Genomic DNA, 57,671 nt, shown 5'->3' with positions numbered 1-57,671 from the left:
CTGCGCACAGAACTGAAACGAGCCAAGAAGTTTTACTTTTACGACAATGGTATCCGAAATGCCATATTGCAAAACTTTGCGCCTTTGGCCCTTCGACAAGATGTTGGTGCCTTGTGGGAGAACTTCGTTATCAGCGAAAGAATAAAAGCTAACCAGTATGAAGGAAGATATGTAAACAGCTATTTCTGGCGAACCAACCAACAGCAAGAGATAGACTACATCGAGGAAAGCGACGGACAGTTTACTCTCTTCGAAATGAAATGGAATCCAAAGAGAGCAAATACTCAGTTTCCTGCTTCCTTCCTAAACACATACGATGTGAAGGATAAAACGATCATCACTCCCGAAAATTGGCTAGAGCACCTATAAGAAACAAAAAAGTCCTTTCACCTTTCATCTATCTGAAATGCAAGAAGATAGATGAAAGGCGAAAGGACATCTAAACAACAAAACTATTTTTATTTTATCACAAAACCTAACTACTTCATCACAATTTTTCTACCCTTGTGAATAAGGTTGACCGTGTCATCACAACACAGCCAACCTTAACGACTAACATCTTTTTTCGGTTAATCTTTGTATGATAAACCTAAAACTAATGTCTTTTAGAGTAATTACTTGGCTTCCTTCCAATATTCTGGAGCACCAAGACCTACAGCGAAACCTGCATAGGTATGCTTGCGAAGATAGTTGCTATCCCAAAGACCTGTAGGGCAACCTGCACGCCAACCTGAATCCTTAGGAGAATCAGTAGCACACCACTGAGTGATACCATACTGCTGAGCCTGTGGAATCAGCTCGAAGTACTTCTGGATGATGAATGTATAGAAGCTACGCATCTGCTTGTGCTGCTCCTCAGTCATCTTGTCGAAGGTAACAGAAGTACCAGCCTCATCCTCATAAGCCATATCAAGCTCAGAAATCTTGATGAGCTTACCAGTCTTAGCCAGCGACTTAAACATCTCTTCGATGTCGCTCTTAAGCTTAGCCTGCTTAGTTTCATCACCATAGCATGTTACGTGCATCTGTGTACCAATACCATCGATAACAACAGGCTCCTCTGCATTAGGATCTTCCCACAGACCAATCCAGTGGATCAAGCTATTCAGCTTAGCGTGCTGATCCCAGTAACCTTCCAAGTTGTAGTCATTGATAAAGAGCTTCAACTTAGATGGATCACCATTGTGCTCAGCAAAGCTCTTACGTGCATCTCTTACGGCTGTACGAACATAGTCGATATCACCGAGATAATCCTGCCAGTAGAAGCTATTGGCTACATCAGAAGCAGGAGCATTAGTTGCATGCTGCAACTCATTGAATCCATCAGCACCTTTCTTACCAGAGATCGCCTCGTTCACAACATCCCAAGATGTAACATAACCATTAGTAGCCTCCATCATACCATCAATCCACTTGCCCATTGCATCAGTAAGAAGAGATTTCTTCTCTTCATCCGTAAGAGGAATGGAATTAGCAGACTTCGTGTAGTAAACTTCAAAATCATCAATATAGAGGGTACCCGCATATTTACCGATATTCAGCAGCAGGCGCAAGGCATTGTCACCATTACATTTGGTAGTCACATCAACTTCCTTCCAATCAGTTGTAACCTTGATGGTAGGGAAGTCACCACAGCCTTTGTATCCGTCAGGATTCTGGAATCCAGCACCAAATTCACCAGCTACAGAACCCTTGATTTTCATCTTCAAGTGATAGGTTTTACCATTCTCGAAAGCGAAACCTGGTTCATAGTTAACCTGTGCATCCCAGGGGTTTGCCTTGGCTGCGTTGTTACCAACCTCACAAACACCATTTACAATCTTTGGCGCATTATCCATATTCCATCCACCAAGGTTCTTACCATCATCAAAGGTAAGATGCCCAACACTTACAGGGATTTCAACCACTTGACTTTCGGCCACTTCTTGAATTTCTGAAGTTACCTTATGCCAGGAATAAGGTTTGATACAAGGAACTTCGTTCCCTTTTATGTCACCATTTACGATCAAATTATTGTTAGAACCTTCTTCACAAAGACTCAAAGACTTGATGTCCAGTTCACCGCCCAGTTTACCTGCAGCAAAAACAAAGTTCTCATAATTGGCTTTCGGAGTAAATTCAACGGTATATTCATTCCATTGAGTACCTACTGAAATCGAGCCTAAATCTGCATCACCTGGGGCTGCCCATAGAATTAAGTCAAAAGGAGCAGTAGCTTTTGCATTCATTTTAAAGACATACTTTTTCCCTTGAGATAACTGAGCAGGGAAATACAATTGAGCATCCCAATGACCACCAGCCTCTTTATTCTCAATGACCAAGCAACGTGTGACATTAGAAGAAGGAGGTAACTCCTTATCTGCAATAAGTTTACTAAGATACTTCTTGTTCTGCTGAGAATGCCAAGCAAGCGTATGACCATAGATGGTCAAACCTGCATCCTGTGCATTTGTAACGAAATCCTTAACAGTATTAAAGTCAAAGGTTCCATCATTTTTTACACAAGAAGCATACTTCATGGCGTTGCCTGCTGTCATCTCCTCGAAGTTGCTACCAGCCAAGCAATATACAAGCTCCTGTTTGTTGAAGTCGGGCGCAGCCAGTGCAATACCCAACTTAAAGTCGGGATTGCACTTGCCAGAAGCCTTCATGTCTTCGACATATTTCTTCAAAGGCTCATAGTTGTTAAGATACTGATATTCCTTCAAGTTCTTGGTCATATCAGTTCTGTACTCCGAGAACTTGTCATCAGCACATGATGACAAAGCCAAGAGAGCTACCAAGCCTAAACCAAAATTAATATTTTTCAATTTCATAATAATCTACCTATTATTAGATGATACTTAATTGATAATTACCGCAGCTTACTTTACGATATACTGAGTATCGAAAGTTGGTATACCATTGGTATTACCACGAGTTTGAGCTACAAACTGGTCGGTTGTCTCTACCTTGACAGCACCGAAGTCTACGGTATACTGGAGAGTCAGGATGTCACGATCCTTGTTGCCCCAAGCCAGCTTAGCGCCCTTCTCCACAAACTTACCTGTACCTGTAGCAGTTACGCCCTTTGTCTCGGAAGAAACAGTGCAAGTACCATCGTTAGCAAAGGTAAGCTTCAAGTTGCAAGTATAAGACTTGAGGATATCCTTACCCTCAGCATTCTTGCCCACAACTCTCTTGACTGTGAGAGGATAGATAGCCTCTGTAAGGCTCTTGGTAGTAATCTGGCAAACCTCGTCCTTCTCAATAGTTGCACCCTCACGCTTCTCTTCTGTGGTCTGACCATTCTCAGTAATCTTATCTGTACCACGGCGCAGATAGAATCCAGCCCAAGGGTTCATGTATTTCACACAATAGAGCACATAGTTCTTAGGCAATATCTTCCACGCATCGCTATTGGTCAGCGCAGGAGTTTCACCCTCCTGGAAAGGAGTACCCGTCAAGATCTTGCCAGCACCCTTCTGATCTTTGATGATCAGAGGGATGACATAAGTATTCTTTACAGAGGCAGGATCAGCGAAGAAAGCATCGTTGAGCTTCACCTGTAATCTTCCCTGCAAGTTGCCACCATAAGAGATGGTGTTACCTGCCAAGGTGTAATACTCTGCAGGCATAGGCTTTACAGAAGATACGCCATCAGAGAAATAGAGGTTGTCACAAAGCGAATTATCTACAGCCACATCCAGTGTGATGTCCTTACCATTGTAAGCACCACCCATGGTAGACACGATGTTGATAATATGCTCGTTGTCCTTGGTATTGTCACGATTCTCGTCATTGCCCAACACCAATATACGCTCCACGTTTTGGTGGGCGAAGTAGACTGATGTGCCACCCTCGTAGTCGTCAAACTCAGGCGTGCCGTTCTCACAAGAGCCGAAAGTCAGAGCCAAGGCTCCGAGTGCAGCCATTGAGAAATATTTATTCATCTTCATAGTTTTCATCATTATAAAATGTTAGTCGTTTGTAATTTTCCATCCTGCATTCTGCTTCAGCTGATCCCACTTGAGGATTTCAGTCTGTGGCACAGGACCGTAATACATATAGTCGTCGTATTTTCTTTCCTCTACTGTGATATCCTTGAACTGTGGAATACCAGCCTCTGTAGAAATCTCCACGCCATGAACAGCCTCATTGATAGGAGCCTTCCAGCGGCGGAGGTCATTGAAGCGCTTGTTCTCGAAGCAGAGCTCAATACGACGCTCATTGCGAATCAACTCACGCATTTTATTCTGGTCGTTAGCGCACTCATCAAGATAAGAATCATCTGTGATGCCTGCACGATGACGGATAGCCTTGATCACATCGTATGCAGAATAAGCATGTGTGCCATTGCCCTTAGGTCCCCAAGCCTCATTGGCAGCCTCAGCATAATCCAAGAAGATCTCGGTATAGCGGATATACACAGGATAGTGATACTGTGCGTTCTTGGCATTTGGATTAGGATTACAATCCTCACGAAGAAGCTTCTTCATATAGTAACCAGTACGTGTAGAGTTACCAATCTTATTCAGTCCATTGTCATTGTTGGCAGTGGTGATGTCGGTATTGATGGTTGCACCCTTATACTTGCAGCCATTATAGATAATGTAGAGATCCAAGCGTGGATCACGATTACTATAAGGATCCAAGTCATCATACTCACTGCGCTCATCTGTGATAGGATAACCATTGGCAGCAGGGAAAGCATCCACCAAGTTCTGGGTAGGATTGATACGTCCCTTACCATAGAGAGATGGAGGGAAGTTATCAGCCTCCTGGTTCAAACCGAGGTCCCAATCATCTGCACCATTAGTCTTATTACCACGCCAGATAATCTCCTTAGGGCATGCACCAGACTGCAAATTATTAATCTCATTAGTCTGAGCATACCAAGAATTACCTGTTTCAGACAAGCCGCTTACGCCACCTATCAAGTCGAGCAAGCTGGCTGCATCATCAGCAGCACGCTTATAATCCACATTGGTACCCTTATTAAAAGCAGGGCTGGCAGCAAGGAGAGAAACCTGTGCACGGATAGCCTTGGCGATACGACCGCTCACACGACCACGCATCAGAGAACCCAATACACGGTTATAGTCCTGATAGTTGTCCACACCCATAGCAGTGTATTTTTCTGGCACAGGATCTGACTTAGTCAAATCATTGTAGTCCAAAGGCAGCAACTGCTCAGCCTGGTCCAAGTCGCTATAGATTTGATCCAAGCAAGCTTGGAATGTGGCACGTGGCTGATTGAAATCAGAAGAAGTATCCTCTGGCTTTGTCAAGTTTGGCACACCCAGGAGCTGACCATCCTCAGTCCAACCACCATGGTTCATCAAGAGATAATACATATTGAGAGCTCTCAAGGCATAAGCCTCACCCTTACGGCTCTCACAGAACATCTGCTGCGCACCCTTGTCCTTAGCCCAGTCTACCTTGTCCACTTCCTGAAGGAAGATGTTCAAGTACTGGATGCTAGCACGACAGCTAGTCCACTTGTTCATAGGGTCATTATTGGCAGCCCAAGAACCAGTAGCCATTTTCAGGTAGCTGTTAGACAAATCATTGCTTACAGCATCATCGGTTGCCACATCAGTTACACTTTTGGTATTATAAGGAAGCACGGCATAAGCATAGCCGAGAAGTCCCTGAGCATAAGTAGGCTCTTCGTAAATCTCGTCCAAGCTACGGTTGTTTTCCTGTGCAGGCTCAAAGAGATCTGAGCAAGACACCAACGAGAGTGACAATGCAGCTAATATAAATAACTTATTAATTTTCATTTCTGTATACATTTAATAATGATTAGAATGTAGCCTTCACACCTATATTATAATAGCGTGTCTGAGGAGCACTACCTATGTTCATCTCCAATACCTCACGGTTCTTAGAGATAGTGAGCAAGTTGGCACCGCTTACATAAGCAGACAAGCCCTTAAGCCAAGTCTTCTGGAAGAGCGTGCTAGGCAGGTCGTATGTAATCTGTACCTTAGCCAAGCGGAAAGCGTCTGTGCTGTACATCCAGAAGTCTGATGTCTGATAGTTGTTGCTACCTGAGAGTGTGGTAAGACGTGGATAAGTAGCAGTCTCCTTGGTTGCCTTAGTCCAGCGATTGCGAACCACAGCTGAGTACTTGCCGTCACCCTTTACCCACCAGTAAGAATTGTTCTTCAAGCCATAAGCACCGAAGTTGCCAGTACCGAGGGCGAAGAATGTGAAGTTCTTCCACTTAGCAGTGAGGTTTACACCCAATGTGAATGGAGAGCCATACCAACCACCCTTGCCCAGGAACACCTGGTCGTAAGAGTCGATCTTGCCATCACCGTTTACATCCACATACTTCATATCGCCAGGCTTCACGTCACTACCCAAGCGGCTCTGGTCTGGAGAGTTCTTGATTTCTTCCTCACTTTGGAAAAAGCCAGCAAACTTATAACCCCAGATACCATCGAGAGCCTTGCCCTCACGGTTTTGGTAATCCCATGCATTCATCTCATCACGCTTGGTAGCCTTGGTGTTATAATAAGTACCTGTTACGCCGAGCTGCAAGTCTACATCACCCACCTTCTTATTGAAGTTAGCTGCGAAGTCGAAACCGATGCGGCGATTATTGTTAAAGTTGAGCACAGGCATGAATGAAGCATCAGGATAGCCTGGCTTAAAGTGAGAAGGATAGAACGTTGGAGTAGAAATCAGATAACCCTCCATCGAGTTAACGAAGAAGCTAGCATCCAATGTTACCATCTGCTGCCACAAGGAAGTCTTGAAGTTGACAGAAAGTTCCTTACGCTTGATGAAGTCGAGATCCTTGTTGGCAGAACGCTTAGAGAATGTGTACTTGCCAGCAGAACCATCATACCATCCATAACCATCAGCTGTCTGCCAGTTGGTGTCATAGAGATAGTATCTGTTGTCATTTACTGCCAAGTCAATATCCTCGTTGATGATGCTACCAGATACACTGATCATCATATCGTCTACCACCTTGCTGTTCTTCAAGAAGTTCTCGTTCTTGAGTCTCCAACCCAATGAAAGTGAAGGAGAGAAGCCTACACGATGACCTGGAGCCAACTGTGCAGAGTGGATAGCTGCCAAGCCGAAGTCTGCATAATAAGTCTTGGCGTAATCATAAGATGCATCCAAGGCAAGATTAGCACTTGATGTCTTGTGATACTCACCTGATTTAGACTGCTGATAGCCAGAGGCAATCAACATCGCAGAGAGGTTATGTACCTTATTAAATGTATTGGCGTAATTGAACTGAGCAGAGAAGAGCATGGTCTGATTGTCCACACTATTAGCGATGTTCTGTACACCAGACTTCTTATCCTCACCTTCCTTCTTCAAAGCTACGATCATATCCTTGCCGTCGATGTTTGACCATGTTGGGATATAGATGGCATAGCTATTATTGAAAGATGTGGTGTAAGAGGTAGCATAGTCTACTGCGAAACGAGTCTCGAAAGACAAGCCCTGCAACAACTTGTGCAGATTGATGTTAACACCTGTATCAAACTGGAACTGGCGGCTAGTATACTTGCTCTTACCAGCAGCATAGTAATCTGCGAAGATGTTAGAAGAGTTAGCCTGTGTACCAGCCAAGAAGTACTTGCCATCCACCAGCTTAGCCACACTCATCAAGTCCCAAGCAGCCTTGGCATTAGGAGCTATCATGTCTGTAGAGATCAATGGGCTAGCATTCTGTGGGAAGTTAGGACGCCAAGTAGCAGCTGCATTCCAATAATCACCAATAGCAGAATGTGAATCATAGAATGTGGCATTGGAGTTGACCCAAGCCTTGATGTCATCTGTGATGTTGACATCTACATTACCACGTACACTGAAACGCTGAGTGTTATTGTTCTTAGCCTCACCAAACTTCAGGAAGTCGCCCTGGCGATAATAGTTAATGTTGCTATAGAAGTGAGCACGCTTACCACCACCACTAATCTCAGCAGTAGCCTCGTAGCGACTATTCATCTTGCGAAGATAGTCAGAAGAGTACATATCGAGATTAGGATAACGATATGGGTTGGTGCCCAAGCCATGATTGTAGATATCCTCAGCAGAGTAGAGAGGAGTCAAACCGTCATTGGCACGAGCCTCGTTGTAGAGAGTCATATACTCAGCAGAGCCCAGATACTCAGGGAATGACTTAGCCACATTGAGACCAGCGTTAGCCTGCACCTCAACCTTCAAGCCATCGTTCTTGCCACGCTTGGTGGTGATGAGCACAGCACCCTTAGCTGCCTTGCTACCATAGAGCACTACAGCTTGCGCACCCTTGAGGAATGTAATCTGGTCAATCTCGCTAGGCATCACGTTGGTTGCCTCACGAGGCACACCATCTACCAATACCAAGTATCCTGCATTGTCAGCATCCATACCCCAGAGAGAGTTGCCATTCCAACCACCCACGTAGCCCTGCATGTTGTCAAGGCTATAAGTGTGGTAGTTTTTCTTCATCAATCCCTCTACATCGACTACCGAAACGCCGCCCAAGATGTCACCCTTGGCTACCTTGCGATAAGCCACATTGACCATCTCCTTGTCGGCAGCAACGGTATCGGTTTCGTTCTCAGCAGCAGTTTTGGCATCGGCAGCCATAGGAGCCAATGACACAAGACCTGCCAACAGGAACTTTGAATTATATGATTTGAATTTTGAATTCATACTATCATTCTTATTTTAGTATTACTATATAATGTTATTTTACCAACCAGGATTCTGACTAAGCTCTTGATAGAGATAAACATCCTTGATAGGCAATGGGAACCAATAGTGCTTGGCTGTGAAGTGACGAGTCAAGATCACTTCCTGGCGGAAGTTAGCCACCTGAGCATTAGCTGGGTCTTTCTCCTTGTAGAAATCGGCATTCTCCACACGGTCAAACTCATCAGAGTACTTTACATTGTAAGGAGCCTCGGTCAGGAGCAACCAGCGCTGCAAGTCGTTGAAACGGAAGCCCTCGAAAGCAAGTTCCACCTCACGCTCACGGCGAACCTCGTCCATGAACTTATGTGGATCAGCTACATACTCTGGAGCCACATGACCAGCGCCACAACGATCACGAAGGGTATTGATGGCATCCTCAGCAGTCTTGCTAAAGTTAGTAGCCTTGCCAGAAGCACCACCAAACGCAGCACAAGCCTCAGCATACATCAGATAGATGTCAGCCAGACGCATATATGGCAAGTAACAGTGGAATGCTGAACCCCAATCGTAGTCGCGATCCACCTCATTACATGTATGAGGCACCAACTTCTGAATGAAGTAACCTGTACGGCTGCCATTAGCCACTGGACGCATATTTCCACCTGTATACAACTGGCAGTACTGCAAGTTAGCCCACTGACCAGGAGTACCATTCAGATACTTGAAGCCATCAAACACGATGTCGTGATAGAAGCGTGGGTCACGGTTCTTATATGGATGAGTAGGATCGAAACCACCTGCTATGTTAGGAACCAACTTGCCATTCTCTACGATGTAAGCGGGCTCACCATTAGCCATACCGTAAGCAGCTATCAAGTTAGCTGTAGGCTGGTGAATCACATTGTCATGTCCAACCACTTTGTCAACCTTAGGACCAAACACCTTAGAGGTATTCCAGTTAGAGCCGTTGAAGTCTGCAGATGGACCACGGAAGATAGCCTCAATAGATCCAGGCATTTTCCAGTTCTGCTTCTTGGTATAGAAGATATCAGAGAAGCAAGAGTTAGCATCGGCAGAACGCTCATGATTGTAGACGTCCTTATATTTGAACTCAGCCAACCCATACTGTGTCTGGCCCCCCTCAACCAATGTGAGCAACTCACCGAAGACATCAGCTGCCTTCTTGGCAAACTCCTCATCATAGTCGTATGTCTTGCCATTCTTGCTAGCTCCTACCTGTGCGCCATCCTTCATCAATGGGCTGGCAGCCCAGAGATAAGTCTTGCCCAGATAACCGAGTGCCATGATCTTGTTGATACGAAGGTCGTTCTTGCCCTGTGTGGCAGCACCATCATACTCATTGTCCCAGTTGATAGGCAACAGATCGGCAGCCTTGCGATAATCAGCAGCAGCCTTCTCTGCACACTCCTGATAAGAGAGACGAGGCAAATTGAGCTCTGAATTGAGATCCAAATAGGTATCAATGTATGGCAAACCACCAAAGTACTGCATCAACTCAGTGTGCCACCATGCACGGAAGAAGTAAAGCTGACCAGCAATGAGGTCTTTCTCTGCCTTGCTAGCTACCAACTTATCGAGATTAGCCAAGCCCTGGTTAGCCTTACGAATGCAATACCAAGCATGTGGCCAAAGTGAGTGGTTGAACTTATCTGTAGATGTAGGGTTGCTGCCATCCTTGTAAAGCCAGTTACCAGTGGTCTGCCAAGCACGGAAGTTGCCCAAGTCTACCTGGTGTGTCATACGGCCATCAGCCTCTGGGTTGAAGATTTCATCATCACCCCAGTTCCAAGAAGGACACCAGTTACATTTTTCCTTATCAGGGATACAGTTGTAAATCTCCTCTACATAACCCTGAAAGTTACGGAAGTTTACAAATGCGTCATTTTCTGAGACTGTAGAATCTGCCTCCTTGTCAAGATAGTCCTGGCAAGAGTTGAGCGAGGTGCCGAGAGCCAGCGAGACGCATCCCATCAACAAAAAATTCTTTATCTTATTTTTCATTTGAATGTTCATTTTAATATTACAATGAGAATTTAACACCTAAGTTGAAGCGGCGTACTGTAGGATATGCTCCAAGGAAACCGCCACCACCGAGGTTAGCCTCACGGTCATCAGGCATACGAGTCCAAAGCCAGAGGTTGTTACCATTCAAGTATACCTTGAGGTAGTTCATACCGAGAGCCTTGATCCATCCCTTGGTCCAAGTATAAGCAATCTCTACGTTCTTCAGACGGATGTATGAACCATCATAGAGGAACTGAGTACCATTGCTGTAATCAGACTGGGTAGCACCCCAGCGAGGAATGATAGATTCTGGAGAAGACTCATTCTTGTCCCACCAAGTACCAGTGTCATAAACATTGTCCAACTTATTGCCAAAGCTTGTCAAGGTTACGTCACGAGTTACATTGGTTACACCATAGAACTGAGCGAAAGCAGAGAAGCCCTTATACTCGATACCGATAGTGGCATTGTATGTATTCTGAGGGCTTGAGCTATAACCTACTGGAGCTGAGTCCTTGCTATCTACCACACCATCACCGTTGAAGTCTACGATGTAGTAATCGCCTACCAAGCGGTGGTTGTCGTTAGACTCATGAGCTGGAGAACCTATCAAGTCATCGATGTCGTTGATAAAGCCACGATCAATGTATGAGTGATACTGCCCCATAGAGTAGCCTGCCTCCTTCTGATAGTTAGGAGTGAGCTGAGCGTCATCCTTCAAAATTACCTTATTCTTGGCATGGGTCATATTGATGTTACCCCAGAGGCGGATGCCATTGGCAAATTTCTTGTTGAGCTTCAACTCCAACTCGTAACCACTGGTACGAACCTTACCCTTATTGATAGTAGGAGCTGTAGTACCAAAGTAAGATGGGATGGAGCGGTTATCACCAAAGATCAAAATGTCGTTACGACGGTCGCAGAAGAAATCGAGCGAACCGGTAATCAAACCACCCAAGAAACCATAATCAATACCGAAGTTGGTCTTTTTCACAGTCTCCCACTTCACATCTTTATTACCCAATGTATTCTGGCGATACCATGTGTAGATACTGTTGGTATGGTCAAGATCCATCACTGTGTTGCCTCCGTATGCCCACTGGTTCATGTAAAGCCAACGACGAGAAGAGTCGAATGGATCGCCCAGGTTATCATCACCAATCTCACCGTAAGATGCACGGAACTTCAACATATCAATGATGTGCTTGTCACGAAGATACTTCATGAAGTTTTCCTCAGTGATGGTCCAACCGATAGCTCCAGAATTGAAGAAGGCGAAGCGATTGTCCTTGCTAAACTTTTCTGATCCGTTGTAAGCACCGTTATACTCGATGTTGTAACGACCAGCATAGCTATAAGTAGCACGGAACGCCCAGTCCTCACGGTAAGTAGGCATCACACTACCACGTGCATTCTCCTGACGAGAGAACAAGCCCATGGCTGTAACATCATGCTGTCCGAACTTGCGAGCCCAGTTGAGCTGCAACTGATAGTAAAGATTGCGAACAGTCTGGTTGTTATCAACCGAACCACCTGAAGTACTCCAGTTAACGCCCTGTTTCCAGTCGAACTTATTGTTTGACTCATATACCTGGCCATATGTTATATTGCCAGTCTCCGGATCAACATACTTGGTCTGAGCTGTATTGTTCAAGTCATTGATACCACGGCTCGTCTCAACAAACACGTTGTCCCAAGAAACGGTACCACGCAAGTTCAAGCCCTTGGTGATGAAGTCGAGTTTCTGCTCCAAGGTAAAGTCGGTATTGATACGAGTAGTAGTAGCCTGCGCTGTACCACCGATGGCGAGATTCTGAGCAGAGTTACTTACGTTAGACGCATTTGGATAATAACCCCAAGAGCCATCGCTATACTGAGGCAAGAATACATCTGGAGCGATGTTATAAGCACCAGCCCACTGCTGACCAATCTGCCACTCGCTATTGCTCATGTTGCTCCAAGGAGCCTTGCGCACACCATTAGAACCAGATACATTTACCTTTAATGTAGTAGTTTTCGTGATAGAGAAGTCCAAGTTACTGCGCACATTGATACGATTGTATCCATAGCCAGAGTTATAGTTACGTCCGTTATCATACTCACGGAAGAGGTCACCCTCGTGTACAAAGTCGGCAGAAGCAAAATACTTCACGAAGCTTGTACCACCGCTCACATTGACATTGGCATTATATGACATGGCGCTCTTCTTGAAGAGGGCATCCTGCCAATCCACGTTAGCATAACGCTCACGCTGCTCATCCGTAGTCTGGTTACGATAGTTCTCAATAAATGATTGAGGACGGATGTAAGACCAAGATTCTGGAGAAACACCCAACTCATGCTCCACTGCCCTGTTGCGGAACATCAAGGCATCGTATGAATCATACTTGTTAGGCAACTTAGAAGGAGCCTTCAATGTAGCGTTGAAGCCTACATCAATCTTAGCCTTGCCTTCCTTACCACGCTTGGTAGTAATCAAGATGACACCATTGGCACCCTTCACACCATAAACGGCAGTGGCAGATGCATCCTTCAATACAGAGATGCTCTCTACAGAACCAATGTCTACACTACTCATAGGACGCTCGATACCATCGACTAGGACGAGAGGGTCACTGTTGTTCCAAGAACTAGCACCACGAATGATAATCTGTGGCTCCTCCTCACCAGGCATACCATTGCCCTGAACAGTTACCACACCAGGAAGGTTACCAGTTAAGGCAGCACCAATGTCGCTGACACCGGCAGCACGTTCCAGCACCTCACCTGTGGTCTGTGCAATAGAACCTACGACAGAAGCCTTCTTCTGCTGACCATAACCAACGACTACAACTTCGCCGATGGCATTGTCGTCTTCCATTGAGAGTTTGAAATCTCTCTTCTTACCAATCTTTACTTCCTTGGTCTTCATACCTACGTATGTAAATACGAGGATAGAATTCTCTGAAGGAACACTGATACTGAAATTACCATCTAAGTCGGTGACCGCACCGACGCTGGCATTACCTTTCACTTTTACAGTGGCACCTATCAGAGGCTCACCTGTACCGTCAACAAGATTACCCTTGACCTGGATCTTCTGTGCCTGAGCATTCAGGCTGCAGAAAGCTCCCACCAAGCATAAGGCTGCTGTCCGTTTCATTGTTAACACTTGTTCAATCATGTTCTATTCATTTTTGATTTATGCTTTAAAAATTTAGGCGTGCACAAAAACTGTTTATTCACGGCGGCAAAGGTATGGATTTCTTTCGAAACATACTTTGCGTGGTGTAACAGAAAGTTTATCATTTTAGAAAAACCTTGCGAGAACGTATTTTTCCATTACTTAACAGTTGTTTTATTATATAAACACCTGCAGTTGGCTTTTCAACTTCTTTTCCTTCTATATTATAATATAAGGTGGAAACCACGTCTGCCTGGGTTTCTAATTGTTTAATTCCTGTTGTATTTTGTTTCAAATACCACTCTTTATACCAGTTGAAGCAAGCATAGGAGCAGCACTCCTCAAAGAGACCATGTTTCTTGGCATTTTGCAAACCAGGCTGTACCTTTCCCGTCTTCAGATACTCATCAATGTCGTAATACTCTTGTGGATGAGTGATGGTCATGCCGATGTTGCCAAAGTGGTCGTGAACTGCCTTCCATGCCAAGCCCCATTTGGAGGTGGAGCCTGTAGCCCAAGTGCCGAGATTAGGAACTGTCCACTGTCCCCACTCATTGTAGTGACCTTCGCTCGCCTTGTCAGGATCTTCCGGACTCCAGTCTATCTCCGTTACCATGATAGGCTTCGTCTCTACCATCGGCACCTGACTTTTGAAGTTGCGGATGAAAGTATCGTGATCGCAACTCTTATCGGTCATATTTCCATACCATCCGGAATAAACATGTACTGCATAAGAGAAGTTATTCTCGCTATCGGTGATAGGATGCTTGACGTAATCCTGATACTTGCTCTGATAACCCGCACCCGGAACCCAGATGATTCCCTTGAAGCCAGTGGCACGAATCTCATCTACCACAGGTTGGAAGAAATCATGGAGAGCCTTGTCTGATTTAGAGCCATCTGCCAGCAACACATTAATAGGCTCATTGGCTAGCTCGATGCTCACCTGTCCGGCATTCTTCTGGATGGTGGGATCGGAAGCGAAGAGATTCCACACCTTCTTAAGATATGCCTGATATTCATCTCCCACCTTGATATTCTGTGGACAAACGCCAGGAGGGCGAACGATTACATATAGTCCATGAGCCAAGGCTTTCTTCACAAGCTTGACATAAAGTTTGCTCAAGAATATCTTGTATCGATACTCACTAAAATACTGGATATTGTTTTCACCCGTTCCTACTGGCGCATTATAGTTGGTCCAGCATGGATCCATGTGCAATCGGAACACGGTACAGTAAGCTCCCTGCTCCTTATCAGTGATGGCGGTAAACATCTTCTCGAAATAATTGAGACAAGGTGTAATGTCGCTGACATTGTATCCGCCCGTGCCCCAACGATTGCCGTTGAAGTAACGGTTCGGTGTATCCATCACACCATGAAGAACCACAGTTTTACCATTTGCATCCACCAGGTTCTTACCCTGCACACGAAGTGCCGGCAGATTATCGGCAGCCAGTCCCGCCATTGACAGCATAGTCATAGCGAGTGATATTAACATTTTCTTTCTGTTCATTGTTACAATTATTTTTAGATTTATCATTATTTGTCAGTCACCTTATTATATTATGAAGGATTGTCAGGTTCCAGTTTACAGAAAAGGCTGCTGGTCTTTTAAAATAGAATGGCGCGTAATCACTACGCACCATTCCCGAAAACCAATTAATCATGATTCTATATAAAAACCATAATATCAAAATCTTTTAGAAATTCTAAACCTATTCTACAAACTATTATGTATAAACCTAACTAACCTAAATATTCTAAATATATACAACTTAAAAACCGATGCAAAGATACTCCTAATCTATCATATATACTTTATAATAAGTAACCAATAGTTTTTCTCTCGTACCACATGTAACATTATCTTTACCCTACGTAACATTTTAACATCTTTTTAGCACAAATCTATAAAAAACATACATTTCTGTGCACTATTCTCCCATAAATTTTGTATTTTTGCAAACGAATATAAAAAAGCCAAAAGACAATGAAACCAAGAATCATGATGATTTCCATGAAATCAAACCTCAGAACAATGAGATACATCGGTCTTTTACTGATGTTTATCTTCTGTCTCACTGCGCAGAACATGATGGCGCAGCGAGGAAAACTTTTCAATTCAGACAACCAGCTTTCGAGCAACCTTGCCACTCAGGTGTTCCAGGATTCAAATGGTTTCATTTGGATTGCCACCCGTAACGGCTTGAATATCTATGATGGCTATAACTTTATGGTCATCAGAAAAGCCTACAACAACAGTAACGGGCTCAACAGCAACTATATCAACTGTATAACACAGGATGAAAAGGGGCGTATTGTGCTGGGAACAAACAAGTCGCTACTTATACTTAATGGTAAAAGGTTCTGCAACGTACCTATGCTCGATTCAAGAAATAAGCCTATAAACACTTACGTTAACCAGGTAAGCCGTTTGCACAATGGCGATATTGCTGTCGTTACCTCCGGTTACGGCATCATGACCAAGAAAATAGATGCAAACGCCTGTTACACCATGAAAGGAGAAGTGGAGAACCTGAAATACATACATAAGATTCTGGAAGACAAACAAGAAAGGCTCTGGATTATCCTGGAAAACGGAAAGCTGTTACGGAAAGAAAAGAACGGCAAGCTTGTTTCACGCATCATGGGAACAGAGCAACTTAACACACAAGATATCAGGCAAGACAACAAGGGCAACATTTATCTTGCTACCAAGAATGATGGTGTTTACCTTCTCAAGGCAGGTTCAACCGCCTTCACCAAGATAGCCGGCATAGGCAATCTTCCTATTGACAACATCTATATCAGCCGCGACCAGCGCTTGTTTATCGGTTGCGATGGTATGGGTATCTTCGTGTATAATCCTGTAACAGGATTCTTGCAAAATAATCCTCTGTTCTGCCATGAAGTAAATCTTGCCAAGAGCAAGATTACCAGCATTATAGAAGATTCTACGGGAAACATCTGGGTGAGTATGCTCCAGAAGGGCGTATTCATGCAGTCGCAGGCTCAATGCGATTTCAACTATATGGGCTACCGTTTGGACAGCCGCAACGTGATAGGCGAAAACAGCATCACAAGTCTGTGTGCCAACCAGGGCGATCAAGTCTGGGTGGGCACCGACAAGGATGGTCTTTACCTCTTTGACATAAAAGCCGGTAGCATCAAGAGCCATTTATTAAGCAACACCACGGTACTGGCACTCTGCAAAGACAAGAAAGGCAGAACATGGGTAGGAACCTATACTGACGGCATCGGATTGATAGATGCGGGGGGATCTTTCCATCCATTCAGCCTAGGCATTGGCAACCAGGCGGGCATCTTCGATATCCAGGAAGACCCGCAGGGCAATGTATGGTTTGCTACCATGGGCAAAGGACTTTTCCGCCTTTCTCCAGATGGAAGCATCAAGCAATGGAAAGCACAAGATGATGCCGACAACAACCTGAAAAAGAACAGTATTCCTAATGATTACCTCATAAATCTTAGCATCTCAAAAGATGGTAAGCGGGTTTTCGTAGCCACTTCTGTGGGTCTGGCTTGCTATGACCAGCAAAAAAACAGCTGGACTTCCACTTTCGGTGGCGTCAACTGTCTGAGCAAGGGCAGTTTCTCTCATTGCGTTTTTTCTGACAGCAAGAACCGCGTATGGTTTGGCACTGAAGACGGCGCAATCTGCTATGATCCGAAGAAGGGATATGCTCATCCGAAGATCTATAACACAGAACTTGGACTTTCTGACAACAGCGTAACCAGCATCATAGAAGATTACAAGGGTAGAATCTGGATAGGAACTACCTGTGGTTTAAACCAGATAGATACAGAAAAAGGTACCATCAACAAGTACTACTCAGACAATGGCTTGCAGAGCAATGAGTTCAGCGATGCAGCAGCCTGCACGCTCTGGGGAGGAAAGATGCTGGTGATGGGCGGAACCGGCGGTATCAACTGGTTTGATACGGACAAGGTGAAACAGCATCCTTGGCAGGCAAAAGTTACCATATCAGGACTTTTTTTGGGCAACAAACCTATATACCAGGATATGGAATCGGGCATCTATACTATCACCGACAAAAGTGCCTACAACAGCGACAAGTTCTCCTTATCTCATGAAGACAACACCTTCACCATCCACCTGTCTACTCTTACATATAATAATGTAGAGCAGATCAGTTACGCCTACAGCATCAATGGTGAGGATTGGCGAACCATACAGTCTGGCATGAACGAGCTGTCATTCTCACACATGCCAGCAGGTACCTATAAGTTCCGTGTCAAGGCCATCTGCAACGGATACGAAACCCCTGTCAAGGAGTTCTCCATCATCGTTCACCCAGCCTGGTACGCCAGCATCTGGGCAAGAATCTGCTATCTGCTAGCCTTCCTGGGGCTCTGTCTGCTCTATATCAAGCACCGCAAACGCAAGATGGAAGACCAGCTCATATTGCAGCAGCATATCCATGCGGAAGAGATGGGCGAAGCAAAACTGAAGTTCTTCATGAACATCAGCCACGAAATCCGTACCCCATTGACCCTTATCCTCACTCCGCTGTTCACGCTGATTAAGGAAGATAAAGACGCTCACCGACAGGGCATCTATGATATGATGCGCAAGAACTCGGAACGAATCCTGCACCTGATTAACCAGATGATGGACCTGAGAAAGATTGACAAGGGACAAATGGTGATGCACATGAGCGAAACTGATATGGTTGCCTTTATTGGCGATGAATACAAACTCTTCTGCCAGCAGGCGATAGCCAAGAGCATCCACTTCACCTTTGAGCACGAAGATGAAACACTCCCGGTATGGATAGACCGCGACAACTTTGACAAGGTATTGATGAATGTCCTGTCAAACGCCTTCAAGTTTACTCCTGCAGGCGGCAGAATCCGTATCACCCTCTCCCACTCGCCTCATCATGTCCGCATCGCCATCAAGGACAGCGGCAAGGGCATTCAGGAGGAAAAGCTCGAAACGATTTTCCAGCGCTTCTATCAGAGTACCACCACTTCTAATGACCGGAATGTAGGTACGGGAATCGGTCTCGACCTGACCCGCTCGCTCGTGGAACTGCACTACGGAACCATTACAGCCGCCAACAACAAGACACTTGATGAAGCCGACTGGAAGGAAGGAAGCCAGTTCCTCATCACGCTGCCTCTGGGCAACGAGCATCTGAAACCGGAAGAAATGATAGATGCACCGGAGCCACAGACTGCTGAAGACATCAAGGAACTGGAAGAAAACATGGAGGAAGGAAACGAAGAGAATGCTGCCGATACAGCCAATGACGCCGAAGAAGATTTCAAGAGCAAGGCAAAGAGCACCATCGCTGTGGTAGAAGACGATGAGGCAATACGTAATTTCCTGAAGACCCAACTACAGGAAACCTACAATATCCTTACCTTCTGCAACGGAAAGGAGGCGCTGCCGGAGATTATCAAGCAGAAGCCAAGCCTCGTTATCTCAGACATCATGATGCCAGAGATGGACGGCAATACGCTCTGTACCAAGATTAAGAACAATGTGAACACCAACCACATTCCGGTGATTCTGCTTACAGCGATGAGCAGAGAGGAAGACCAGCTGACCGGTTTGCAGTCGGGTGCCGATGCCTATGTGGTGAAGCCGTTCAATATGGACATTCTGCGCCGCACCATCATCAACCTGCTCAACGTGCGCCGTACTTTGAGAAACAAGTTTATGGGCAACGAGAGACAGAGCGACAAGCAGATCGCGATAGAAAAAGACCTTTCGCCAAAAGACCAGCTGATGGAACAGGTGATGAAGGTAATCAATGATAACATGGATAATGAGGACCTGAGTGTGGATATGATTGCTCGCGAAGTAGGACTGAGCCGTGTGCATCTGCACCGCCGAATGAAGGAACTGACCAACCAGACACCACATGCCTTCATCCGCAATACCCGTCTGCAATATGCCGAAAAGTTACTGAGCCACTCTAACAAGACGATAACAGACATCATGTTTAGCTGCGGTTTCTCCAATCCAGCCAGCTTCAGCACCATGTTCAAGAACTTTTATGGCTCTTCGCCTCGCGATTATATGCAGGCGCACCGGAAAATCTAGCCTTTTCACTGCAGAAAAGGCCAGATGTTTCCCAAAATAAAGTATTTGTTACATATAGAGATGTTTATGATACGCCTCGCAAAGTGTTGGTAACATTATGTGGGGGTATATTTAAAAGGAAAGCGGTAACTTTGCAGCAGAATTCTGAATACATGTTTCAGCCATGAGTTCAGATACTCATTCTGTAATTTTAAACCCAATAATAAAATGAAAAAAATTGCAATCTTATCGCTTTCCCTGACGCTTGCAGCCGCTGCACAGGCGCAGACAGCTGAGTTTGACTATTTCAAGTATGCGGGAAATGACGCTCGCTTCAATGTTGAAATCGACAAGACTCACCAGTATTACAACCCGGTACTGGCTGGTTTCTATCCAGACCCATCACTCTGTCGCGTAGGTGACACCTACTATCTGGTAAACTCTTCGTTTACCTTCTTCCCAGGTGTGCCTCTCTCAACCAGTAAAGACCTGGTCAACTGGCAGCCTGCCGGTCATGTTCTCGACCGCACATCACAGGTTCCATTGAAGGGCCAGCAGGTATCAGCCGGTATCTTCGCACCAGCCATCAGCTATAACAAGAAGAACAAGACCTTCTATATGATTACCACCAATGTGGGAGCCGGCAACTTCTTTGTGAAATCAAAAGATCCTTCCAAAGGCTGGAGCGAGCCTATCTATCTGAAGAAGATTGACGGCATCGACCCTAGCTTCTTCTTCGATGACAACGGAAAGGGATATATCGTGCATAACGGTCCGGTAGTTGGTGGTGCCGACTATGAGGGTCAGCGTGCTATCCGCTGCTTCGAATTCGACGTGAAGGGCGACAGCATCAAGGGCGACTTCAAGGAGATTCTGCGTGGCGGAACCCATGTAGAGGCGCGTCCTATCTGGATTGAGGGTCCTCACCTCTTCAAGAAGGGCAAGTTCTATTATCTGATGTGTGCCGAGGGAGGTACAGGCGGATGGCACAGTGAAGTAATCCTGCGTGCCAAGAATCCGATGGGACCATGGGAGGAATGCCCTAACAACCCTATCCTTACCCAGCGTACCGGTCTCGACCCTAACCGCAAGGACCCAGTATCAAGTGCCGGTCATGCCGACATCGTAGAAGATGGCAAGGGTAACTGGTGGGCTGTATTCCTGGCTTGCCGCCCATACGAAGAAGATATGTACAACACAGGTCGTGATACTTATCTCCTGCCTGTAACCTGGAAGAATGGATGGCCAGAGATTCTTGCCAAGAATACTCCTATCTCTACCGTTGGAGAGAAGGCAGGACTGAAGCCAAACGGCCAGAACCTCTATTCTGGCAACTTCGAGTATACAGACAATTTTGAGAATACCATGAGTGGCTCACTTGTTATGACCGACAAGAAAGGCAACAAGAGCGAACATGAGGTAACAATCAATCAGCATGGAATAGACACCAACCGCTGGATGTTCCTCCGTGACCCTGTGGATTGCTACAAGGTAGAAAATGGCAAGTTGACGCTGAATCTCTTGCCAGGCAATATCTACAAGCGTGAACCAATGTCTGCCATCTGGGCACGCCAGCAGCACGGCACCTTCTCTGCCGAGACAGAAATCAACTTCACTCCTCGCAACGACAAGGAGATAGCAGGTTTGGCACTTCTCCAGAAGGAAGACCACAACTTCGTATTGGGTAAGACCATGAAGAAGGGCAAGCTGATGATTACTCTGACCCGTGCCGAGAAGAACAATGTTACTATCGCCTCTGCTCCTATCAAGGCTGGCAAGCTGAAGCTGAAGGTAGAAGGTCATGACAGATATTATGATTTCTATTATGCCGAAGAAGGCGGCAGCTGGCAGCTGCTTGCCAAGGGTGTGGACGCCTCTAACCTGAGCACCCAGAAAAGCGGCGGCTTCATCGGTGCCTGCATCGGTCTCTATGCTTCTTCCAACAAGGAATAAGGATTTGAGAAAAGATTAATATTTTAGGAATAGATAATAAAAGAAAAGGTTGACACCTCGCGTTTTGCCTGGTATCAACCTTCTTCTTTAGTATTGACTTCACTTTAAAAAGTGGAATCAACTTTTTTTTTACCAGAAAAGTTTCACAATAGAAAAAGGAGGTATGAAACATGGATTAGAGCTGACGTAATTCAAAAAAATCTGTGTAAATCTGTGAAATCCGTGGGACATAAAAAATCCCACAGATTACACAGATTTACACAGATTCTTTATTGTTTACTTTATTAAAGTGGGCTCAGTATTATTACTTGATTTATTAAAACCGTTTATCTTATAGTTGTACCTTTACTGCCTTCCCGTCATATTCCACGCTCTTGCTTGCCTGCATAGGCTGATCGCCTGTTCCGCTATCAGCTCCCACCAGCACGATGTGGAATCTGCGATGCTTGAGCATTCCCTTATAACTACCCTTACGGGAGGCGATGCTCAGGGTTCTTCCTGCTTCATCCCACACAAACTTGATTTCAGAGAATTTACCCTTTTCGTAGTTATAGTTGTCGCCCTCGTCCTCATAGAGCGTAAACGTTCCATTGGCACCAGGATAGACACGGATTTCAAGCTCATCCCAAGGCTTCTCTGAACTATACTGCACTTCAGGACCGAATGGCAGAATGGTACCAGCCTTGATGAATACAGGCATGATGTCGATAGGACAAAGGCGCTGGATATCCTGACCACCCTCATACAGAGCATTGGTCCAGAAATCATACCATTTATTACCCTTTGGCAAGTAAACATTCACAGGTGCAGCTGCCTTCCTTACATCAGGATAGATGGTATGGCCCTTCTTCTCCTTATCCTTCCAGGTGTATAAAGGATCGGTTACCGGCTTCACCAGAATGTTGCGGCCGAAGAGATACTCATCGTTCAGGCGGGAAGCCTTTTTGTCTGCCGCATAGTCCATCACCAGGGCACGCATCATGCTTCCGCTATTCTGCACGCAGTCGCTTGCTGTACTGTAAATGTAAGGAAGGAGACGATAGCGCAGCTTGATGCTCTTAATCATGGCATCATAAGCCCAGTCGCCCTGTTTTCCGAATTCATACAGTTCGCTTACCATCGGTGCAGAACAGTGGTTGCGCATCAATGGCATGAAGGTTCCCCATTGCATCCAACGGGTCTGCAATTCCTGAACAGCAGGATTCTTAGGTTTCTGTTCAAACTCCCAGTAGAAGAAACCACCCAGGTCGGTATTCCAGAAAGGAATGCCACAGAGCGAGAAGTTCAAACCCGATGGAATCTGATTCTTCATCTCGTTCCAGGAAGCTAACACATCGCCGCTCCAGCAGAGAGTGCCATAATGCTGTATACCAAAACTGCCGCTTCGGGTCATCTGGAGCGAACGCTTTGTGTTGCCCTTCATCGCTCTCTGATGCTCATAGATGCTCTTGTTATGCAATAATGGGAAGGCGTTTTTCACTCCAAGCCATGAACCATCGTAGGTCTGGTAGTTCTCATCACCCGGCTTCTCAAAATGGTCTGGTTCCGTAGAATCGGTCCACCAGGCATCGAATCCCATTTGGTAGAGATGACTAAGATATTTCCAATAGAGGTCGCGAGCCTTCGGATTGAAGACATCGTATGGCATCACGCCATTGTTTCTTGGCCAGGTATCGAAAGGAAGGAGAGCATTCATCTTCTTCAGCTCACGATACTGTTCGGTCCAAGGACCAAAACTTGACCAAATGGAAATCATCAGGTGGGCATCGTTCTTGTGAACATACTTCACCATTTCCTCCGGACTCTTCAGTCGAGGCTCTCCCTGTGCCTTCATCTGCTTCATATCAGTAGGAAGATACTTGGCATAAGCTGGGTCGCCCACCTTATTAATATAATATGGGTTCTGGAACTTCATCGCATTCCAGTTGGAATCGCATCCCCAATATTGCCAATCCTGCACGATGGCATCAGTAGGAATCTTCAGTTCACGATACTTGTCCAATACGCCTGCCAGTTCATCGCTGGTCTTATAGCGCTCGCGGCATTGCCAGAAGCCCATTGCCCATTTCGGGAACATGGTTGCCTGTCCGGTGAGTTCACGGATGCTGGCGATGACTCCATCCTGCGTACCATCCTTGTACATGAAATAGTAGTCAGCGCAGGTTCCCACTTCGCTGGTAAAGGAAGTGCATGATGGCTGGTTGCTATTGTTCCTGGATGCTACCACATCATTGAAATAGGTTTTTCCGGCATTGTCCCAGTAAAGACCATAGCCCTTCTCGCTGGTGAAATAAGGGATAGCAATGTAAGTGTTATGATTCCAGAGTTCAATATTCTGGCGGCCACGCTGATTCATATAAACATCACGCAGCTGTCCCAAGCCATAGATGGCCTCGTCGTCGGCAAGACGGAAGTCCTGCTCTATGCGGTACTTACCCTTGTTGGCTTCATCCTTGCGGGCTTCCAGACGGGTCTTCGTATCGGTAAGCAACAGTTTTCCATCCTTCGAAAGGAAGCGGATTTCGCCTGTCTGCTGATTCAGTTCGACGGAAATGAAACTAGACTTAATATTTACAATATCCCCGTTTTCCTGTATTTGAATACCCTTCATCTGCTGAGGTTTCAAGATGACAGAATAGCTTTTCTTCTGAACGGAAGCACCAACACCGGCATCTGATTTCAAGATGCGGACGATGGATGGAGAATAGAATTCGATGGTTACATTCTGTTGAGCCACCTGACGGGTGATGGACTTGGCAGCCGCACCTTTCTGGGTGCTTGCCACCTTTACGCTCTTGGCGCTGAGTTCACTTGGAACACCAACGGCAGCGATGCCCAAAAGGGCAATGAAAGATAAATTCCTTAGCATACTTTTGTTTATTTTATTAGAGGGTTTATGATTTATCCAATTCCAAATACATAGGATTGGATTTCTGCTGCAAAGGTAATGCTAAATGTTAGAAAAGGGATAAAACAAATGATGATTCGAGTGGTACATTTGTTGAATCATACCGAAAAAGCCCCTTCCAAGGCTATTCCGGCACGATTTATCTATATTCTGAAGGCAATACGCCAAATTCCTTCTTAAAACACTTTGTGAAATAACTGGGCGAACTGAAGCCCGTCCTCTCCGCAATTTCATTCACGGTGAGTTTGCCTTCCTGAAGCAAAGAAGCTGCACGATAAAGGCGGATACTGCGGATAAATGCAACAGGTGTAGTATCGATCAGAGCCGTCAGCTTTTTATAAAGTCCCGTCCGCTCCATGCAGAGGTCCCTCGCCAGTTGCTCTACACCATATTCGCCATCTTCAAGATGCTGCTCTACCAGAGCACGCACCTGAAGTATCAGTTCAGGCTCCTGATTAAGAGTTTCGGCTGTTTCCTGCTGCTGGCTATCCGCTGGCAATAAAGGAACTTCATCTTTAATAGAATCAGTATTTATTACATTTATCCTCTTTCTTCTACGAAGATAAAGAGTGATGATGCCCGCCAAAGTCGCAAGGAAGACAACAAAGCCAGCTATCGCCCATCCCGACTGCCACCAGGGCTGGTCTATCGTAAAAAAGAGACCCAACATAGGTGAAACATAGATTAAACCATCGTGATAGGTTCCCAGCCAGATGGCTCCTTCCTTATCCCGATAAACCGTATTGATGCCCGTGGTGAGCGATTTTCCATCAGGTAAAGACAATTCCCTTACCTCGCGTGGAGTAGTTCCCAACTTGAAGTCGAACATCAGATAACCATGCTGACTGCTGATCAAAGCCTGATTGTCTGATGACATATTCAACGTATGCAAGATGTAATTGCATGCGAATATCCTGGAAAACTTCCGGGTTTCAGGATTGAAATGCAGGAAAATGGAAGCATCCGCCTTGTTCTTCTCATCACGTCCGGTCCTAATCTGGTAAAACTGTCCGCTCAGCGTCTGAATAGTGAGCGAGGTATTCCGATAATGCTGAACTTCGGCTGTTGAATAGGCAGAAGCGGCATAAACCAGCTTATCTTTCTGAAAAACCGCCACGATTCCCGAATTCATGAAAGCATAAACTTGTTTGCCATCGGTATCTAAATCCTGCAGACTCCCCCATTCCTTCTTCAAATGAATCAGATTACCATCCTGCGTATTGAGCAGCGAATCACCCATAACAACCCAGACATTCTTCCTGCTATCTACAAACAGGTCCTGAATAGCATTCCCAGTAGGAGTGTTTGGGATTATCCTCATCTTATTCTCTTTTCCATTTCCTGGCAGAGAATCAAGGGGATGCTCCTGAAGTCTGCCCTCTGCAAGCTGAATACAAAATATCTTCTGGTATTCCTTTATCCAAAGTCTATCCTGGCTATCAGCATAAAGATGCGTCTGCCCCTTGTATTTCGTGATGCTTTCTGCCTTTTCTGCAGGAAGAGGGATAAAGGTGAAACGCCTTCCATTGTAGAGATTGATGCCCTTGCGAGTTCTCACTGCCAACCTGCCATCTGCCAACTGTATCATCTGTAGGATACAATTATCAGAAAGACCCTGTTGGGTATTGAGCACATAGAAATAATCGTTTGTCTCTACCTTCTGGGCTGAACCGGTAAGTATCCAGCCCCAAAAGCAGAGGAAAACGATGCATAGTTTGATGATATATGGTTTATAACTTCTCATGGATTCTTAAGAAGGCTGACACCTCGCGTTTTGCCAGGTATCTACCTTCTTCTTTTATTTATTCTTTACGATATCCAAAGTCATCTTGCCAACCCAGATAGCGCTCTTGCCGTTCTGGTCGATTGGCACCGGTTTGCCATCGAGATTATTCAGATACTCCAACTGCTTGAAGTAGGTATGGCTATGACCGCCCAGTATCAGGTCGATGTCACGGGTGGCTGGGGCTACCTCAGAATCGTCGATGCCATCTATCTTCCAGCCCAGGTGGGAGATGCAGATGATGACATCACACTTCTCTTTCTTCTTCAATATCTCTGTCATTTCCTTTGCCTTGGCGATAGGATCGAGATATTTGATGCAGCCATAGTTGGCTTCAATTACCAGACCGGCAAGTTCCGGACACAAGCCGAAAACGCCAATCTTCAGTCCCTTGCGCTTGATAATGGTGTAAGGCTTTACGATATTTGCCAGTTCGGTACCAGTGAAATCATAGTTGGAACAGACGATAGGAAACTTCGCCATCTTGAAGATGCGCACCATGTTGTCTATTCCGAAATCGAACTCGTGGTTGCCGATGGTAGCGGCATCATATTTCATCTCGTTCATCAGTCCTACTTCTACATCTCCCTTGAAGAGAGAGTAATAAGGTGAACCCTGTGAGAAATCGCCACTATCAAAGAGCAGCAAGTCGGGATTCGCCTTGCGCTCTTCCTTAATCATCGCCACCCTACGGAGAAAACCGCCACGATTTGCTGTTGCCGTATCTGCGAGATTCGGATTGATTGGCATCACGCATGAATGCGTATCGTTGGTATGGAGCACTACGAGCTGCTTTACCACCTTTGCCTCTTTCTTAGCCTTAGCTTGAACGGCTGCTGGCTGCATCACGAAAGATGCCAGAACCAGACCTATATATAATAATGTATGTTTCATCAGAACTATCAACTATAAACTATCGTCTATAAACTATAAACTGTTAACTATAAACTATTAACTATAAACTGTTAACTATAAACTATCAACTGAGCATCTGCCTTCAATCTTGGATTCCACCATCTTGCCCTGTGCCTGCATCTCACGGAAATAATTCATGATGATGTAGCGCACATTGTTCTCTTTCTGCTTAGGAGCAAAGACATCGGTTCCGCTCTTGAAGGCTACGAGCTGGTCATTACCTTCGGCAAGATAATCGAGGGTAGCAATGCGGTAACTCTTCTCCGGATCAACAGGTTCACCATTCAGCGTAACGCTCTTCAGTTTGCCATCCCTGGTGATAACCATTCTAACGGCATGGCTCAAGCCTTCGCCACCACGATGAGCTATCTGCTGGAAAAGCTCCAGAACCTTATCACCCTTCAAGGTTAGGAAACAGATTTTGTTCTCGAAAGGAGCCATATCGTTCACATCGCCTATAGTAACCTTACCCTTGGCAAGATTAGAACGGATGCCACCCATATTGTAAACAGCGAAAACAGGCTGTTCTTCAAACTGCTTGCCACCCCATATCAGTATGTCACAGAGCAAGTTACTGAGTTCGCTCTCCGGACGGTGACGGGTCATATCATGAGCAATATGACCCACAACAGGGCCCATGATACTGTCTACCTTACTCTTATAAGGAGCGATAAACCTGGCAGCCTCAGCATCAGGCTGTGCATCCCATTTCTGATCAACCAATATTCGGGTTCTCTCCACCTTCGCCACCTTGTATTTCTGGGCGAAAGCCGGACTTGCCATCAGCAGCATGACTGCCGAAGCAAGGTAAATCTTGATATTATATTTTTTCTTCATACTTAATACACTAAATACTTTTAGAGCGCAAAGATACAAAATAAATCTGTGAAATCCGTGAAATCTGTGGGAAAAGACGTTGACAAGAAAGAAAAAGAGTTAAATCTGCGAGAAAAAAGAAAGAAAGTGACTGAAAATTTGCGAGATACAAGAAAAAGTAGTAACTTTGCACCCGCTTTTCGGCGTAACCGCTGTTGTCTGGGCAGAAGTGTTGTCCAAGTCCATGTTGCGTTGGAACGACAAACAATTTTTAATTTTATACAAAAAAATGGATTTGATTAAAGTTGCTGAAGAAGCATTTGCAACCGGCAAGAAGTTCCCTGAGTTCAAGGCAGGTGATACTATCACAGTCGCTTACAAAATCGTCGAGGGTACTAAGGAGCGTATCCAGCTCTATCGTGGTGTTGTTATCAAGATCTCTGGTCATGGTGACAAGAAGCGTTTTACAGTTCGCAAGATGTCTGGTACTGTAGGTGTTGAGCGTATCTTCCCTATCGAGTCACCAGCTATCGATTCTATCGAGGTGAACAAGCATGGTAAGGTTCGTCGCGCTAAGTTGTATTACTTGCGTAAGCTTACTGGTAAGAAGGCTCGTATCGCTGAGAAGAAGACTGTAGCTAAGGGTGCAGAATAATTTTTCTTAGGAGACCTAATCAGAAAAAAAATAAAGGGAATCCAGTCTCACGACCGGATTCCCTTTTTTATATCTACAATCTTATACCGAAAAACAACTATCTTTACAATTAAATAAATCATGGCTGCCTACTAAACCAACCATGCTCCATTCTTTTATTTTTCGCCCGCATCATAATTCACGAGCCCATCCTCCGTGCCGTGTAAAGCACCTTGGAAATCATCCCAACTCTGGAATCCGGCAAGCAGCGCCAGCTTGTCCAAAGTCTGGCGGGAAGGCTTCTCCTTCCCTTTTAAAACATCCCACATTTTGTGGAAAACATGTGCCTTGCCAACCTTCTTTTCTATGTGTTCAGCAAGAACTTTCAAATCCTGTTTCATAACAATCCTCTCATATTTACTAACTGGGAGCAAAAGTACTGAAAAAGAATGAAACAGAGTACATTTTTCCCGACTTTTTTATGTTTTGGGGTAAAAAAAATGCTTTATATCATAAAAATGCTGCTTTTTAGGGCTTTTTACGAAACAGAAGTCCAATATCTCAATCATTTTTTGTAACTTTGCGCCAAATTCCAAAATACATTTCTTAGAAGATGAAAGAATTAGCACTTAAGTACGGATGTAATCCAAATCAGAAACCTTCTCGCATCTATATGGATGACGGAAGGGAACTTCCTATCGAAGTGATCAACGGCCGTCCTGGCTACATCAACTTCCTGGATGCCTTCAATTCCTGGCAATTGGTCAAGGAACTCAAGGCTGCTACAGGAATGCCTGCTGCCGCTAGTTTCAAACACGTTTCTCCTGCCGGTGCAGCTATCGGCTTGCCTCTGAGCGACACATTGAAGAAGATTTACTTCGTTGATGATGTCAAGTTTGAGCTCTCTCCATTGGCTTGTGCCTATGCACGTGCCCGTGGTGCTGACCGCATGTGCTCTTATGGCGACTTTGTTGCGCTGAGCGATGTATGCGACGAGGCTACAGCCCTCCTCATCAAGCGTGAGGTAAGCGATGGTGTCATTGCTCCGGGCTATACTCCTGAGGCTATCGAGGTTCTGAAGGAGAAGCGCAAGGGTACCTACTGCGTTATCAAGATTGATCCTGACTATGTGCCAGCTCCTATCGAGCGCAAGCAGGTGTTCGGTGTTACCTTCGAACAGGGACGTAACGAGGTGAAGCTTGATGATCCTGCTCTCTTCGAGGATGTTCCTACCAAGAACAAGACTTTCACTCCTGAGGCTAAGCGCGATCTGATCATCTCGCTCATCACCCTGAAGTATACTCAGAGTAACTCTGTATGCTACGTAAAGGATGGTCAGGCTATCGGTATCGGTGCCGGTCAGCAGAGCCGTATCCACTGTACCCGTCTGGCTGGTTCTAAGGCTGATGAGTGGTGGTTGCGCCAGTGTCCTAAGGTGATGAACCTGCCTTTCAAGGAGAAGATCCGTCGTGCCGACCGCGACAATACCATCAATGTCTACATCTCTGATGAGTGGGAGGATGTATTGCAGGACGGCGTTTGGGAGCAGTTCTTTACTGAGAAGCCTGAGCCATTGACCCGCGAGGAGAAGAAGGCTTGGATTGCACAGAACAAGGGTGTGAGCGTTGGTAGTGATGCTTTCTTCCCATTCGGCGACAATATTGAGCGTGCTCACAAGAGTGGTGTTGAATACATAGCAGAAGCAGGCGGTAGTATCCGTGACGATAATGTTATTGATACCTGCGATAAGTACGGCATCGCTATGGCGTTTACTCACGTTCGCCTCTTCCATCACTAATTTATTATATAATTAAGGTATATGAGTGAAATTGACGATATTATCATGGGCGGTATGGTCTTCAAAGGCGGCGGTGGTCCTAAGAAGGATGACGACGACAAGGTGAAGACCAAAGCCAAGAAGAAAAAGTACATAACGGGTGCTCACGGTAGTGGCTCTGCCCGTCAGAAGGCAAAGTATCGCCAGCAGAGAGCCAATCGTAAATCCCAGAAGAAGAAATAATACTTCTCTATCATAAATACATGTTTCGCCCGTGTGCTGTCTGATAACAGCGCACGGGCGAACTGTTTTCTGACAATGGGGAAAACCGAAATAGAGTACTAGCAAGCGAAAGACAGTATACTAGTATTCGAAGAACAGCCCACTAGCGCCAATGTTGCCAGTGGGCTGTTCTGCATAAACAGTCGGTAAAATCCAGGGGAAAAGCGGTGGAAGTAACGGATAGGAAAAAACTCTTCACTCTTCACCTTTCCTTCGGAAACCCCTGTGTTTATCGGTGTTTCGAGGGGTGAAGAGTTTCTTTCAACTCTTCACCCACTCTTCACCACTCTTCACCCGCACAGCCTCAAGCGAGTTTGCGTTTCTTGCGCCGGTCCTTTTAGCGGATTGCAAATCCGCCGAAACAGAAACAGATTGGAGCCGAAACGACCAGGGTGAAGAGTGGTGAAGAGTGGGTGAAGAGTGCCCAAACACTCTTCACCCCTCGAAATGCCGATAAACACTAGGGTTTCCAGGCGAAAGGTGAAGAGTGAAGAGTAAAACGGCTAACGGTTCTTTACACTCTTGACGCCCCTACCCTTCGTTAGATGAAGGGTTACAGGCTTCAATTGATGCTTGCCGTGGTCATAAATGATGGCTGGGTCCAGTCGTCTGCCACCAAAGCTAACCTCGAAATGGAGGTGCTCTGTAGTCGCTCTACCGGTACGGCCCGTCAAGCCGATTACCTGACCAGCCTTTACCTTATCGCCCTTCTTCACCTTGTTTCTGCTCTGATGACTGTAGAGCGTCTCGAAACCATAAGCATGCTTGATACGGATGCAGTTGCCATAGCCAAAATAAGGTCCTGATGCAACAACCTTACCATCAAAGGCAGCCACAATCTCATCATTCGGACACGTCTTGAGGTCAACTCCCGAATGGCGGCGCTTGCCACCATAAGGACTGATTACCTTAGCACCCGGCAAAGGATAAGCCCAGGCGGTCTTTTCTATCTTTTCCAAATCGAGCTCGAAAGTATTGGTAATGGTAAACGGATCATTAACCTCATCAGGGTCGAGCGTCATTCCATCGCCTATTCCACCCTTTTTCTTGCCAGATGCCTCCTTGTCAGCCTCAGCATTTCTTCCTACAGAAGAATCCTTGCCACCGATAACCGAAGCGATGACACGGGCACCCTGCTTGCGGAACTGCACCGTCTGGCGGCGCAACTTATGCGATTTCAACTCTACGAAAGTTTCCGGATTCAACCTACCGCCATTCACCATGATAGAGAAGTCGCAATAAGTTTCCCCCTCCTTAGAGCCTACAATGGCAATCGTCTGTCCGGCATCCACATGCTGTCCTACCTTAACCAGGTTCTCAGCATTGTTGGCATAAACGGTTTCCAGACCGCAATCGTGGCGCACCACGATGACATTACCCATTGATTCCGACTTTCTGGAAAGTCGCACATAACCTTCGAGCATCGCCTTGACAGCATCGCCTTTAGAGGTAGAGATACGCAACACATGATTGTTCAGAAGGGTTGCTTTGCCCACAGGAAGCGGGAAGGAATATTCCTTAGCTCGGAATATCTCAAAGTCTACATTAAATGCCTGACTCTGGGCAAAGAGACCGGGTGTTGCAATACTCACCTGCTGCTGTTCGGCTGCCGTGAATACATTTTTAGCGGGCATAAAGCTGCTCAGCGAGAACACCATGAGTCCTGCCACAGCCAATAGCCGCAATCCTTTTTTCATTCTTTTCATTATTTACTTTTTCTTTTCTGATTCTCAAAAATTCTATAAACTATTAACTATAAACTGAAAAACATCCATTTCTCCCTCTCCGTTCTTACAGAAAAGGAAAAATGGATGTTATCTTGAAAACTATCTGATACTTACCTGCTACCAGGCTTTTACTTCAACAAGATGCCTGTGAAGATTCTGCCGCTCTCTATACCCAGCTTTCTGGCAGAGAAGTACTCATCGCTGTGGGCAAAGGTACAGATGCCACAATCCTGGATATTCTCTTCGGCCACTCCACAATGCAGAAGAATCTGTCTATTGCAGAGCGGAAGATTGAGATGCCATTTCAGCGGCTGCACGATATTACCCTCAGCAGCCAGGCGCTCACGCTCAGCAGGATCTACCGAGAAGGCGGCATTAGGACGCTGTTCGGCAATCTCTTCCATAGGGAAAGCTGCCTGCTCGAACGCCTCGTAAACTTCATCGCCCACCTCGAAATGGTCGAGCGAAATGCCCGGCCCTATCACCGCCTTCAACTTCTTCGGGTCGGTATGATAGGTAAACGCCATCTCCTGAATGGTTTTATGCACGATGCGAGCCAGCGTACCACGCCAGCCGGCATGGATGGCAGCCACAGCATGATGCTCCTCATCATAAAGAAGCACAGGGATGCAATCGGCAGTAGAAACACCGATACATACACCTTTCTGGTCAGTCATCACGGCATCTACACCTTCGAGCACCATCTTGCGGATATTTTCAGGCATGGTGAGAAACTCACCGGCAATATTGCGCACCTCTACTCCATGCACCTGATGGGGCATGATGAGATGGGCTGTATCAATACCCAACTCTGTGGCAAGACGCTTGCGGTTTTCAGCCACATGTTCTGCATTGTCACCGCAAAACTCATTGATATTAAATTCGCCATAGTTGCCCTGGCTCACTCCTCCCTTGCGGGTAGTAGAGAAAGCCTTGACACCAGAAGCTACCTGATATTCTTTGATCATAACATTTATTCGTATTCGAAATCATCGAGGTCGTCAACATCCTCGATTTCATCCTCATCAATATATTCTACTACATCCTCGCCCTCTGCAGCCAGTTCCTGCTGGAAGCGAGACATATCCTTGTCACGGTGAACAAGCGTATCTTCGGCAGTAATCTCCTGAAGCTTGTTGCTCTCAGAATTGAGTTCCTTCCAGAGCACGTCCTTCAGCTCCTGGATACCCTGTCCGGTAACAGACGAGATGAAGACCACCGGAAGATCGGTAGGCAAAGTTTCCTTGAGCATTTCAATCAGTTCTTCGTCGAGCAGATCGCACTTGGTGATAGCCAGCACGCGATGCTTGTCGAGCATCTCTGGATTGAAGTTCTTCAGTTCGCCCAGCAATACTTCATATTCTTTCTTGATGTCGTCAGTATCGCCCGGAACCATGAAGAGCAGCAGAGAGTTGCGCTCAATATGGCGGAGGAATCGCAAGCCCAAACCTTTTCCTTCGCTCGCGCCCTCGATGATGCCAGGGATATCAGCCATGACAAAACTCTGGTGATCGCGATAATCTACGATACCCAGCGATGGTTCGAGCGTAGTAAACGGATAGTTTGCAATCTTAGGACGGGCACTTGATACAGCACTCAGCAAAGTTGACTTACCGGCATTAGGGAAACCTACCAGACCTACATCGGCAAGGAGCTTGAGCTCCATGATGATGGTCATCTCCTGCATAGGTTCGCCCGGCTGTGCATAGCGAGGAGCCTGGTTGGTAGAGGTACGGAACTGGAAGTTGCCCAATCCGCCACGACCGCCCTTGAGGAGCAGAACCTCCTGCCCGTCATAAGCCACATCGCATACAAACTTGCCTGTTTCGGCATTATATACCACGGTACCGCAAGGCACATCGATATAAATATCCTTGCCATCGGTTCCATGACACTTATCACGGCCACCATTTCCACCATGCTCGGCAAAGAAGTGGCGCTGATACTTGAGGTGCAGCAACGTCCAGTAGTTATGGTTGCCGCGGAGATAGATGCTTCCTCCACGTCCGCCGTCGCCACCGTCAGGACCGCCGTTAGGCTGGTACTTTACGTGGCGCAGGTGCATGGAGCCCTTGCCACCCTTACCAGAGCGGCATTGTATCTTTACGTAGTCTACGAAATTGGATTCAGCCATTTATTCTTTTCTTTTTATTTATTTAATGAATAAATCTTCCCCACCATAGCGGGGAAGATTCTTTATCTTGATTACAAGTTGTCGATTACATTGCAAACACGAGCGAAGATTTCATCTACAGTACCGAGACCCTCGATGTGGTGATGAATGCCTTCCTTCTCATACCAGTCGATGAGCGGAGCAGTCTGTGTATGATAAACATTGAGACGCTTCTTGATAGTCTCCTCGTTATCATCAGAACGGCCGCTTTCCTTACCGCGGTTAATCAGGCGAGCCATCAGCTCATCCTCAGGAACAGCCAACTCAATCATCGCAGCAATCTTATGACCACGCTCAGAAAGCATCTTCTTCAGAGCCTCAGCCTGTGGAGTGGTACGTGGGAAACCGTCGAAGATTACACCAGCGTGATCCTTACCGAAGCTATCGTATACACTTGCGAGAATGTCAATCATCAACTCGTCTGGAATCAACTGACCATTGTCGATATAACCCTTAGCTGTCTTACCAAGTTCTGTACCGTTCTTGATTTCGTTACGAAGTACGTCACCTGTAGAAATGTGACCGAGACCATACTTCTCGATCATCTTGTCGCTCTGTGTGCCTTTACCTGCACCTGGAGCGCCGAAAATTACGATATTTTTCATTTTTACCTTAATATATATATAAAATATTTATGTTGTGTCAGAAACCTAGTTTATACTGTTAAACCATTGCTTTCCCTTTGGAGTCATAACAAATAACAAGAATACTATAGCAGGGATTCCTACCATAGCCAAAATAATGTATGTACCCAAAAAAGGAATATCTAAAAGGCAATTAAATGCCATCAAACTTAAATTTGCCATTATTTCTTCTTTTTATCGTTATCTTTTTTATTCTTCCTAATATAAATACCTGCTATAAACAATATGATTGCTATTAATCCGCTGATAACATACAACATCCAACGAACATCATTGAGATCCTGCATCATCGAAGTAACAAATACAGCAGTCAAGAAGTACTTGGAGACATCCAAGCAATAATCACTTATTTTCTCCCACATGCTTCACCTTCTATTCTTCTACAATGGTGTAGATGTCGCGGAGGTTTCTGCCTTCTTGGTCATAATCCAATCCATATCCCACGATGAAATCGTTAGGGATTTCCATAACAGCATAGTTGATATCAAGATCAACCTTCAAGTTGCCTGGTTTCACGAGGAGGGAACAAACCTCAACGCTGGCTGGGTTCATCTTCCTCAGGTCTTCAATCATGTGAGCCATGGTGAAACCGGAATCTACGATGTCCTCTACGATAACCACGTGGCGGCCTGCCAAATCCTGGTTCAAACCCATCAGGGTCTTCATGCTGCCCGTAGAGGAGGTACCCTCGTAAGAAGCATACTTCACGAATGAAATCTCGCTTGGCACGGTAATCATTCGCATCAAGTCGGCTGCAAAGATAAATGCGCCGTTCAATACTGCCAGGAAGACAGGTTTCTTGCCTGCATAATCCTTGTTCAGACGGTCTGCTACGACCTGTACTTTCTTCAGAATCTCAGCCTCAGGAATCGATGTCTTGAAGCTCTTATCCTTGATCTTTACTATGCTCATAGTCTGTTCTATAATAATATTTTCTGCAAAATTACGAAAAAAACATGAAACTTCGTGCTTTCATCAACTATTTTTTGTACTTTTGCATGAAAATAACCGTTTATCTGCATGAGTTGACAAATTATCACGACAGTTCGCGCAGATAATACTAAGATTATCAGATAATATGAAGATTTTCACAAGCGCTCAGATTCATGAGTTGGATAAATACACCATTGAGCACGAACCTATCAGTTCGCTCAACCTGATGGAACGTGCAGCCAAAGCGCTGACACGCGCCATAGAAGAGGAATGGTCTAACCGCACTCTAGTAGTTGTCTTCGCCGGTCCGGGTAATAACGGCGGCGATGCACTTGCTGTAGCCAGAATGCTCAGCGAGGATGGATATGATGTAAGTGTATACCTCTTTAATGTACAGAATAAGCTGTCGGCAGACTGTCTTGCCAACAAGAAGCGTCTGCTGGATGCAAAGAGAGTGAAATTTACTGAGATTACCACCAATCTGGACCCTCCTAAGCTCAATGCAGAAACGCTGGTGGTGGACGGACTCTTTGGAAGCGGACTCAACAAACCATTGGCTGGTGGATTCGCCGCGATGGTGAAATATATCAACCAGAGTCCTGCCAAGGTAGTAAGCATCGATATCCCTTCGGGACTGATGACCGAGGACAATTCCTATAATATCCATGCCAACATCATCCGTGCCAGTCTGACCCTTACCCTGCAGCAGAAGAAACTGTCGATGCTGATGGCGGATAACCAGCAGTACCTGGGCAGACTGCGCGTTCTCGACATCCGACTTTCCCAGGAATTCATCCAGAATACGGAGTGCCGGTGCCGCATACTCGAAGAGAACGACATCCGTCCGCTCCTGAAATCGCGCAGCGACTTTGCTCATAAAGGCAGCATGGGTAATGCGCTGCTCATAGCGGGAAGTTACGGCATGAGCGGCGCTTCGGTATTAGCCACCAAGGCTTGTCTGAGAACCGGTGCGGGCAAGGTAACAGCCCATACCCCAAAACGGAATTATGAAATCATGCAGATTTCGGTACCTGAAGCGGTACTGCAGATGGATGCTGAAGAAACCATATTCAGCGAACCGGTAGATACAGAGATGTTCGATGCGCTGGGCGTAGGTCCCGGATTGGGACAGAACGAGACAACAGCCATCGCCCTCATCGCCCAACTGCGCCGTGCTACCTGTCCGCTAGTCATTGATGCCGATGCGCTCAATATTCTTTCCAGCCATAGGGCGTGGATGCAGCAGTTGCCAAAGAACATCATCATGACACCTCATCCGAAGGAGTTCGACCGGCTTGCCGGCAATGCGAGCAGCAGCTGTACCGAAAGACTGATGAAGGCAAGCGAACTGGCAGAACGCCTCCAGGCATACATTATATTAAAGGGACATTATTCTGCACTCTGCTACCCTGACGGAAAGATTGATTTCTGCAGTACGGGCAACAGCGGTATGGCTACAGCAGGCAGCGGTGATGTGCTGACAGGTATCATCACCGGTCTTCTGGCAAGAGGATACCAACAGGAAGATGCCTGTCGCCTGGGTATGCATCTTCATGGTCTGGCTGGCGATCTTGCAGCCAAAGATCTGGGTAAAGAGAGCCTCATCGCCAGCGACATTATACAGTATCTTCCGAAAGCATTTCTCAGATTGGAAGAATAATGATCAAGAAATAAGAATATCCATAAAAGTCAGGAGTTCTCGGCTTCTGACTTTTTTACTTGTTTCTGCGCATCATAGAACCTTACTTCCAAGGTTCTCCTTAAATCATCGCGACGGTCCATATTCAACTTTTTGCGAATATGGCAACGCTGGCTGGTGATATTTGATTCACTCTTATTGAGTTCTGCACAAATTTCCTTTAAAGTATGCCCCTGAAGAATCAGCTTGCATATTTCCTTTTCGCTGAACGTAAGCCCATCACAAACCTGATCCCACGCCACTCTATTCAATTCTTCATTAAACAGATGTTCAGAAGCATGGGTAATAATCTTCTCCCGGACATCAGGAGTCAGACGCTTCATCAGGCTTTCTGCTGCTTCCGGTTGATTATCCTTCAAATCGGCAAGCATATTCAACGCCTTGTTTTCAACCCGACCCATCCGTTTCGGCTGGCGTAACCCCTTGGTTACAATACTCATATTATATACTGCCACATAAACCAGCATCATGAAACCCAGGAAAATAGTCTTCATACTGAACAGAACTGGCATAAGCGGAATACTGAACAGGTATATCAGCAACATCGGTATCATACCCACCGTGATGATGGTACAAGTCTTATACAAAGCTTGGCTTAACGCTGTAATAGCCAGGATAAAGACGACAAACAGGTTGCTGACAACGCTCAAATTATCATTAGCCAAACCGAAATTGATGCAAAATACGCTATCAAGAGCCAGTTTGGCGAACATCAGAAGATAAAGAGAAGAGATACCCTTCACGAAAGCAATCTTCCGTTTCCAAATCAGGAACTGCAGGAGGCAGAACACGAATGTATGCAAGCCACAGAGGCTTAAACCATAAGGTTCTTTCACCAGCAAAAAGAGCATAATATGATAAGGTATGATAACCAGCTCGCTTATCGTCAGAAGTAGAAAGGCGATAATGCGTCGGCGGTCTACCACACCACAATATAGAGGGCATAAATGATGCTCAACCCTCACAATCAGGTTTACAATGTCATTTTTCTGCTTCATTTCGTTTTGGTTATTTTCTTAAATCTTACTTATACTTTCGTAAGTCAAACGGCTCTTTTTCTTGGAAATTGCCATTTTTTAGGGAATTATTGATTCCGGCTGCAAAAATACAAATAATATCAGAAATCCTTGTTCAATTATCCGAAAATCGTACAACTTTAACGATTTTAAGCATAAATCAGTGTACTATTTTGCTAAAAATGGCATTTTTCAGTATTTTTCAGTGCTTAAAAATTTGGTTGTATCCAATATTCGTTCTACTTTTGCACCCGAAATCCAACGATATGAGATACAGATGAACTAAAAAGTAAGTTGAAAGTAAACTGAAAGGAGAAAAGGAACAGTTGAAAGTAAACTTCAGGAAACATGAGTTCTCAGTAGATTCAGGTATTGGTGATCATTATAAATATAAAAGAGTATACGAAAGTAAAAGGTGATTCTAAATCACTCAATGTATTTTTAAAAAAGAAAAGTTTAATTGAGGTATGAAGAAAAGGATTTTAATTGCGTTAGTAGCACTCGGCAGCCTTATCTGTCCTGCTCTAGCGCAGAACGCTGCGGTAAAGACCAACTTGCTGTATGATGCAACGACAACCATGAACTTGGGTGTTGAATTCGGTCTTTCTCCAAAATGGACACTTGACGTATCCGGAAACTACAATCCTTGGACGTTTTCAAAGAACAAGAAATGGAAGCACTGGCTCGTTCAGCCAGAGGCCAGATACTGGTTCTGTAACAAAATGATGGGTTCATTCATCGGCTTCCATGCCTTGGGTGGATCTCACAACATCGGTGGCATGGATCTTGACTTCAAGTTCCTGGGCACTGATTTCTCTAAGCTGAAAGACTATCGGTATGAAGGATGGTTTATCGGTGCAGGTGTAGCTTACGGCTACGCTTGGGCTCTCTCGAAACATTGGAATCTGGAAGCTGAACTTGGTGTAGGCTATATCTACTCTAAGGCAGATAAGTTTAACTGTGCTCAATGCGGAGATAAACTTGAAGATGACAAGGCACACAACTATGTGGGCCCGACGAAAGCAGCCCTCAACTTAGTGTATGTTTTTTAAAAAGAATCAGAGATGAATACATATAATATAATAGGTAGTATGTTCGGAGCCTTGCTTATCGCTCTTCCTATATCAGCCGATAATACCCAGCAGGCTTACAAGAATCTGAAAATCCAGAATAAGGCAATCAGAAAGGTTGGCAACCAGGTGAAAGTGGCTATGGACTTGAACCTCGACCAAATTCAGCTTGCCAGCAACAAAGGTCTCATCTATACCCCAATGATCCTCAACGAAAAGGATACGCTCTTCATGCCGAGCGTTGAGGTGATGGGTAAAAAGAGATATATTTACTATCAGCGTAACCAGAAAACGGCTACGGCAAACCCACTCATCGTGGCACTCCGTAAGAACAAGACAGCACAGACGCTTCATTATGAATACGCCGCTCCGTTCAGCGACTGGATGAAGAACTCAAACTTCGCTATCAGTAATGATGCCTGCGGTTGCAACCAGCAACTTCTCGACGAAGGTATTCTGAATGCGGAAGGACGTGCATTCTCTACTCCAAAGAATCTCTTCAACGCTTATGTCCAGCCTAAGGCAGAAGCAGTAAAGGCAAGAAAGGAGAATGGTTCTGCCCGTTTGAACTTCAAGGTGAACAAGTGGGATATCCTGTACGATATGGGCAACAATGCCAACGAACTGGATAATATCCGCAAGACACTCGATCTCGTAAAGAACGATTCGGATGTTACCATCACCAAGATAACCCTCCACGGCTATGCATCACCAGATGGCGGATATGCCAACAACAACAAGTTGTCGCATAACCGTACACAGGCGCTTTTGAAGCATATCCTGAAGACCTATCCAATTTCTTCAAAACTGTTTGCGGCCACAGCTACAGCAGAGGACTGGGCAGGAACCATCAAGTATGTAAATGAGAATGAGATTCCTCAGAAGGAAGCTGCACTTGAGATCATCAACAGCAACATGCAGCCAGATGCCAAAGAGAAAGCATTGCTCAAGAAGGCTCCTCAAGCTTATCGCTATCTCCTGCAGAATGTATGGCCATCACTTCGCCGTACCGACTATACGATAGAATATGATGTTCAGGCATTCAATGTAGCAAAGGCTAGAGAGGTTATCAAGACCCGTCCTCAGAAGCTCTCTCTCCAGGAGATGTATCTGGTAGCCCAGACTTATCCTAAGGGTAGCGCCGAATTCAACAATGTTTTCGACATAGCTGTAAGAATGTTCCCTGAAGATAAGCTTGCCAATCTCAATGCAGCCTCAGCAGCCATCGAACGTGGCGACAAGGTGAGTGCAGAGAAATATCTCCTGAAAGCAGGCGACAGCGCCGAGGCAAACAATGCCCGCGGTTGTCTTGCTTCCATGAAGGAAGACTATCAGACAGCCAAGCAATACTTTGAGAAAGCTATTGCCGGTGGTTTGAAGGAGGCGCAGGAAAACCTGGATAAAGTAAACCAGGCACTTTAAAGTAACTATTTACTTTCTATTTATATAAGTATAAGATAAAAGATGATGTAAAATACGATCTGTTTTCAGCGGATTGTGCCAATATGTGCGAAACTTAATTTTGAGAATAATAATTAATTAAATATATTGTATAACTTTTTTTGTATTAAGTAAAAAGATTATGAAAAAAATGAATTTGCTCGTAATGAGCTTGGTTTCAGCCGCAGCTTTGTCTTTCACTAGCTGCAGCGACAGTGAGGATTTGGCAGGTAACAGCCAGAACAAGGTAGACAAGTTCTACATGACTTTGACCGTTCAGACTCCTACCAGCAATGGTACAAGAACTGCATTAAAAAACAACTTCGCTGCAACAACAGAAGAGTCTGATGTAACAAGTGGTACATTCTACTTGGTTGATGCCAAAGGCAACATTGTTTTCAAACACGACATCAGCAAAGAAGAGTGGGCTGAAAAGAAGAATCCTACAAAGGGCACAAATGGTAAGACTACACTTCAGGTTCCAGTAGAAAATGTAACTGCAGGTACAACATATAGTGTATATTTCCTGGCTAACACAACAAGTAAGTCACCACTTACAGATGTTTTCACTTCTGATAACAAGTTTGCTACAGCATACTCTACTGCTAACAACTTCGCTATGTTCAACCAGAACGATGCAGAAGTAAAGGGAAACAGCCATACAGTTGTTTTCAAATCTGACAACAAGGATGCAAATTCTCCAGCAAAGGTTAGCAGCACTATCAATATCGAGCGTCTCACTGCACGTATTGATGAGCCAAAGTCAGCAGTAAACACCATCCAGCCTTACGCTGAAGATGCTACTGCTAGCAAAGAGCAAAAGGAAGCTAACGCAAATGCTATCAAGGCAGTTAAGAGCTTAAAATTAACAAGTTATGCCATCTCAAATGTTGCCAACAAGACAAATGTTATGCAGCAGTGGGCTGATGAAACTACCCTTTCAATTCCAACTGGTATCAATTACTTCCAGCCAACAAAAGAATTCGGTACAAAGACTTTGCTTCAGAACTATGGCTACTTCAATGCTGTAACAACAGCTAGATCACAAAAGGATTATGTCTTCGAGAACAACTCTAGTGAAGCTGCAACTTCTATGTACTTCGAGTACACAGTAGAGCTCAGTGATGACTATAAGACAAATGCAGACTTCGAGGATGGTACATTCTATCGTTACAACAAGGTTATCTATAGCAGAATCCAGGACATCATCGACGCTTACAAAGATCAAAAGGCTATCTTTGATGGTAAGGACGCAGCCACAGTTAAAGCAGAATTGAAAGCAGCTAAAGATGACACAACAGATCGAGAAACTAAGTTGGATGAATTCCGCAAGAAGTATGATATCGAGGTCTTCAACGCTGGTAAGACATACTATGTTCAGAAGATTCAGGATCAGCATCTCGGTGTAGCCAACACTATTCAGCGTAACAGCATCTACCTGTTAAATGTAAAGAACATATTTAATGTTGGTGCCCAGGTTCCTAATGGTGGTCCAGATGATCGTACATTGTACTATCTCGATGTTGAGGTTTCTGTTAACCCTTGGGTTCTCAACGAGCAGTCAGTTGAGTTTGAGTAATATTCCGTCAAACCAGACAGATAAAATATAAATACTTATATATATACCAAGACTCTCGGGGGAGCAATCCTCCTCCGAGAGTTTATCAATCAAACGTTCGTTCTGAAAAGAACGAAAACATTCTTAAAAGATAACTAACATTGCCGCCCATGTATAAAAGGCGGGCGATACAAAGACGTGCCGTCATACCCCCAACCCGAAAGACTGGCACTTTTCATCCTTAGATAATAACGATGCCGAAGGCAACGAAACAGAGAGCTGATAAAGCAAAGATATTCGCTACCTACGGCACTCTCTATATAAAATAAGTAAAAGTAAAAGATTATAAAAGATAAAGAATATGGCACATTTCCTCAACAACAAATGTTGCAAGCTGGTTTGCATCTCAGCCATCGCACTCACTTCTCTTTCATCATGCATGAAAGACGAAATCACGAGCTGCCCTACAGCTAAGTTGTCGCTCAAATTCGACTATACTTATAATGTGAAAGAGGCTGATGCTTTCTCTGCTGAGGTGAAGAACCTCAACGTTTATGTATTCGACAAGAACGGTAAGTTCGTAGATAACTATACCGAGTCGGCTGACAAGTTTGAAACAGGTCATAAGATGGAAATCACAGACCTGCAAGCAGGCAAGTATACCTTCGTCTGCCTGGCTCGTGACAAGCAGCCTGCCGCAATGGGAACAAGAGCCGAAGGTGATGATGAGACCGAGTTTAGCTTTACTAAACTTACCCCAGGTATCTCTACCATCAACGACCTGCAAGAGGAAATGGGCAAAAAAAACGCAGAAGAATCCGTAAACAACAAGCACTTCACCGCCCTCTATACCGCACAGGACTCCCTCAACTTTGATGGAGAAAACGATGTGCAAGGAAAATTGAGTCTGATGAAGTGTACCAAGACATACCGCGTGGTGATGCTTCCATTCGAACCCGACCAGGAAGGATTCACTGCCGAAAACTTCGATGTAGAAATCAAAGGTTCTGCAGCCCTACTCGACTATAAGGGCGACAAGGTAAAGCCAAAGGCAATCACCTATCTTCCTTATGAGAAGAAACTGGTAGAAAACCACAGCGGCAAGACCGAGGTAGAAGGCGAAGACGTAGAAAAGGCGCTGGTTTACGACCTGTCATCATCACGTATGTTCGAAACCAAAGATGACAACAAGAGTCGCGCTGCCGACGGATCCAGCCAATATGATGACAAGCGCATCGTCATCACAGACAAGCGTATCAACAAAGTCATCTTCAACCACTCCCTGCCTTGGTTCCTTTCACTCTGTGCCAGCGACCGCTACGGCAAAGACTGGAGCGACCAGCAGTATCTGGACCGTCAGGACCATTACACCCTGGTATTCTACGTGCCAGCTCCAAGTTCTACCTACAGCATGGATGCAAGAATCAAGGTAAACAACTGGGTTCTGAATCTTCAGAATACCGACCTGGGAAAATAAGAAAAGAAAGAAGTATAAGTAAAAGAAAGAAAACATGAAACGCTATCAATCTACTCTGACCAAGATGACACGCCCAGTGTGTATGGCACTCGCTGCTTTGCTCATGGTAGGCGCAATGGCATCCTGTTCAGAGAACGAAAATACAGAAACAGCTCTAAGCGACAATGCCTATCTGAGCCTCAGTTTCTCTACCGGCACCGGAAACAGTACCAGAGCCGGAGAAACTAGCGGAAAGGCTCTTGCCGACAATGAGACTGATGCGAATCCTACTCAGGAGAGCGACATCCATAATATCAAGGTATGGGTGTTCAAATCAAATACCGGCGATGATGCCACTCCAATCTCTTATAAAGCAGAGACGCTGAGCGAAGTGATGAATGGTAACTATACCCTGAACCTCCGATTTCTGAGAAAGATTGGCGGCGAAGAAGTAAAGAACATCGACCTTTACATCCTGGCAAACTCTGAGAGCATCAACATGCCGGACCAGATAAAAGGCAAAGACCTCAGTTCTGTTACCCGCAAAGATCTGAAAGAAGTCAGCTTTACCTCACCTTTCGGTATCAATAGCAATGGTACTGCAGAAAACCAAGAAGTGCCAGCCGGAAAGGGACTCCCTATCTCCCGTGCCATCACCGAGATTTCTGTAGACAGCCATGTGGCTGATACAGAAGAAGGAGCCAAAGACAAAGGCATCAAGATTCCTCTGGTTCGCGCCGTTTCGAAACTCCATTTTTACTTTGCCCGAAAATCGGGTAATGATGCCAATACCAGTCAGGTAAAGGTAACAAGAATAGAGGTAGAAGGAAACACCATTCCTACTGCCAGCTATGTTTTTCCAGACGAAGCGATATATAACGAAGATGGTTACAACCAGAACGTAACCAGCCAGAAATATAACAGTTCCGGTACAGCTTACGTATCATACGCTCTGAAACTGGCAGGTGTAGAGAACCAGGATATCAGGGAAGTGGATAATCCTGAGAGTTTCATCAAAAAGAATCAGTCTGCCCAGGAATATCTGGATGCTTTTAAACAGGCAGGCATTGATTCTCACAATCTCTGTTATCTCCGTGAAACCAACAAAGCCATCAAAGGCACCATCTGGTATTCATTAGATGGTGGAACACCCAAGAGCGCGACCTTCAATATTCCTTCTGAAGGAAATGCCATCAGAAACAGAGAACTGGTAGTTTACGGTTATTTCCTCAACGGACAGATGGGCAAACTCACCGTTACTCCATCTATTCAGGAATGGCAGGATGGAGGAACATTCGACTTCATCGATGCCTCTACGAATGTTGAAATCCCTGACAGCGGAAAGACAGACTGGGGCTACAAGGTATATTACGGTTTTCCTAAACGCGGACCGATGATTACGCTCAAGGATATCGATACAAAAGGTAAGCCTTGGATTCTCCAGACAGACAACCCGATGTTCGGATTCGTAGAATGCGACGAAAATGGCAAATATCTGTATGATCCAAACGCAAAAACAGATTTGTACAATGATGGTGAGGCAGACTATAGAATAAAGGATTTCATCATCAACGAAGAAGGTAAGACGGAAACTCTCCGCTTCTATGTGGTTCCGAAGAACAGACTGGATCTGGCAAAGCCACATAATGTAAAGGCGCAGGTGTTCCTGACCAAATATCCGAACGATAAGTTTATCCTGAATCCGGGACTCCGATATAAAGGATGTAGGGAGGGTAAATTAGCCGGCAAGGATATTCACTTTGAACAAGTTTTATAAAGACAACAGAAAATAACATTCATCATGAAGAAGTTATATATAGACATAAGATTCGCAAAATGCATCTTGGCTCTTACGGCAGGATGGATCATGGCAGGATGCTCAGCTGAAGACGAACTGGGAAACGGTTCGGCTACACAACAGCTGAGCATGACTCCCATGATCAACGACCTGCAGACCACAAGAGTGAAGGAAGAAGAGAATCTTCATGAAAAAACTCTGTCTTCTCTTGACTTTAAGATGTTCGGACCAACAAATAATAGTGATTGTAGAATCGACTGCCAGTTTAAAAGACCGGTAGAAAACCAGGCAGAGGTATTGGCTTCCGGCGACTGGAAATCGGAACACCATCTTGATGTGAATAAAACTTATCATTACTATGCTGTAGCCAATGCAAAGGATAATCTCAAGGATAAGAATCTGAAAGAACTCCTTGCCAGCACCCAGCAGGATGATGATATCTGGATGCCAGCTACCAAGGTAAGCGACAAGAAATTCCTGATGAGCTGCCAAGGTGAGGATACCATCACCCAAGATCCGGAACAGAATATTCCGGTAAAACTGGTGAGAGCTGCAGCCAAGATCAAGCTGAACATCTCTTCTACAGTGAAGGATTACAAAATAACAAAAGTAAAGTGGAAGTTCATCAATTACAATACCAATACAGCTATCTTTGCCAATCAACCTGCTGATCAGAAGATCAAAAAAAATATTCAGGAGAATAAGGCTACAGCAGAGAAAGACGAAAATGGTAATGATATCTATAAGGTAACAACTTACAGCTATTCCACAACATGGAACGGGAAAGAGGATATGCCACAGATTGTTGCAGCTGTTACTTTCAAAAAAAATACGGATACTACAACCATTACCAAGGAACTGGTTATCCCTGTCCGTGATCCGCAAGGCGAAAAGAAGCTGGAGCGCAACTATATCTATACCGTCAATACCGTCATCAAATATCTGAATACCAATACGCATATCGATTACAACGGAAAGGAAGACTATCTGCAATGGGCGATTACCAAATGGACAACAGGTGAAAATACAGAAGTCTATGCAGACAAAACGACCTATCTGGTTGTTTCTCCTACTGCCATAGATATCAAAGGTGGTGAAGACAATGAGTTTACAGATTACTCAATACGTTGGTTTGCATCTAATAAATGTAAGATTGAGAATCCAACTACCTATTATTTTGACAGATACGGCAACAGTAAAAGTGAGCAAAATGGACAGATCGATGCAAGATCAGAAACAGCCACGGGAGATGGATATAGAGGATGGATAGACGTACATGCGGGAGCACCTTCATACTGTACAATACAATATACCTATTTTGATATTACAGTTGATGGCACAGACAAGAAACAGGAAATAGCCGTAAGAAAGTATCCTTCGGTCTATTCAATGAATGTAAGAAGCGAAGGTACAAATGATTTTGATGAGAATACTCATCTGTACACGATACAGTTCTCCAGCAACAAGTATGCTACAGATTACACCATTGCCAAACCTGTAGTCAACAATGAGAATATGTCTGACGACAACACCGTATCTCCTGCTTACATCCTTGCATCAACCACAAAGGGTGAAAAAAGCGCCAAGAATAATAAGGCTGCAAGAGATTACTGTAAAAAGTATCAGGAAAAGGCTACGACTTATAAGAAAGAGAGACTCGAGCTGAATGGTTGGCGACTTCCTACAAAGGAAGAAATCAACAGAATCTATAAGTTAGGCAACGATGATAAGGCTATAAGCAAACAGCTGCTGAGAGGCGAATACTATTGGACGCTGGATGGAGACAAGACCGAGAGAAACGGCAATAACACGCAGAGCGGTACCTACGTTCGCTGCGTCCACGACCTGACTCAGGGAGAAATAGAGCTAATAGAGAAACAAGGTGAAAAGTAAAGAAGGTAAATGACATGAAAGAAATAAAATTATATATCGGAATCATAGCAGTCCTGTTAACAGCAATGTTGACAGGCTGTTCTGACAGTATAGCCGACAGCGAACCTTCTAAAGACGAGACTGAAGAAGGTTACTACACCGTCCGTCTCAATATATCCATACCCAACTTCGAACAGCAGATTACCCGAAGCACCATTTTTGTGAACGAAGGAATCAAGGAGAATGCCATGAAACTCTTCTGCTTCGACAATGAAGGGCAGTTTGTTGGCATCGGAAAGGTTACAAAATTTGATGAAATCAAAGGCTTCGTCAGAGACGTTACCGGCAATATAACTGACTATGGTGACATGGATAAGGACGGAAGTACAAAACCGAAGGCATTTTATGCAACCATCCCTAACAAGACATCCCGAATTCATCTGGTAGCAAATACAGAAAGTGAATATCAAACCATCAATTGGGATAACCAGGCAAATTGGGTGGGTATGCATGAGAATATGCTCATGACTACATTTGAGACCAACCATACAGAAAATCAGGCTCACAAAATCAGATATTGGGGATATATCAAGAAAGATTCTCCTGAGAAACTGAAAGAATATCTGGACCCCAATACAACAAAGACAGACTATATCATCCATCTCATCAGAGACAGGGCTAAGATTTCTGCAGACTGGAGTGATGAGGTGAAAAGGGCTAATCCTAATATTAAAAACGACTTCGTTATGACAGTTGTCAACGGAGCTGCGAATGGAACTCTGGCTCCTTTCAACAGAGACAGTCTGCTATTCAATGAAACTACAGGAGATGACACCTGGGTATGGAGTGCAAAATATGTAACACCTTCCATCAGTCAGGAAAGACTGAAAGGTGATGAAGGTCAGATGTACAATCCGACAGGTGCTTTCGAAGAGCGTAATCTGCCTACAGATCCTACAAAAGTACTTTTAAGACATGATGGTAAATATTACTTGATATACTTGCAGGACAGCAACAACAAGCCATACATCATCAAGCGCAACTATGAATATAAAATCATTATAGATAAATTAGACCCAAGCTATGGTAAGGGGTTTGAACCTGCATTGAAAGGTGCACCTGTCAATAACCCATGGATCAGAGTAGAACAGTTTGTACCGGGTGTTTCTGATGGGAATTACGAACTGGCTATTGTTGGAGGTACTTATAAGACTATAAATACGGGTGAAAATACTGAACAAAAGGTGCAGTTCACTTATAAGGGTAGCGATGCCGAAACGAAGCAACCTACCGATTTTGAGGCTATATGGACCCAGAATCTGGCATTCGCAACTGCAGCTGCACCAGTGGTTACCAGCTATACTTATGACAAAGCTTCAAAGACCGGTACCGGTACCATTAAGTACAAGCTGGACAAGATAGACAAGACCTGGCGAGAAGGCATCATCTACCTCACCGACACAGTGCATGGACTCAATAGAAACATCCATCTCTATAGTGTGAGTGAGGCTAATTATGACATCAAAAATGCCAATAATATAAGTGCAACATTGAACAGCGAAGGAGATTTCACCATCACCATTCCTAAGGATTATCCTGACGGACTGCTGCCAGTGAATTTCAAAATCGCATCCAATGATATCAATCCAAAGGACTGGAAGGTAGAAATAGGTGATACTGAAACCGAAACGGGCAACGACTGCAAAACAGGCAGCTGGTTTACCTATAAGGCTGAAGTAATCCAGAGGAATTCAGGAACTCTTCTGGAGGAGGGAAAAAGAACCTATACATATACCTTTAAGTTGAGGAATGTGCGCAAGAATGCCAAAAAAGGTGACAAGGGATACTTCTGGCTGAAGGCTGATAACTTCAACCAAGGAAAGGCCAAGAAGTTTGAATTCACCTATCAGTAGTAAGTTTAAGAAAAGTTTAGTTCATATATCTGAATCGGGGCGCATATCGTTTCAAAATTTAAATGCCCCCAAATATCAATGAAATAGGTAATAAAATAATTATCATTTACTATACAAATAGTATGCGGGAACCAATAAATTAAACTAGACTGGTCGTTGGAACTGTAGTTGCCGAGGTGATCTCACCTTCTATAGTTCCGCGGCTTTTTTTTATACAAAATTCTGCCCAAATATTCAGAATAGCTTAAAATGAGCGATTTATGAGTGTTTCACCTCAATTGAGGTAATGATTTGGCAATAGTGCTAAATTTTGCAAATTGCATACGTTTGCTTGTCAAACAACTCTTTTTGTCTGCAAAAATACAATAATTTATGTGACACACAAAGAAATATATATTTTTTAACTAGAGAATCTCTAAAAGAAATTCTGTGGATTAAGTTTACCCATTAGAAAAATATTGGCAAACTTCATCACACAGAATTTTATTTTTCCGCTTTGTTGCGGAATCATGTATTGAGAGAGTTTATAGTCTATCTATTTCTTCACTTGCAGCACTTTCGCCCTTATAGCGTTTTTTGTCTTTGAATGTATATCTTACCAAGAGGCTGATGCGGCGACCATCCTTGAAACTGCTTTTGGCGAATATGTAATCTGAGTCATATCTTATCTCTCGTTCTTTTGTGCCGAGGATATTGTTAAGACTCAGCCTTACCAACCATGCATTGTCAGCAAAATGCTTGGTTACTCCTAGGCTAAACCATAATGCCTGTTTAACCAGATATTCCCTCATGTTTCCATCAGAATTGTAACTTAGCAGTACGTAAGGCATCCAATGGTGGCGCAAGTTGAAATAACTGTTGAACGACAATGATATGTAAGGCTTGTCATTCTTGATTTTTCTTCCATCCGTATTATAGAGTGACATATAAGTTCGCATCATATTAAGGTTGAAATATGGTTCCCAAACACCCACATTCGTATGATAAGCCAAACTTGCATTTACTGCAGAATAATGCGGAAAATTCTCTGGCTTTGACATTGCCACCAATGGGTCTGCTTGCTGAATGACATTCGTTGAGATGATGTAATCTTTTATCCTTTGATAATCGACTGAGAAACGCAATTGATGCCATTGCAACGAATAGGATATATCCGTCGTATATTGTGGAAGCAACCATGGATTACCAGCTTCGATGGAATAACGATTGAAATACTCTTCACTGTTTCTAAGTTCGTAATAGCTTGGACGTTTTACCTTGGTTGTCATACTTAATCCCATTTCGACATTCTTTACAGGCAAAGACAATGAGAAGAAAGGATAAAAATGACGATAAGTCTTATCCACCAAGCTATTTTGGGAGATGGCATCACGATACAGCATACGAAATGACTCAAATCGCATTCCCAGTTGGGCAGACAATTTGGCGATAGATACATTGCATCCGGCAAAGGCGGCGAGTTTTGTTTCTTCAGCATGAAGACGACTCGTTGCGCTTGACTTCTCGTTTTCAAGGCTCTGATAATCTTTTTCTTCTTCCACATAACTTGCATCAGCACCTATGTTAAAAGTCAAGTTTTTGTTGGCTTGATAATTGATTTTCATATTCCCTGCATAGATGTCGTGAGTAGTCTCATTTTCATTTTTCACCTCATGCGCATCCGTCATGCTTCCAGACTCTTGATTAAGACGGCTATCTGTAGCTTTTCTGCTAACATAATCAGCATTCAACGTCATTTTCCATTTTTGAGAGAATTTTCCATCGTAGAAGATGTTTTCTATCCATTGATCATAGTTTGCATGAGAATGGATGTTAGAGGATAAATCTTCAAACAGAAGATTGTCATGAAACATTTGGCTGGCAGAATGTCCTCCCCATTTGTCCGTTTCCTTAGAGTATGACAAACTTGCGCCAATGGTATGATTCTTTGCCAATTCTGCACTGATACCTCCGTTAATGGTTTGATTATAATAATTGGAATTCCATATAGGCATATCACTTTCCATATTCCAGACAGAATGATCAGCCAAAGTCTGTTCCTTATTGGTTTGGTCTGTTTTATATCTACTGCTTGAATTGGTAAAAGAAAGGAATCCATTTATGTTCTCGGTATCGTAAGTGAGCTGCACCTGTTCCGAATCAGAGTTTTTTCTGCCTTGGCTGTCAAATACAGAAGTTCTGATGCCTAATCCTCCATCAACCTTATGTTTCAAGTTGATTTTAATGACAGCGTGGGTGTCTGCATCATACTCTACCCCAGGATTGTTGATTACCTCTATCGTAGAAATATCCTTGGAATTCAAGCGGCTCAACTCACTTTTGTCCCTCATCTTACGATTGTTGATATATACATCTGCAATTCCCCGTCCAAAGACAGAATAGCTGCCATCGCTACCTGACACTGTTGGTAATTGCGCCACAACATCATCGGCACTTCCAAAATCGCTTAATACAGATTTCTGAACATCCACGATAAGCTTTGTTCCGTCTGACTTATAAATCTTCCGATGACCTTTCACGACTACCTTTTGTAGATTTAGCGTAGCTTCGCTTAAGGCTATTGTACCTATTTTGCCAGTACTAAAGATATTGCGATAAGTGTTATATCCTACACATGTTACTTTTACAATAGCCTTTTGAGCATTGCAAGGTATTACAAATTGTCCGTTTTCATTGGTCACACCACCAGTAATAAACGAAGAGTCATTGACATTCAGAAGTGAAACATTGGCGAAATCGACAGGTTGATGATGAGTGTCCACGATGCGTCCCATCATTCTGTTAGAAGCCTTTTGGATACATTCAACGATAATAACATTATCCACTTGTTTCATCTTGATAGGATAAAAGCCTATCAAGTTCATGATGGCATCTGGAACACTTTCATTTTTGATGCTCTTCGTCACCTTGAAATCCTCCAACTCGTCATACACAAAGTTGATGACATACTTATCCTGTCGAGCATTCAAATCCTTCAATGCCGCAGAGAATGACACATTATTATATTGTCGGGTAATGCGTTGGGCAGACATACCCATGCTTATCATCAACAACATTAAGTTAAAAACAATCTTCTTCATAACTTACTCCACTCTTAAAGTTCCATCCACTTCCGTTATCTGTATGCGCTCAAAAGCATTCAATATTTCGAGATTCTGCTTCAATGTCTTAGTCTTGTCCCAATTGAAGAAGATACGAATATGCTGTGATTCAGCTTTGCCGAATTCCACCTTGACATGATAGAAGGCAGCAAGCTGCGACACGACATAGCCCAACTCGGTATTGTCAAAGACAACAGGTTTGAGGTCGAGACTATCAGCCTTCTCCGTAGCACTCACCTTGATGTTATCCATCCTGTTCAAATCAGAAGTAGAAAATACTTGCTCCGTCTTGGCTTGTTTAGTTTCATCCGAAGAAGAGAAACGGAAAATGCCTGAATGAATTGCAGCGAAAGTAATGCCTGAGAGGAAAACAATGCCAATGATGGATGCTGCTATCTTCCAGTGATTGCTGGATGTTTTATCAGAAGCTTCGTTGGCCTTTAATCCTTGCTTATCAGCAAACTTCTTCCACGCTTCGTCTACATTCACTTTCTTTGGATTTCCTTTTTTCATCGCCATCCTAACCATCGCCATATCGTGAAAGAAATCCTTTACGTCTTTATCGGCAAGCAAACGTTCCACCTGCTCGTCGGTATAGCGATCGGGATGCTCCTGCATATCGAAGAACATCTGTCGCTTCTCTTCTTTACTCTTGTTAAATTCCCTGTTTGTCATTGTCTTGCTCATTTAAATTGTTCCTTAATCCAGTCCATCGCCTTCGAAAGATGGTTGAATACCGTCACCTTGCTCACTCCCACTTCATCAGCCACCTCCTGATAAGATTTCTTCTGAAGATAGCGCAGACGGAAAATGAGTTGTCGGATAGGCGGTTCCAGGTCTTCGATGAGAAGCATCAGCTGGTCGAGTCGCTCGTCGGTCTCTTCCGAGAGAATCACGTCGGCATCATCCAGCAGCAGCTTCGTTACCCTTTCCTTCACGCTCTTATGGGCTATCAGGTTGAGACAGCGGTTGCGGACGCTCCTCATCAAGAATCCTTCCTCACTCTCAGGCATCAGGACTACATCATCGGCAAGAATCGTGGTAAAGACTTCGCTCACTACATCCTTGCTTTCATCGTCATCGGAGAGGATGCTTCTGGCCAGATTGTACATCTTCTCGTAATGCTGACGAAACATTCTTTCTATGTCCTTTTCCTGTTTCATACACTATCTATACAGTTGAGCCAAGCAAAAAACTAAGCAAAACAATAACTTTTTTCAAAATTTACAGAAAAAACATTCAACAACTCCTTGTCTTCCACAAAGCCATAGGATGAAATTTGATTCTATTGACCATCTCTTTATCTTCGAACAGCAATTCTGGAATATACTTCTTGTCATTGAATTCCCGCACATATTCTTTCTCTGATTCTGTCAGAACCAATAGCTTTGAGAGAAAGTCTTTCACTTCTGTCTTGGCTTTTTCAAAGTCAAAATGCTCACTGCGCCTAAGCACAGGCAAGAGTTGCGAACGAATCTGCGGAAAACGGATCTTGTCTATCTGCGGAAAGTCTGTATATTCCGTAGGCGTAGCGTTGTCTTTTCTGCTTGAGCCAACAGTCAGATAAAAGACGGTCGCTTTTCTCAGCAACGTTTTCTCTTCATCGCTCACGAATAGTTGATGCTTCATCATGTTATAGACATCATAAATGTCACGTGCAGCACTTCTACCTATCAAGGCGTTTATCTTGGTGGCGAACAATTCGACAGGTGAAAGAGAACGTACCTTCACATCGCTCAGAAACGGAATGGACACATGAGTCTCTATGGCAGGCAGGATATGGCAACGGTCGGAATAGTTGATTTCTATCTTGATGCCATCGTTGTTGCCTGCGGCATTGGTATAATGAAACACCCATGAGTCAAGCGTATGCGGTGTCTTGGAACCTGGCGCAAGATGATAACCTTCCGACTCCATATAGCGTAGAATCTCGTTATTCACTTCTTGGCGAATGGAGAGCATGGACTCTCTGTCACAATCCACCGTAAAGTCAAGGTCTATATCTACCGAGAGTCTTGGCAGTTGGAAAACGGTGAGATTGATGGCTGTGCCACCTTTCAGCACAAGAGATTTAGACAGCAAAAGACTGTCATGGAAATAGTTGAGTATCTCCACCAGTCGCATCACCTTTTCGAGGTTGTCGCGAATAAAGCCTTGCTCCTTGGCGATGATGTCAAGAGCTTGTTTGTTATATGAGTTCATATTCTTCCTTTGATGTTAGTTCTTGCGGCACATACATGCGCCATTTATTTACAAATGTATCCGACTCTTCGTTGTTAGTCAACCACTTGACGCTTTTGGTTCCCTTGGCTCGGCACAGCTCCAAGAGGGATTCTGAGATGTTGGCTTGTTCCTTGATTCGCTCCAACAGATAGCCTGTCTTCTGGTACAGGAATGCCTTGTCGTACCTTGCGAGATAATCGATGAGCCTTTCCTCATTGAGCAAGACGATACCCTCCATGCAATGCAGCAATTCTTCAATACCACCAGCTCGGTCGATACGGTCAAAGCAATCCAACAACGTACTCTCCACATCCGTTACTCGCACATAAGGGTTTCCCTTGGGTGTCATCATACCAATGATTTCCTTTGTTTGTCGGCAATAGGTATAATCCACATCGTCGAAAGAAAAGGAATTGAAGCGAGTCATGCTTTTCACAAAAACCTCATTGAAGGGTTGATGAGCCAATCCATGAAATTCCAATGCTGTGTGATAACTGATGCAAGCTGTATGTGACAAGTGGCTTCCTATCTCATACTTGTCGCAAACAGGTAAGCCAGATGCAATATCCTTCATGCAATAGGTATTGCGCCGTATAGCCACAATCCACCCTTGTTGCTTGTACCGAGCGAGCAACGCCTCCACCGCCTTCACCTTGTCTTTCAGAGCCTCAGAAAGTTCATCCAAAGTGAATATCCGCAGCTTGTATAATATACTCAATAGTTCTGTCATTGTTTCTAATTTTGCGCAAAAATATAAAATCTAATTTATTTATGAGAAAAATCAGAAACTTTTTATGCTTTTTTATATGTTCTTTCCATCTTAATTGTCCGACTACGGAGGAACAAATCACCGACAGGCAAGTTCTTTTGGGAGTAACCCAAAAGGTTTCGAGTAACTCGAAACATACCTTGCTGTGTCTTTGTGGACACAATGTTTTGGCAAGAATAAAACCTAATACCATTGAAAACACTGCGGTGGTTCGCCCAAGTGGCTGGAGGCGCAAAGCCTCCAAGGAACGACTCGTTTTTCGCTATGTCCAAAGGATGAAACAAATAAATCCCGAAGAATGGGGGACATAGAATACCATTCCTCGGGATGAACAAAAATGTATTCCTGCATGTCATACGTTTTATATGTCATACGATAAACATGTAAAACGTATGACATCAATGTATATATGCTTACACTATTCTTTGCATGGATACTTCTTTATCAAATTACAAGCACATTTCTATACGACAGTGAATCAGTGCGTCAATAAGTCAATACGACAGGAAATAATTGAAGCGTCAAAGAAGCGACCATACTTAGTTAAAGGTATTTGTTCCTCCATAGAGTTGCAGTATAATGGCTGTTTTCTCTTTTGCTCCGTATAGCCTCTTGAAGATGGCATCACGAAGTTGCGCAGCACCATTAGAGACAAGACGGAAGCAAATGGCAACAATCATAGGGAATCCATACATTGTTTGCCAAATGTCTTTGGAGGTTTCCTGTCTTTGTTGGACTTCCGACATAGACAACATACCTTCTTTATATATAGCTCGTATCACAGGGTTGAGTTTCGGGGCGGTAATATGAAGCACATCCACCAACTCTCCCTCACTCATCCACAAGTTCTCAAAGTTGGACGGAATGGATAACATTCCATTTCCGTCCACGGTGATTACAGTCCTTTTCATGCCATTCCTCCCATAACAGGCAATTGCCCCTTGATTCGACTTTCAAAAACTGCTATGTCATGGTCAAGTTTGTTGCTTGTCACTTTGGCGTATATCTGTGTCGTGGTGATGTTCGTGTGACCGAGAATCTTGCTCACACTCTCTATCGGCATACCATACTCCAAGGCTAAAACTGCCCAACTATGACGGGAGACATGGAACGAAACCCGCTTCTTGATGCCACACATTGCAGCAACTTTCTTGATGCGCTTGTTGATGCTGTCAAGGTTGCCTATATTGAACAAATGGCTACTCTTTCTGAAAGACTTGTATCTTTCAACAATCTGCATAGGAATATCCAACAGCTTGATTTGGAACGGTACGCCTGTCTTCTGACGCTTGGACACTATCCAAGGA

At 44.5% G+C, this 57,671-nt stretch carries 40 protein-coding genes (1 of these 40 running past the window's edge); 14 read left to right on the top strand and 26 right to left on the bottom strand.

Features of this window, described 5'->3' with window-relative positions; genetic code table 11:
* Positions 1–369, top strand: the 3' end of a protein-coding gene (locus F7D47_RS12225; protein WP_118141050.1) for an ATP-binding protein. 756 nt of this gene lie to the left of the window's left edge; the window shows 369 of its 1,125 coding nt (coding positions 757–1,125); its start codon lies off the left edge, out of view; it ends in the stop codon at positions 367–369.
* Between the two features lie 245 nt (positions 370–614).
* Here the strand turns inward: F7D47_RS12225 and F7D47_RS12220 are convergent, their stop codons facing one another.
* From F7D47_RS12220 to F7D47_RS12190, 7 genes are all read right to left on the bottom strand, one after another.
* The gene (locus F7D47_RS12220; protein WP_153086028.1) at positions 615–2,816 is read right to left on the bottom strand and encodes an endo-1,4-beta-xylanase; all 2,202 of its coding nucleotides are present in this window, start codon (positions 2,814–2,816) and stop codon (positions 615–617) included.
* 48 nt (positions 2,817–2,864) lie between these two features.
* A complete protein-coding gene (locus F7D47_RS12215) occupies positions 2,865–3,938 on the bottom strand; it encodes a DUF5627 domain-containing protein (protein ID WP_153086027.1) in 1,074 nt (357 codons plus the stop codon).
* 21 nt (positions 3,939–3,959) lie between these two features.
* The gene (locus tag F7D47_RS12210; RefSeq protein WP_153086026.1) at positions 3,960–5,765 is read right to left on the bottom strand and encodes a RagB/SusD family nutrient uptake outer membrane protein; all 1,806 of its coding nucleotides are present in this window, start codon (positions 5,763–5,765) and stop codon (positions 3,960–3,962) included.
* A gap of 22 nt (positions 5,766–5,787) precedes the next feature.
* Positions 5,788–8,655, bottom strand: a complete 2,868-nt coding sequence (locus F7D47_RS12205; RefSeq protein ID WP_153086025.1) for a SusC/RagA family TonB-linked outer membrane protein — start codon at positions 8,653–8,655, stop codon at positions 5,788–5,790.
* 39 nt (positions 8,656–8,694) lie between these two features.
* Positions 8,695–10,659 carry a RagB/SusD family nutrient uptake outer membrane protein gene (locus F7D47_RS12200; RefSeq protein ID WP_437181627.1) on the bottom strand — a complete coding sequence of 655 codons (1,965 nt, stop codon included), beginning with the start codon at positions 10,657–10,659 and terminating at the stop codon, positions 8,695–8,697.
* A 19-nt stretch (positions 10,660–10,678) separates the two neighbouring features.
* A complete protein-coding gene (locus F7D47_RS12195) occupies positions 10,679–13,825 on the bottom strand; it encodes a SusC/RagA family TonB-linked outer membrane protein (protein ID WP_153086024.1) in 3,147 nt (1,048 codons plus the stop codon).
* A 121-nt stretch (positions 13,826–13,946) separates the two neighbouring features.
* Complete coding sequence (locus F7D47_RS12190; RefSeq protein WP_194252607.1) at positions 13,947–15,341, bottom strand: cellulase family glycosylhydrolase; 1,395 nt, start codon at positions 15,339–15,341, stop codon at positions 13,947–13,949.
* A gap of 477 nt (positions 15,342–15,818) precedes the next feature.
* Here F7D47_RS12190 and F7D47_RS12185 point away from each other — a divergent pair, with 477 nt between their 5' ends.
* The gene (locus tag F7D47_RS12185) at positions 15,819–19,925 is read left to right on the top strand and encodes a hybrid sensor histidine kinase/response regulator transcription factor (protein WP_228113388.1); all 4,107 of its coding nucleotides are present in this window, start codon (positions 15,819–15,821) and stop codon (positions 19,923–19,925) included.
* Between the two features lie 207 nt (positions 19,926–20,132).
* A complete protein-coding gene (locus tag F7D47_RS12180; protein ID WP_153086022.1) occupies positions 20,133–21,857 on the top strand; it encodes a glycoside hydrolase family 43 protein in 1,725 nt (574 codons plus the stop codon).
* A gap of 331 nt (positions 21,858–22,188) precedes the next feature.
* On the opposite strand, the gene F7D47_RS12175 is transcribed toward F7D47_RS12180, so the two are convergent.
* The 4 genes from F7D47_RS12175 to F7D47_RS12160 form a co-directional block, all read right to left on the bottom strand.
* Complete coding sequence (locus F7D47_RS12175) at positions 22,189–24,726, bottom strand: glycoside hydrolase family 31 protein (protein ID WP_153086021.1); 2,538 nt, start codon at positions 24,724–24,726, stop codon at positions 22,189–22,191.
* 178 nt (positions 24,727–24,904) lie between these two features.
* Positions 24,905–26,509, bottom strand: coding sequence for a helix-turn-helix domain-containing protein (locus F7D47_RS12170; RefSeq protein ID WP_153086020.1), 1,605 nt, complete (start codon positions 26,507–26,509; stop codon positions 24,905–24,907).
* 54 nt (positions 26,510–26,563) lie between these two features.
* The gene (locus F7D47_RS12165) at positions 26,564–27,394 is read right to left on the bottom strand and encodes a bifunctional metallophosphatase/5'-nucleotidase (RefSeq protein WP_153086033.1); all 831 of its coding nucleotides are present in this window, start codon (positions 27,392–27,394) and stop codon (positions 26,564–26,566) included.
* A gap of 123 nt (positions 27,395–27,517) precedes the next feature.
* Positions 27,518–28,300: a 5'-nucleotidase C-terminal domain-containing protein gene (locus F7D47_RS12160; protein WP_437181626.1), complete on the bottom strand. Its 783-nt coding sequence runs from the start codon at positions 28,298–28,300 to the stop codon at positions 27,518–27,520.
* A gap of 223 nt (positions 28,301–28,523) precedes the next feature.
* On the opposite strand from F7D47_RS12160, the gene rplS reads away from it, so the two are divergent.
* Entirely contained in the window at positions 28,524–28,934 is a 411-nt protein-coding gene (gene rplS, locus F7D47_RS12155) for a 50S ribosomal protein L19 (protein ID WP_411197477.1), read from the top strand.
* 155 nt (positions 28,935–29,089) lie between these two features.
* Here the strand turns inward: rplS and F7D47_RS12150 are convergent, their stop codons facing one another.
* The gene (locus tag F7D47_RS12150) at positions 29,090–29,314 is read right to left on the bottom strand and encodes a hypothetical protein (RefSeq protein WP_022122172.1); all 225 of its coding nucleotides are present in this window, start codon (positions 29,312–29,314) and stop codon (positions 29,090–29,092) included.
* Positions 29,315–29,526: 212 nt separating this feature from the next.
* Here F7D47_RS12150 and F7D47_RS12145 point away from each other — a divergent pair, with 212 nt between their 5' ends.
* Together F7D47_RS12145 and F7D47_RS12140 are read left to right on the top strand one after the other, a co-directional pair.
* Positions 29,527–30,711: a phosphoribosylaminoimidazolecarboxamide formyltransferase gene (locus tag F7D47_RS12145; protein WP_006848783.1), complete on the top strand. Its 1,185-nt coding sequence runs from the start codon at positions 29,527–29,529 to the stop codon at positions 30,709–30,711.
* A 21-nt stretch (positions 30,712–30,732) separates the two neighbouring features.
* Positions 30,733–30,933: a hypothetical protein gene (locus F7D47_RS12140; protein ID WP_153086019.1), complete on the top strand. Its 201-nt coding sequence runs from the start codon at positions 30,733–30,735 to the stop codon at positions 30,931–30,933.
* A gap of 542 nt (positions 30,934–31,475) precedes the next feature.
* Here the strand turns inward: F7D47_RS12140 and F7D47_RS12135 are convergent.
* The 6 genes from F7D47_RS12135 to hpt all read right to left on the bottom strand — a co-directional run bounded on the left by F7D47_RS12135 (position 31,476) and on the right by hpt (position 36,428).
* A complete protein-coding gene (locus F7D47_RS12135; protein WP_153086018.1) occupies positions 31,476–32,669 on the bottom strand; it encodes a peptidoglycan DD-metalloendopeptidase family protein in 1,194 nt (397 codons plus the stop codon).
* Between the two features lie 158 nt (positions 32,670–32,827).
* On the bottom strand, positions 32,828–33,667 hold the full coding sequence (pgeF, locus tag F7D47_RS12130; protein ID WP_153086017.1) for a peptidoglycan editing factor PgeF: 840 nt from the start codon (positions 33,665–33,667) through the stop codon (positions 32,828–32,830).
* Positions 33,668–33,672: 5 nt separating this feature from the next.
* Positions 33,673–34,833 (bottom strand): GTPase ObgE, encoded by a 1,161-nt coding sequence (gene obgE / locus F7D47_RS12125; protein WP_006848787.1) that lies wholly within the window; start codon positions 34,831–34,833, stop codon positions 33,673–33,675.
* 71 nt (positions 34,834–34,904) lie between these two features.
* Positions 34,905–35,477, bottom strand: coding sequence for an adenylate kinase (locus F7D47_RS12120; RefSeq protein WP_022122168.1), 573 nt, complete (start codon positions 35,475–35,477; stop codon positions 34,905–34,907).
* A 200-nt stretch (positions 35,478–35,677) separates the two neighbouring features.
* Entirely contained in the window at positions 35,678–35,803 is a 126-nt protein-coding gene (locus F7D47_RS15120) for a hypothetical protein (RefSeq protein ID WP_418327036.1), read from the bottom strand.
* Between the two features lie 85 nt (positions 35,804–35,888).
* Positions 35,889–36,428 carry a hypoxanthine phosphoribosyltransferase gene (gene hpt, locus F7D47_RS12115; protein ID WP_153086016.1) on the bottom strand — a complete coding sequence of 180 codons (540 nt, stop codon included), beginning with the start codon at positions 36,426–36,428 and terminating at the stop codon, positions 35,889–35,891.
* Between the two features lie 166 nt (positions 36,429–36,594).
* Here hpt and F7D47_RS12110 point away from each other — a divergent pair, with 166 nt between their 5' ends.
* Entirely contained in the window at positions 36,595–38,109 is a 1,515-nt protein-coding gene (locus tag F7D47_RS12110; RefSeq protein WP_153086015.1) for an NAD(P)H-hydrate dehydratase, read from the top strand.
* Positions 38,110–38,138: 29 nt separating this feature from the next.
* Here F7D47_RS12110 and F7D47_RS12105 read toward each other — a convergent pair whose 3' ends face one another.
* Positions 38,139–39,146: a LuxR C-terminal-related transcriptional regulator gene (locus F7D47_RS12105; RefSeq protein WP_153086014.1), complete on the bottom strand. Its 1,008-nt coding sequence runs from the start codon at positions 39,144–39,146 to the stop codon at positions 38,139–38,141.
* A gap of 485 nt (positions 39,147–39,631) precedes the next feature.
* On the opposite strand from F7D47_RS12105, the gene F7D47_RS12100 reads away from it, so the two are divergent.
* From F7D47_RS12100 to F7D47_RS12070, 7 genes are all read left to right on the top strand, one after another.
* On the top strand, positions 39,632–40,216 hold the full coding sequence (locus tag F7D47_RS12100) for a DUF3575 domain-containing protein (protein ID WP_119228762.1): 585 nt from the start codon (positions 39,632–39,634) through the stop codon (positions 40,214–40,216).
* A gap of 12 nt (positions 40,217–40,228) precedes the next feature.
* A complete protein-coding gene (locus tag F7D47_RS12095) occupies positions 40,229–41,656 on the top strand; it encodes a DUF3868 domain-containing protein (protein ID WP_153086013.1) in 1,428 nt (475 codons plus the stop codon).
* 160 nt (positions 41,657–41,816) lie between these two features.
* Complete coding sequence (locus tag F7D47_RS12090) at positions 41,817–43,253, top strand: Mfa1 family fimbria major subunit (protein WP_153095744.1); 1,437 nt, start codon at positions 41,817–41,819, stop codon at positions 43,251–43,253.
* Positions 43,254–43,593: 340 nt separating this feature from the next.
* Positions 43,594–44,709: a FimB/Mfa2 family fimbrial subunit gene (locus F7D47_RS12085; RefSeq protein WP_153086010.1), complete on the top strand. Its 1,116-nt coding sequence runs from the start codon at positions 43,594–43,596 to the stop codon at positions 44,707–44,709.
* 34 nt (positions 44,710–44,743) lie between these two features.
* Positions 44,744–46,465: a hypothetical protein gene (locus tag F7D47_RS12080; protein ID WP_153086009.1), complete on the top strand. Its 1,722-nt coding sequence runs from the start codon at positions 44,744–44,746 to the stop codon at positions 46,463–46,465.
* Positions 46,466–46,489: 24 nt separating this feature from the next.
* Complete coding sequence (locus F7D47_RS12075) at positions 46,490–48,379, top strand: DUF4906 domain-containing protein (RefSeq protein ID WP_153086008.1); 1,890 nt, start codon at positions 46,490–46,492, stop codon at positions 48,377–48,379.
* A gap of 14 nt (positions 48,380–48,393) precedes the next feature.
* On the top strand, positions 48,394–50,271 hold the full coding sequence (locus tag F7D47_RS12070; RefSeq protein WP_153086007.1) for a hypothetical protein: 1,878 nt from the start codon (positions 48,394–48,396) through the stop codon (positions 50,269–50,271).
* Between the two features lie 524 nt (positions 50,272–50,795).
* On the opposite strand, the gene F7D47_RS12065 is transcribed toward F7D47_RS12070, so the two are convergent.
* The 7 genes from F7D47_RS12065 to F7D47_RS12035 all read right to left on the bottom strand — a co-directional run.
* Entirely contained in the window at positions 50,796–53,327 is a 2,532-nt protein-coding gene (locus F7D47_RS12065; RefSeq protein ID WP_194253069.1) for an outer membrane beta-barrel protein, read from the bottom strand.
* Positions 53,328–53,354: 27 nt separating this feature from the next.
* Positions 53,355–54,059, bottom strand: a complete 705-nt coding sequence (locus tag F7D47_RS12060) for a DUF4974 domain-containing protein (RefSeq protein ID WP_153086005.1) — start codon at positions 54,057–54,059, stop codon at positions 53,355–53,357.
* Positions 54,056–54,535 (bottom strand): sigma-70 family RNA polymerase sigma factor, encoded by a 480-nt coding sequence (locus F7D47_RS12055; protein ID WP_153086004.1) that lies wholly within the window; start codon positions 54,533–54,535, stop codon positions 54,056–54,058. The genes F7D47_RS12060 and F7D47_RS12055 overlap by 4 nt, the downstream gene beginning before the upstream one ends.
* A 76-nt stretch (positions 54,536–54,611) precedes the next feature.
* Positions 54,612–55,574, bottom strand: a complete 963-nt coding sequence (locus F7D47_RS12050; protein WP_153086003.1) for a nucleotidyl transferase AbiEii/AbiGii toxin family protein — start codon at positions 55,572–55,574, stop codon at positions 54,612–54,614.
* On the bottom strand, positions 55,561–56,325 hold the full coding sequence (locus tag F7D47_RS12045) for a type IV toxin-antitoxin system AbiEi family antitoxin domain-containing protein (RefSeq protein ID WP_153086002.1): 765 nt from the start codon (positions 56,323–56,325) through the stop codon (positions 55,561–55,563). The genes F7D47_RS12050 and F7D47_RS12045 overlap by 14 nt, the downstream gene beginning before the upstream one ends.
* Before the next feature lie 578 nt (positions 56,326–56,903).
* Positions 56,904–57,275 (bottom strand): hypothetical protein, encoded by a 372-nt coding sequence (locus tag F7D47_RS12040; RefSeq protein ID WP_153086001.1) that lies wholly within the window; start codon positions 57,273–57,275, stop codon positions 56,904–56,906.
* Positions 57,272–57,671, bottom strand: a 400-nt coding sequence (locus F7D47_RS12035) for a site-specific integrase (RefSeq protein ID WP_153095743.1), incomplete at its 5' end; no start/stop codon positions are given. The genes F7D47_RS12035 and F7D47_RS12040, both read right to left, overlap by 4 nt.

The sequence above is a fragment of the Segatella copri genome (assembly GCF_009494835.1).
Classification (GTDB): Bacteria; Bacteroidota; Bacteroidia; order Bacteroidales; family Bacteroidaceae; genus Prevotella; species Prevotella copri_F.
Note: the sequence above shows the minus strand (reverse complement) of the source record. Positions and strands in the feature narration are given on the sequence as shown.

What these genes read in the sequence shown, in the direction of transcription:
- F7D47_RS12220 (WP_153086028.1), bottom strand. Translation starts at nt 2,816, where the DNA reads ATGAAATTGAAAAATATTAATTTTGGTTTAGGCTTGGTAGCTCTCTTG.
- F7D47_RS12215 (WP_153086027.1), bottom strand. Translation starts at nt 3,938, where the DNA reads ATGAAGATGAATAAATATTTCTCAATGGCTGCACTCGGAGCCTTGGCT.
- F7D47_RS12210 (WP_153086026.1), bottom strand. Translation starts at nt 5,765, where the DNA reads ATGAAAATTAATAAGTTATTTATATTAGCTGCATTGTCACTCTCGTTG.
- F7D47_RS12205 (WP_153086025.1), bottom strand. Translation starts at nt 8,655, where the DNA reads ATGAATTCAAAATTCAAATCATATAATTCAAAGTTCCTGTTGGCAGGT.
- F7D47_RS12200 (WP_437181627.1), bottom strand. Translation starts at nt 10,659, where the DNA reads ATGAAAAATAAGATAAAGAATTTTTTGTTGATGGGATGCGTCTCGCTG.
- F7D47_RS12195 (WP_153086024.1), bottom strand. Translation starts at nt 13,825, where the DNA reads ATGATTGAACAAGTGTTAACAATGAAACGGACAGCAGCCTTATGCTTG.
- F7D47_RS12190 (WP_194252607.1), bottom strand. Translation starts at nt 15,341, where the DNA reads ATGAACAGAAAGAAAATGTTAATATCACTCGCTATGACTATGCTGTCA.
- F7D47_RS12185 (WP_228113388.1), top strand. Translation starts at nt 15,819, where the DNA reads ATGAAACCAAGAATCATGATGATTTCCATGAAATCAAACCTCAGAACA.
- F7D47_RS12180 (WP_153086022.1), top strand. Translation starts at nt 20,133, where the DNA reads ATGAAAAAAATTGCAATCTTATCGCTTTCCCTGACGCTTGCAGCCGCT.
- F7D47_RS12175 (WP_153086021.1), bottom strand. Translation starts at nt 24,726, where the DNA reads ATGCTAAGGAATTTATCTTTCATTGCCCTTTTGGGCATCGCTGCCGTT.
- F7D47_RS12170 (WP_153086020.1), bottom strand. Translation starts at nt 26,509, where the DNA reads ATGAGAAGTTATAAACCATATATCATCAAACTATGCATCGTTTTCCTC.
- F7D47_RS12165 (WP_153086033.1), bottom strand. Translation starts at nt 27,394, where the DNA reads ATGCAGCCAGCAGCCGTTCAAGCTAAGGCTAAGAAAGAGGCAAAGGTG.
- F7D47_RS12160 (WP_437181626.1), bottom strand. Translation starts at nt 28,300, where the DNA reads ATGAAGAAAAAATATAATATCAAGATTTACCTTGCTTCGGCAGTCATG.
- rplS (WP_411197477.1), top strand. Translation starts at nt 28,524, where the DNA reads ATGTTGCGTTGGAACGACAAACAATTTTTAATTTTATACAAAAAAATG.
- F7D47_RS12150 (WP_022122172.1), bottom strand. Translation starts at nt 29,314, where the DNA reads ATGAAACAGGATTTGAAAGTTCTTGCTGAACACATAGAAAAGAAGGTT.
- F7D47_RS12145 (WP_006848783.1), top strand. Translation starts at nt 29,527, where the DNA reads ATGAAAGAATTAGCACTTAAGTACGGATGTAATCCAAATCAGAAACCT.
- F7D47_RS12140 (WP_153086019.1), top strand. Translation starts at nt 30,733, where the DNA reads ATGAGTGAAATTGACGATATTATCATGGGCGGTATGGTCTTCAAAGGC.
- F7D47_RS12135 (WP_153086018.1), bottom strand. Translation starts at nt 32,669, where the DNA reads ATGAAAAAAGGATTGCGGCTATTGGCTGTGGCAGGACTCATGGTGTTC.
- pgeF (WP_153086017.1), bottom strand. Translation starts at nt 33,667, where the DNA reads ATGATCAAAGAATATCAGGTAGCTTCTGGTGTCAAGGCTTTCTCTACT.
- obgE (WP_006848787.1), bottom strand. Translation starts at nt 34,833, where the DNA reads ATGGCTGAATCCAATTTCGTAGACTACGTAAAGATACAATGCCGCTCT.
- F7D47_RS12120 (WP_022122168.1), bottom strand. Translation starts at nt 35,477, where the DNA reads ATGAAAAATATCGTAATTTTCGGCGCTCCAGGTGCAGGTAAAGGCACA.
- F7D47_RS15120 (WP_418327036.1), bottom strand. Translation starts at nt 35,803, where the DNA reads ATGCAGGATCTCAATGATGTTCGTTGGATGTTGTATGTTATCAGCGGA.
- hpt (WP_153086016.1), bottom strand. Translation starts at nt 36,428, where the DNA reads ATGAGCATAGTAAAGATCAAGGATAAGAGCTTCAAGACATCGATTCCT.
- F7D47_RS12110 (WP_153086015.1), top strand. Translation starts at nt 36,595, where the DNA reads ATGAAGATTTTCACAAGCGCTCAGATTCATGAGTTGGATAAATACACC.
- F7D47_RS12105 (WP_153086014.1), bottom strand. Translation starts at nt 39,146, where the DNA reads ATGAAGCAGAAAAATGACATTGTAAACCTGATTGTGAGGGTTGAGCAT.
- F7D47_RS12100 (WP_119228762.1), top strand. Translation starts at nt 39,632, where the DNA reads ATGAAGAAAAGGATTTTAATTGCGTTAGTAGCACTCGGCAGCCTTATC.
- F7D47_RS12095 (WP_153086013.1), top strand. Translation starts at nt 40,229, where the DNA reads ATGAATACATATAATATAATAGGTAGTATGTTCGGAGCCTTGCTTATC.
- F7D47_RS12090 (WP_153095744.1), top strand. Translation starts at nt 41,817, where the DNA reads ATGAAAAAAATGAATTTGCTCGTAATGAGCTTGGTTTCAGCCGCAGCT.
- F7D47_RS12085 (WP_153086010.1), top strand. Translation starts at nt 43,594, where the DNA reads ATGGCACATTTCCTCAACAACAAATGTTGCAAGCTGGTTTGCATCTCA.
- F7D47_RS12080 (WP_153086009.1), top strand. Translation starts at nt 44,744, where the DNA reads ATGAAACGCTATCAATCTACTCTGACCAAGATGACACGCCCAGTGTGT.
- F7D47_RS12075 (WP_153086008.1), top strand. Translation starts at nt 46,490, where the DNA reads ATGAAGAAGTTATATATAGACATAAGATTCGCAAAATGCATCTTGGCT.
- F7D47_RS12070 (WP_153086007.1), top strand. Translation starts at nt 48,394, where the DNA reads ATGAAAGAAATAAAATTATATATCGGAATCATAGCAGTCCTGTTAACA.
- F7D47_RS12065 (WP_194253069.1), bottom strand. Translation starts at nt 53,327, where the DNA reads ATGTTGTTGATGATAAGCATGGGTATGTCTGCCCAACGCATTACCCGA.
- F7D47_RS12060 (WP_153086005.1), bottom strand. Translation starts at nt 54,059, where the DNA reads ATGAGCAAGACAATGACAAACAGGGAATTTAACAAGAGTAAAGAAGAG.
- F7D47_RS12055 (WP_153086004.1), bottom strand. Translation starts at nt 54,535, where the DNA reads ATGAAACAGGAAAAGGACATAGAAAGAATGTTTCGTCAGCATTACGAG.
- F7D47_RS12050 (WP_153086003.1), bottom strand. Translation starts at nt 55,574, where the DNA reads ATGAACTCATATAACAAACAAGCTCTTGACATCATCGCCAAGGAGCAA.
- F7D47_RS12045 (WP_153086002.1), bottom strand. Translation starts at nt 56,325, where the DNA reads ATGACAGAACTATTGAGTATATTATACAAGCTGCGGATATTCACTTTG.
- F7D47_RS12040 (WP_153086001.1), bottom strand. Translation starts at nt 57,275, where the DNA reads ATGAAAAGGACTGTAATCACCGTGGACGGAAATGGAATGTTATCCATT.